General features: G+C 47.8%; 55 protein-coding genes, 2 tRNA genes, 1 pseudogene and 2 riboswitches (1 of these 60 running past the window's edge). Of the genes and pseudogenes, 9 read left to right on the top strand and 49 right to left on the bottom strand.

The annotated features are described in order from the left end of the window. Nucleotides 1–349: 349 nt before the first annotated feature. From EV209_RS13780 to kduI, 3 genes are all read right to left on the bottom strand, one after another. On the bottom strand, nt 350–1,849 hold the full coding sequence (locus EV209_RS13780; RefSeq protein ID WP_130436062.1) for a sensor histidine kinase: 1,500 nt from the start codon (nt 1,847–1,849) through the stop codon (nt 350–352). Further along, nucleotides 1,846–2,523 carry a response regulator transcription factor gene (locus EV209_RS13785; RefSeq protein ID WP_130436063.1) on the bottom strand — a complete coding sequence of 226 codons (678 nt, stop codon included), beginning with the start codon at nt 2,521–2,523 and terminating at the stop codon, nt 1,846–1,848. The genes EV209_RS13780 and EV209_RS13785 overlap by 4 nt, the downstream gene beginning before the upstream one ends. A gap of 113 nt (nt 2,524–2,636) precedes the next feature. Continuing rightward, nucleotides 2,637–3,500, bottom strand: a complete 864-nt coding sequence (kduI, locus tag EV209_RS13790) for a 5-dehydro-4-deoxy-D-glucuronate isomerase (protein WP_130436064.1) — start codon at nt 3,498–3,500, stop codon at nt 2,637–2,639. 152 nt (nt 3,501–3,652) lie between these two features. Here kduI and EV209_RS13795 point away from each other — a divergent pair, with 152 nt between their 5' ends. Next, on the top strand, nt 3,653–4,678 hold the full coding sequence (locus tag EV209_RS13795) for a DUF6709 family protein (RefSeq protein WP_130436065.1): 1,026 nt from the start codon (nt 3,653–3,655) through the stop codon (nt 4,676–4,678). Between the two features lie 516 nt (nt 4,679–5,194). Here EV209_RS13795 and EV209_RS13800 read toward each other — a convergent pair. The 5 genes and pseudogenes from EV209_RS13800 to EV209_RS13820 all read right to left on the bottom strand — a co-directional run bounded on the left by EV209_RS13800 (nt 5,195) and on the right by EV209_RS13820 (nt 9,980). Further along, nucleotides 5,195–5,566: a hypothetical protein gene (locus EV209_RS13800; RefSeq protein WP_130436066.1), complete on the bottom strand. Its 372-nt coding sequence runs from the start codon at nt 5,564–5,566 to the stop codon at nt 5,195–5,197. 23 nt (nt 5,567–5,589) lie between these two features. Next, on the bottom strand, nt 5,590–6,102 hold the full coding sequence (locus EV209_RS13805) for a hypothetical protein (protein WP_130436067.1): 513 nt from the start codon (nt 6,100–6,102) through the stop codon (nt 5,590–5,592). Between the two features lie 286 nt (nt 6,103–6,388). Next, nucleotides 6,389–7,468: pseudogene (locus EV209_RS13810) on the bottom strand (IS3 family transposase). 621 nt (nt 7,469–8,089) lie between these two features. Further along, on the bottom strand, nt 8,090–8,650 hold the full coding sequence (locus EV209_RS13815; RefSeq protein ID WP_130436068.1) for a DUF5662 family protein: 561 nt from the start codon (nt 8,648–8,650) through the stop codon (nt 8,090–8,092). 10 nt (nt 8,651–8,660) lie between these two features. Then, complete coding sequence (locus EV209_RS13820; protein ID WP_130436069.1) at nt 8,661–9,980, bottom strand: aspartate kinase; 1,320 nt, start codon at nt 9,978–9,980, stop codon at nt 8,661–8,663. Nucleotides 9,981–10,144: 164 nt separating this feature from the next. Between EV209_RS13820 and EV209_RS13825 the strand changes: the two genes are divergently transcribed. Further along, nucleotides 10,145–10,372 carry a hypothetical protein gene (locus tag EV209_RS13825; protein WP_130436070.1) on the top strand — a complete coding sequence of 76 codons (228 nt, stop codon included), beginning with the start codon at nt 10,145–10,147 and terminating at the stop codon, nt 10,370–10,372. Nucleotides 10,373–10,400: 28 nt separating this feature from the next. On the opposite strand, the gene EV209_RS13830 is transcribed toward EV209_RS13825, so the two are convergent. The 23 genes from EV209_RS13830 to EV209_RS13935 all read right to left on the bottom strand — a co-directional run bounded on the left by EV209_RS13830 (nt 10,401) and on the right by EV209_RS13935 (nt 30,452). Then, nucleotides 10,401–11,807, bottom strand: coding sequence for a DUF5808 domain-containing protein (locus EV209_RS13830; protein WP_130436071.1), 1,407 nt, complete (start codon nt 11,805–11,807; stop codon nt 10,401–10,403). Continuing rightward, on the bottom strand, nt 11,804–12,199 hold the full coding sequence (locus EV209_RS13835; RefSeq protein WP_130436072.1) for a GntR family transcriptional regulator: 396 nt from the start codon (nt 12,197–12,199) through the stop codon (nt 11,804–11,806). Before EV209_RS13835 ends, EV209_RS13830 begins: the two co-directional genes overlap by 4 nt. A 171-nt stretch (nt 12,200–12,370) precedes the next feature. Further along, entirely contained in the window at nt 12,371–13,276 is a 906-nt protein-coding gene (locus EV209_RS13840) for an NAD(P)/FAD-dependent oxidoreductase (RefSeq protein ID WP_130436073.1), read from the bottom strand. 206 nt (nt 13,277–13,482) lie between these two features. Continuing rightward, entirely contained in the window at nt 13,483–13,890 is a 408-nt protein-coding gene (locus tag EV209_RS13845; RefSeq protein ID WP_130436074.1) for a hypothetical protein, read from the bottom strand. A gap of 127 nt (nt 13,891–14,017) precedes the next feature. After that, nucleotides 14,018–15,106 carry a DUF4340 domain-containing protein gene (locus EV209_RS13850; RefSeq protein WP_130436075.1) on the bottom strand — a complete coding sequence of 363 codons (1,089 nt, stop codon included), beginning with the start codon at nt 15,104–15,106 and terminating at the stop codon, nt 14,018–14,020. Then, nucleotides 15,106–16,533 (bottom strand): GldG family protein, encoded by a 1,428-nt coding sequence (locus EV209_RS13855; RefSeq protein ID WP_130436076.1) that lies wholly within the window; start codon nt 16,531–16,533, stop codon nt 15,106–15,108. Before EV209_RS13855 ends, EV209_RS13850 begins: the two co-directional genes overlap by 1 nt. 10 nt (nt 16,534–16,543) lie before the next feature. Continuing rightward, on the bottom strand, nt 16,544–17,410 hold the full coding sequence (locus tag EV209_RS13860) for an ABC transporter permease (RefSeq protein WP_130436077.1): 867 nt from the start codon (nt 17,408–17,410) through the stop codon (nt 16,544–16,546). Continuing rightward, nucleotides 17,394–18,437: an ABC transporter ATP-binding protein gene (locus tag EV209_RS13865; protein ID WP_243647598.1), complete on the bottom strand. Its 1,044-nt coding sequence runs from the start codon at nt 18,435–18,437 to the stop codon at nt 17,394–17,396. Before EV209_RS13865 ends, EV209_RS13860 begins: the two co-directional genes overlap by 17 nt. Nucleotides 18,438–18,794: 357 nt before the next feature. Then, on the bottom strand, nt 18,795–19,484 hold the full coding sequence (locus EV209_RS13870) for a lysoplasmalogenase family protein (RefSeq protein WP_130436078.1): 690 nt from the start codon (nt 19,482–19,484) through the stop codon (nt 18,795–18,797). Nucleotides 19,485–19,509: 25 nt separating this feature from the next. After that, entirely contained in the window at nt 19,510–20,265 is a 756-nt protein-coding gene (gene dapB / locus EV209_RS13875; RefSeq protein ID WP_130436079.1) for a 4-hydroxy-tetrahydrodipicolinate reductase, read from the bottom strand. Beyond that, nucleotides 20,262–21,152: a 4-hydroxy-tetrahydrodipicolinate synthase gene (gene dapA / locus EV209_RS13880; RefSeq protein ID WP_130436080.1), complete on the bottom strand. Its 891-nt coding sequence runs from the start codon at nt 21,150–21,152 to the stop codon at nt 20,262–20,264. Before dapA ends, dapB begins: the two co-directional genes overlap by 4 nt. Nucleotides 21,153–21,291: 139 nt before the next feature. Further along, a riboswitch (Lysine riboswitch) is annotated at nt 21,292–21,463 on the bottom strand. A 54-nt stretch (nt 21,464–21,517) separates the two neighbouring features. Further along, nucleotides 21,518–22,147, bottom strand: coding sequence for a single-stranded DNA-binding protein (locus EV209_RS13885; protein ID WP_130436081.1), 630 nt, complete (start codon nt 22,145–22,147; stop codon nt 21,518–21,520). A gap of 84 nt (nt 22,148–22,231) precedes the next feature. Then, on the bottom strand, nt 22,232–22,357 hold the full coding sequence (locus EV209_RS16805) for a hypothetical protein (RefSeq protein ID WP_279387342.1): 126 nt from the start codon (nt 22,355–22,357) through the stop codon (nt 22,232–22,234). A gap of 19 nt (nt 22,358–22,376) precedes the next feature. Further along, a complete protein-coding gene (gene typA, locus EV209_RS13890; RefSeq protein WP_130436082.1) occupies nt 22,377–24,206 on the bottom strand; it encodes a translational GTPase TypA in 1,830 nt (609 codons plus the stop codon). Nucleotides 24,207–24,297: 91 nt separating this feature from the next. Then, nucleotides 24,298–24,747 carry a NanQ anomerase/TabA/YiaL family protein gene (locus tag EV209_RS13895; RefSeq protein ID WP_130436083.1) on the bottom strand — a complete coding sequence of 150 codons (450 nt, stop codon included), beginning with the start codon at nt 24,745–24,747 and terminating at the stop codon, nt 24,298–24,300. Next, nucleotides 24,744–25,208, bottom strand: coding sequence for a GNAT family N-acetyltransferase (locus tag EV209_RS13900; RefSeq protein ID WP_243647599.1), 465 nt, complete (start codon nt 25,206–25,208; stop codon nt 24,744–24,746). Before EV209_RS13900 ends, EV209_RS13895 begins: the two co-directional genes overlap by 4 nt. A 125-nt stretch (nt 25,209–25,333) precedes the next feature. After that, a complete protein-coding gene (locus tag EV209_RS13905) occupies nt 25,334–25,972 on the bottom strand; it encodes a manganese catalase family protein (protein WP_130436085.1) in 639 nt (212 codons plus the stop codon). Then, on the bottom strand, nt 25,972–26,376 hold the full coding sequence (locus EV209_RS13910) for a spore coat protein CotJB (RefSeq protein WP_130436086.1): 405 nt from the start codon (nt 26,374–26,376) through the stop codon (nt 25,972–25,974). The genes EV209_RS13905 and EV209_RS13910 overlap by 1 nt, the downstream gene beginning before the upstream one ends. Before the next feature lie 246 nt (nt 26,377–26,622). Then, a complete protein-coding gene (locus tag EV209_RS13915) occupies nt 26,623–27,585 on the bottom strand; it encodes an SPFH domain-containing protein (protein ID WP_130436087.1) in 963 nt (320 codons plus the stop codon). A gap of 2 nt (nt 27,586–27,587) precedes the next feature. Next, nucleotides 27,588–28,019 (bottom strand): NfeD family protein, encoded by a 432-nt coding sequence (locus EV209_RS13920; RefSeq protein WP_130436088.1) that lies wholly within the window; start codon nt 28,017–28,019, stop codon nt 27,588–27,590. 144 nt (nt 28,020–28,163) lie between these two features. Continuing rightward, the gene (locus tag EV209_RS13925) at nt 28,164–29,087 is read right to left on the bottom strand and encodes a sensor histidine kinase (protein WP_130436089.1); all 924 of its coding nucleotides are present in this window, start codon (nt 29,085–29,087) and stop codon (nt 28,164–28,166) included. Then, a complete protein-coding gene (locus tag EV209_RS13930) occupies nt 29,080–29,808 on the bottom strand; it encodes a LytR/AlgR family response regulator transcription factor (RefSeq protein WP_130436090.1) in 729 nt (242 codons plus the stop codon). Before EV209_RS13930 ends, EV209_RS13925 begins: the two co-directional genes overlap by 8 nt. Beyond that, nucleotides 29,796–30,452, bottom strand: a complete 657-nt coding sequence (locus EV209_RS13935; RefSeq protein ID WP_130436091.1) for a YigZ family protein — start codon at nt 30,450–30,452, stop codon at nt 29,796–29,798. The genes EV209_RS13930 and EV209_RS13935 overlap by 13 nt, the downstream gene beginning before the upstream one ends. 138 nt (nt 30,453–30,590) lie before the next feature. Here EV209_RS13935 and EV209_RS13940 point away from each other — a divergent pair, with 138 nt between their 5' ends. The 4 genes from EV209_RS13940 to EV209_RS13955 all read left to right on the top strand — a co-directional run bounded on the left by EV209_RS13940 (nt 30,591) and on the right by EV209_RS13955 (nt 35,237). Further along, a complete protein-coding gene (locus EV209_RS13940; protein WP_130436092.1) occupies nt 30,591–33,305 on the top strand; it encodes a transglycosylase domain-containing protein in 2,715 nt (904 codons plus the stop codon). A 135-nt stretch (nt 33,306–33,440) separates the two neighbouring features. Continuing rightward, complete coding sequence (locus EV209_RS13945; protein WP_130436093.1) at nt 33,441–33,749, top strand: PadR family transcriptional regulator; 309 nt, start codon at nt 33,441–33,443, stop codon at nt 33,747–33,749. Nucleotides 33,750–33,764: 15 nt separating this feature from the next. Then, nucleotides 33,765–34,997 carry a DUF4097 family beta strand repeat-containing protein gene (locus EV209_RS13950; protein WP_130436094.1) on the top strand — a complete coding sequence of 411 codons (1,233 nt, stop codon included), beginning with the start codon at nt 33,765–33,767 and terminating at the stop codon, nt 34,995–34,997. A gap of 24 nt (nt 34,998–35,021) precedes the next feature. Beyond that, on the top strand, nt 35,022–35,237 hold the full coding sequence (locus EV209_RS13955; RefSeq protein WP_130436095.1) for a hypothetical protein: 216 nt from the start codon (nt 35,022–35,024) through the stop codon (nt 35,235–35,237). Between the two features lie 22 nt (nt 35,238–35,259). Here EV209_RS13955 and EV209_RS13960 read toward each other — a convergent pair whose 3' ends face one another. From EV209_RS13960 to EV209_RS13975, 4 genes are all read right to left on the bottom strand, one after another. Next, nucleotides 35,260–36,879: a Na+/H+ antiporter NhaC family protein gene (locus EV209_RS13960; protein WP_130436096.1), complete on the bottom strand. Its 1,620-nt coding sequence runs from the start codon at nt 36,877–36,879 to the stop codon at nt 35,260–35,262. Between the two features lie 185 nt (nt 36,880–37,064). Next, a riboswitch (Lysine riboswitch) is annotated at nt 37,065–37,231 on the bottom strand. 50 nt (nt 37,232–37,281) lie between these two features. Further along, entirely contained in the window at nt 37,282–39,057 is a 1,776-nt protein-coding gene (locus EV209_RS13965; RefSeq protein WP_130436097.1) for an oleate hydratase, read from the bottom strand. 134 nt (nt 39,058–39,191) lie between these two features. After that, a complete protein-coding gene (locus EV209_RS13970) occupies nt 39,192–39,776 on the bottom strand; it encodes a TetR/AcrR family transcriptional regulator (RefSeq protein ID WP_130436098.1) in 585 nt (194 codons plus the stop codon). Nucleotides 39,777–39,876: 100 nt separating this feature from the next. Next, nucleotides 39,877–39,962, bottom strand: a tRNA-Ser gene (locus EV209_RS13975). Between the two features lie 145 nt (nt 39,963–40,107). Between EV209_RS13975 and EV209_RS13980 the strand changes: the two genes are divergently transcribed. Together EV209_RS13980 and EV209_RS13985 are read left to right on the top strand one after the other, a co-directional pair. Next, nucleotides 40,108–40,181: transfer RNA gene (locus EV209_RS13980), tRNA-Pro, on the top strand. Between the two features lie 77 nt (nt 40,182–40,258). Beyond that, complete coding sequence (locus EV209_RS13985; RefSeq protein WP_130436099.1) at nt 40,259–40,927, top strand: hypothetical protein; 669 nt, start codon at nt 40,259–40,261, stop codon at nt 40,925–40,927. A gap of 175 nt (nt 40,928–41,102) precedes the next feature. Here the strand turns inward: EV209_RS13985 and EV209_RS13990 are convergent, their stop codons facing one another. The 4 genes from EV209_RS13990 to EV209_RS14005 all read right to left on the bottom strand — a co-directional run bounded on the left by EV209_RS13990 (nt 41,103) and on the right by EV209_RS14005 (nt 43,199). Continuing rightward, the gene (locus EV209_RS13990) at nt 41,103–41,285 is read right to left on the bottom strand and encodes a hypothetical protein (RefSeq protein ID WP_243647600.1); all 183 of its coding nucleotides are present in this window, start codon (nt 41,283–41,285) and stop codon (nt 41,103–41,105) included. 91 nt (nt 41,286–41,376) lie between these two features. Then, entirely contained in the window at nt 41,377–41,763 is a 387-nt protein-coding gene (locus EV209_RS13995; protein WP_130436101.1) for an SHOCT-like domain-containing protein, read from the bottom strand. Between the two features lie 25 nt (nt 41,764–41,788). Further along, on the bottom strand, nt 41,789–42,148 hold the full coding sequence (locus EV209_RS14000) for a DUF2089 domain-containing protein (RefSeq protein WP_130436102.1): 360 nt from the start codon (nt 42,146–42,148) through the stop codon (nt 41,789–41,791). 220 nt (nt 42,149–42,368) lie between these two features. After that, nucleotides 42,369–43,199 (bottom strand): PHP domain-containing protein, encoded by an 831-nt coding sequence (locus EV209_RS14005; protein ID WP_130436103.1) that lies wholly within the window; start codon nt 43,197–43,199, stop codon nt 42,369–42,371. Nucleotides 43,200–43,641: 442 nt separating this feature from the next. Between EV209_RS14005 and EV209_RS14010 the strand changes: the two genes are divergently transcribed. Beyond that, a complete protein-coding gene (locus EV209_RS14010; protein ID WP_130436104.1) occupies nt 43,642–44,985 on the top strand; it encodes a hypothetical protein in 1,344 nt (447 codons plus the stop codon). A 17-nt stretch (nt 44,986–45,002) separates the two neighbouring features. Here the strand turns inward: EV209_RS14010 and EV209_RS14015 are convergent, their stop codons facing one another. The 10 genes from EV209_RS14015 to EV209_RS14060 all read right to left on the bottom strand — a co-directional run. Continuing rightward, nucleotides 45,003–45,707, bottom strand: coding sequence for a gamma-glutamyl-gamma-aminobutyrate hydrolase family protein (locus tag EV209_RS14015; protein ID WP_165388939.1), 705 nt, complete (start codon nt 45,705–45,707; stop codon nt 45,003–45,005). Between the two features lie 207 nt (nt 45,708–45,914). Then, on the bottom strand, nt 45,915–47,195 hold the full coding sequence (locus tag EV209_RS14020) for an O-acetylhomoserine aminocarboxypropyltransferase/cysteine synthase family protein (RefSeq protein ID WP_130436106.1): 1,281 nt from the start codon (nt 47,193–47,195) through the stop codon (nt 45,915–45,917). A gap of 31 nt (nt 47,196–47,226) precedes the next feature. Beyond that, nucleotides 47,227–47,892 (bottom strand): HAD family hydrolase, encoded by a 666-nt coding sequence (locus EV209_RS14025; protein ID WP_130436107.1) that lies wholly within the window; start codon nt 47,890–47,892, stop codon nt 47,227–47,229. Further along, a complete protein-coding gene (locus EV209_RS14030) occupies nt 47,870–48,424 on the bottom strand; it encodes a phosphatase PAP2 family protein (RefSeq protein ID WP_130436108.1) in 555 nt (184 codons plus the stop codon). Before EV209_RS14030 ends, EV209_RS14025 begins: the two co-directional genes overlap by 23 nt. A gap of 268 nt (nt 48,425–48,692) precedes the next feature. After that, complete coding sequence (locus EV209_RS14035; protein WP_130436109.1) at nt 48,693–49,763, bottom strand: PTS sugar transporter subunit IIC; 1,071 nt, start codon at nt 49,761–49,763, stop codon at nt 48,693–48,695. 97 nt (nt 49,764–49,860) lie between these two features. Continuing rightward, on the bottom strand, nt 49,861–50,712 hold the full coding sequence (locus tag EV209_RS14040; RefSeq protein ID WP_130436110.1) for a M15 family metallopeptidase: 852 nt from the start codon (nt 50,710–50,712) through the stop codon (nt 49,861–49,863). Between the two features lie 121 nt (nt 50,713–50,833). Next, a complete protein-coding gene (locus EV209_RS14045; protein ID WP_130436111.1) occupies nt 50,834–52,567 on the bottom strand; it encodes an ABC transporter ATP-binding protein in 1,734 nt (577 codons plus the stop codon). Then, nucleotides 52,564–54,285 (bottom strand): ABC transporter ATP-binding protein, encoded by a 1,722-nt coding sequence (locus EV209_RS14050; RefSeq protein WP_243647601.1) that lies wholly within the window; start codon nt 54,283–54,285, stop codon nt 52,564–52,566. The genes EV209_RS14045 and EV209_RS14050 overlap by 4 nt, the downstream gene beginning before the upstream one ends. Nucleotides 54,286–54,316: 31 nt before the next feature. After that, nucleotides 54,317–55,354 (bottom strand): threonine aldolase family protein, encoded by a 1,038-nt coding sequence (locus tag EV209_RS14055; protein ID WP_130436113.1) that lies wholly within the window; start codon nt 55,352–55,354, stop codon nt 54,317–54,319. Continuing rightward, nucleotides 55,351–57,671, bottom strand: the 3' portion of a protein-coding gene (locus EV209_RS14060; protein ID WP_130436114.1) for a DEAD/DEAH box helicase. The gene runs 868 nt beyond the window's last position; the window shows 2,321 of its 3,189 coding nt (coding positions 869–3,189); its start codon lies off the right edge, out of view; it ends in the stop codon at nt 55,351–55,353. The genes EV209_RS14055 and EV209_RS14060 overlap by 4 nt, the downstream gene beginning before the upstream one ends.

The raw sequence follows: 57,671 nt of genomic DNA on the forward strand, positions 1-57,671 counted from the left end.
TATCAAGGTTCCTGTGCTCGCCGCTCTTCAGCAGCAACTCTCTTAGTCTATCATACCCTCTCGGGTTTGTCAACTACTTTTTGAAAGTTTTTTTGCCGCCGTTTCAGCGGGTATTAACTATATCATATGTGGATAAATCTGTCAAGATCTTCCATACATTTTTTGCGGTTTTTTGTCATTTTTCTTCCTGACCTGACCGCCGTGTGCTAGTATAGCACCCTGTATATTCTTTGTCAACACCTTTTTTAGATTTTTTTGGAATATTTTCTGCTCCATGTTGAAAGTACTGTGGAACGTACATCAGCCAGGGCTCCGAACATTTCTGAGGCCTGGCTGATATCATCAATCATCAGATTATTTGATTTTCTTCCTGAGCGTTTCCATCCAGTTCAAACCAGAATTCAACACCGTCTTCTCTGTTTTTCACGCCGCAGGACTGCCGGAAGGATTCCATGATCGCCTTTACAATAGATAACCCGATGCCATTTCCGCCATATTCTCTGGTTCTTGCCTTATCCACCTTATAAAATTTAATCCAAACCTTATCCAGATCTTCTTCCGGGATCTGTTTTCCTGTATTGAATACTGAAATGTGTACTTTTCCCCTGGGGGATTTCGCAATCCTTATTTCTATTCTCCGATCCCCTTCCAGATGATTCAGCGCATTCGTGATATAGTTTGTAATCACTTCCTCCACCTTCAGTTCATCCGCCCACGCATAGACTGGGTCTGTATAAGGAAAATCAATTACTGCTTCTTTTTGTAAGATCATCAGTTTTGAAGCCCCCAGCACGCCGCGAATCACAGCCACCATATCCAGCCGTTCCATCTCCACCTGGTCGTCCCCGAATTCCAGCTGCGTCAAGGTCAGCAGCTTTCGAACCATCCGGTTCATCTTGTCAGCTTCATCTTTGATCACTTCGCAATAAAACCTCTGACTCTCCGGATCATCGTTCACTCCATCCAGCAGGCCTTCCGCATATCCCTGCACCAACGCGATAGGCGTCTTCAATTCATGGGAAACATTGGAGATAAATTCTTTGCGCATATCGTCTATCTGTTGTTTCTGCTCCAGATCCTTTTGCATTTCCAGGTTCGCGCTCTTCAATTCAGAGATCGTTTCTTCCAGGTTTGCGCTGAGCAGATTGATATTATGTCCCAGGATACCGATCTCGTTTTTCTCTTTTCCTGTGTACCGTGCGTCAAAATCCAGCTTCGACATCCGCTCAGATACTCTGGTCAGCTCACGAATAGGTTTCGTCACTTTCCCGGTGACAAAATACAGGAGCACCCCGCTGATCAGCATCACACAGATGCCCACATAGGAAATCAGCTGATTGGCGATTTCTGCGCTCTCTTTCATGGACTGCACTGGTGTGGACATAATAAACCTGTATTTATCTTTTGCCAGGTATCCCCAGCATTCCATGTAAGATTCTGTGTTATAAGCTGTATCAATCCTCTGAATCATGTAATTATTATTCTGTTCCAGCACTTTTATCTTATAGTCCGTAGACCATCCGAACACATAACTAATCAGATGCTCTTCCAGCCTGCCGGCGTCCGCCGAAAAAGTCAGTACATTCACAAGAGATTCGTTGAAGAGCCCCACAGATATGTTGCTCTTATTCATCAGCTCAATCAGGCTCAGTTTCAGTTCTCCCAAAGATAAATCCTTGTCCTGAAGTTTCTGGTCCAGCTCCTGATAGGCTTCCTGCATGTCCTGGATCTTATTCTTCATATAAAACTTTTCAAGCCCTATGTTCATCACAGCCCAGTATACCACAATAGTCAGCGCTGTAACGCCCACGAAGATCGCTGTAATCTTTATGCGCAGAGAATGTTTCATTCTGCCACCTCAAATTTATACCCCATTCCCCAGATTGTCTTGATATAATCTCCCTTTTCCCCCAGCTTGCTGCGCAGTTTCTTCACATGGGTATCAATCGTTCTGGCGTCTCCAAAGTAATCATAATTCCACACATTATTTAGAATCCGTTCCCTGGACAGAGCGATCCCCTGGTTTTCCACAAAGTAGGTTAAAAGCTCAAACTCTTTAAAGCTCAGATTGATATCTTTCCCCTCTATCCGAACGATATGGGCCGCTTTATCCAGCTCGATCCCCCCCACTGTCACGCTTTCAGTTTTGGCAGGATTGGCCCGGCGCAGCAGGGCCTCTACTCTTGCGACCAGAATCTTCGGGCTGAAGGGTTTGGAGATGTACTCATCTACGCCCAGTTCAAATCCCAGCAGTTCATCCCGCTCCTCTCCCCGCGCAGTCAGCATAATGATGGGTACCTTGGAATACTGCCGGATTGTTTTTACCACTTCCCACCCGTCCATTCTAGGCATCATCACATCCAAAATCAATAAATCTATATTTTTCTCCTGAAAAAACAAGTCCACTGCTTCCTCGCCGTTTTCAGCTTCCAGCACCTGAAATCCGCTGCGCGCCAGAAAATCGCGCACCAGCTTGCGCATTCTGCTCTCATCGTCCACTACCAGCACACGAAACTGTTCCATTAACCTTCCTCCTTAATAAAGGACAGGGCGCAGACCGCCACGCAGCCTGCACCCCTTCCCTACATGGTTTCCTTCTTAATATTATAAGGGAACCCTATGTTTAAATTGTGAACTTATTTCAGATCCTGATTCGCGATGCCGTCCATATCGTCAAAATCCTGATTTTCACCCACCATACCCCAGATAAACGTATAGGCCTGGGAACCGGAACCGGAATGAATGGACCAGCTGGGAGAAATCACGGCTTCCTCATTGCGCATCACAATATGGCGGGTCTCTGTAGGTTCCCCCATATAATGCATCACGAATGCATCCTCCGGAATATCAAAATACAGGTAAACCTCCATCCTGCGGTCATGGGTGTGGCAGGGCATGGTATTCCACACGCTGCCCGGCTCCAGTTTAGTCATGCCCATCACCAGCTGGCAGCTTTCCACCTGCCCGGGAAGGATATATTTACAGATAGTTCTGTGGTTAGACTGTTCCAGTGAACCCAGCTCCACCTTGTTTTCATCTTTCACAATCACAACGTCCTCGGAAGGAGTTCCTTCCGGCTTAATCAATACCGTGGGATACGAGGTGTGCGCAGGTGCGCTGTTCAGGTAAAACTTTGCGGGATTCGCCGCGTCTGCGCTGGCAAATGAGATTTCTTTTGAGCCCATCCCGATGTACATGCCGTCCTTGCGGTCCAGCTCATATTTCCTGCCGTCTACCGTAACAGTACCTTTTCCTCCGATATTGATCACGCCCAGCTCCCGGCGCTCGCAAAAATAAGCCGCTCTCAGTTCATCGCCGGCAGTGAGCGTCAGCTCTTCCTCCGCCGGAGTCGCAGAACCTGTGATGATGCGGTCAATATGACTGTATACCAGCTTGATCTCGCCGGTGCGGAATAAATCCTGAATCAGGAATTCTTCTCTTAATCTCTCTGTGGTATAATGTTTTACATCTTTCGGACTCGCTGCAGTTCTCAATTCCATAAGGCACTCTCCTTCTTTCTGCCCCGAATCTCGGGGTCCATAATTGATATAATTATACCATTAATTTTAACAGAATGCAATCTTTCTTTTCCACAGCGGACGTGTTATAATATGAAAATAGATAAAAAGCGAAAGTGCAGGAGGAGTTTACAGTGCAGAAAAAGCCCGCATCTTCATCATCTGAAATCCTACAGTATATCCGGCGCAGCCTGCTGCTGAAAATTCCCTACCCAGCCGTCATCTTGATTCTGGTTCTGGTGATCGCCCACTTTCTGCCGCTGTGGGACGCAGTCTCCCCGGCAAAATTAGATGGCAGCCCCACCGGCAAACAAATCAGGGATCAGGACTGTGTTACCAAACAGCTGGATGTCCTTTACTACTCCGGCTACGATTACCGGAGAAACGGCTCTATTCGCGGTCATTATTATTACCATTTGACTGATAGCAGATGTGATTTTTATCTGATCGCATCCGGTACAGACCCAATTGCTCCTCCGGAGCTCCGCCAATACACAGTAACCGGAAGGCTGGAGTCAGACGCCGAGCTTCGGACAGACTTGATACGCCTGGTCGCGGAGGATATCTCCTGGACAGAAGCCGGACTCAGGCGGATTACTTCTAATTATATGGTCAATGAACTGACCCGCTTCGAAGTAAAAGATCTGGTATTGATATGTATTCTGCTGGCTGCCGGCCTTATCAGTCTGATTTCTTTCCTGCGAATGCTGCTCTATCTGATCCGCCCCACCCTGTCGCCTGCCTACAGGCGGCTGAAGCATTACGGAAACGCCAGAAAATTGATGGCAGCGGTGGAGCGTGAAATGAAAGAAAACTGCCTCATCCGTACAAAAGATATGTGCCTGACGCCCGGATACCTGGTGGAATTTTCTGAAGATCTCAGCGCTATTGTTCCTCTGAAAGATGTGCTCTGGGCCTATGACCACAGCACCATGCATTCTTTTCTGGGGCTGCGCCCCTACCTCACCTATACCCTGCATCTCATCACCATGCTGGGAGAACACTATACTTTTAAACACAAGAAAAAAGAGGATATGGACAGAATACTGAATGAGCTGAGCGTCCGTTTTCCTAATTTCTTCATCGGATATTCAGAAGAGCATCAGAAGATTGTCCGCCATATATTAAAAGAAGAAAAAAAGAATCATTTGAATGTATAAACCATCGGGACATGGCTATACTAAAAACATCCCAGGGGAGCAATCTTTTGGGAGCCGCTGCCGGATTCCCCCCTCCCGGCGGCGGATACGAAAGAGAAATGAAATACTTATCCTCCCCATAAATGCGCGGAGCTACTGAAAACCCGTTGTTTTCACAGCTCCGCGCATTCTTTTTTATCCGTTATAAACACTATTCCCTGCCGCTCATCCAGTCCAGGAATTTCTGGTGGAATAATTGGAATACGTCCTCCTGCTGTAATGATCTAATTAAATTAATCACTGATGATTAACTTCTCACTTCAGCAAAAAACACTTTACTTGTTTTTTTCTTTATCCGTAATCGATGATATGTTTAATATTAAACCAATAATGAATAAAGCAACTCCAGCCCATCCCAAAATGTTTATTGAATAGTGTACATAAATTTCATTTATGAATGTACACCTATAGATTACTGCTAAAGTCCCACATAGTAATAGGGTACAACCAAATATACTTTTTTTCATCTCTCCTCCTTTAAAAAGGCTTGTCAAAACCGTACGCCATAAATGATTGGCTTGAATTTGTAAAAGATATTGACACTCCTGGAGTCTTTGAAATATTAAGTGTAACACTACTTATTGTTGCGGATTTCCAAGTATGTCCATAATATGATACTGCATTCCCATGAAAGTTCTTGAAATTTCCATTATATTGAGCACTACACCCGAATTTTGATCCAATATAATCATAATTATAATATAATCCGCCTGAATTTACACTTGTAACAACAAATCTGTCTTGTAATTGATATCCCACTCCATTACTACCATCCCCATATGATCTAGTAGAAGTTTCAATTCTATGTCCACTACTTCTACTAGAAAAAGACGCATATCCTCCAATCATCGCACATCCTGCATAAGAACCCCTTACATTGTTGTAGCAAATTCCAACAACATCAGGCCCCCCCCCGTATTTTGTGTTGCTCCTACAGAAGGAAATGGAAAAGAGATTCCTTCTCCATAAGTTGACTTCCACTGCCCTCCTCCGCCAACGATCCATGTATCATTTTGCGAAAGATAGGATACCGTTGGGGTTGACATTGCTACATCTGCAGCAATACTTCTTGGCTGAACATCTGACTGTTCTTCTGTCTCTAGGATAAAGCATCCATATGACTCCAGTTCTTCTCTACAATCATCCAGCTTTACTTCTCCAGATCCAATATCTGCCAGCTTTTTTAATAAATATCCTTCATAAGGTTCATCTCTAAATTCCGTATTTCGCGCAACAGATTGTGCATATTCCACTAATTCTCTCTTTTTTTTAACTATTTCTGGAATTTCAACATTTCCTGCAAAAACTCCTTGTGCTATGGTGGTACACAATAATATAGTTGAAAATAGCAAAGATAATATATACCTTTTTGTCGACTTTTTCATATATGTCCTCTCCTTTCATTCTTTACATTGATTTTGATACCTCATAGCAAATCCCCCGCCAAATATCTATAGAATTTGCCACTTTAATTTTTAGTTAAATATCTTATCCACTGGAATCTCCTCCCCCCATATATAATTTTTTGCATTATATCAAAGCATCATAACACACACTTCTTTATGACAAATACAGCACTCACTTCTTACTTCAAGTAAAACAGGATCATAACAATAGTAAAGAAAATAATTTTTTAAGGTTATTCATTTGATACTCAACTGGTGTTAAGTATCAAAGTAAAGAATGAATTCTGTGGCAATAAAGCCAATTTATATAATTAGACAGCTACAACTTTAACTCATCCAGGTTTTCAAACATCTGGATTTTTACAAATTCCATCTGGATGATTTTAAACATTGCCTCTACTATTGCATTGTCATAGGAGCATCCTTTATGGATTAGGGATCTGTCGATGCCAAAGGCTTCTAAAGTTTCTTCGATTATTCGGGGGGATAAGCTCCTTTCCACAATCTGTATGAAAAATACTAATGTTTTCAAAACTTCCGTTAACGTTCATTAATGCCTGTTTATACAAACCTGACTGCTTTATGCGGATCAGCACTATATCCAATGATTTCACAATTAAAGAAGTCCACAAACACACATAGATAATTCCAGTTCATTCCAATCCGAACATATGTCAAATCACTTACTACTAAATTTCGATATAGTAGTTCGTCGAATTCCAGACTGGCAACATTTGATTTTTGATTCATTGCAGGCATCCTTCTGCGGGTGGAAATGAGCTATTGTATATGTTAACACAAATCCTTCCCATTTCATTGTCCGGCCGACACGACGACGGGATACAATTAGGTTATACAAGTTCCCGCTTTATTTTATGGGTCATGTATGCCTTACAGCTTGCTTTAAATACATTATTTTTGACATCTGTCAGATCAGATTCATCCGTTTTCAGTTTCGCTTCATAGTAGTAGGTGCTTCTGAATATTATTAGGATTTTACACATTGCTGATACAGAGGATTTATGCACATTTGCTTTTATCACATTTACTTTCGTCCTAAGATCAGCGCTGCGTGTTTTAAAATATCATTCTCCGCTTATAATTGTTGGTTCTGTTTGCGCAGTTCGATGAGTTCCTGCCACTCGCTCCTCCGTGCGGTTGTCCTTTTCCTTGAAGAACCAGAGTTGTCTGACTGGGCAATCCATTTGCCATGGAGAGAGCTGGCCATATCGAATTCGCGGATAATATTGCATTTATGCCTGCCGCTGCGGTACAGATCCACCAACTCCTGTTTGATATCTGCGGTGTAGGAACGTCTTGGGCGATATTGTTTTTTCACGGACATAATAATATTTCCTTTATTTGGGTTTATTATATATGTCCTTAAAATATCTGTCCAGTTTATTGTAACCTATCCAAATTCAACCCTTTTTAAATATGCATCTGAATAACAAGCATTGCTTACAACTGTTTTACTAGTCTATTTATTGATCTACAATAGCATGTATAATTCACCATTTAATTGTTTCTGAAAATATTATACCTCCTTTTAATTCTTAAGTCAATATCATTTTTTATCTTGTTTATTTTCACTGTTTTTCGATTTATTCCTTTTTTTCGACAATTATCAATACTGGTTCTAAAAAAGATATCTATATAAATGCTACTTTAGGTCATTAGAAGGCCGTAAACATTTGTATATAAACGATAAAAAACGACAATAATCCACAATACATTATTTTGATCTTTTTTAATATTTTGATTGACACATACTGTCCATATTATATTTAACCACTCTAAACTTTTACCGAAGCAAACTAAAGATAAAATAATTTAACCAAATATAAGGTAGTCTTACACCAATTCTTAAAGTAATTCTTACCATCCAAGCCACATTTACAAAAACACCGACAGCAAACTTCTCTCTTATAGTCCACTGCCGGCCTCTGCCCATTCTTCCAATTTATTATTTTTTCATCCCATAGCCCCGGAAATTCTCCCGCCCGGCCTTCAAATCCCTGATATACTGAAACGTCCGCTCCTCTCCCTGTTCTTTGAGCATGACCAGCAAATGCTCGATCAGCGCAGAGGTCTCCGGATGGATCATCCTGGTCTTTTTCCCTTTTTGGAAATAAGCCAGAGGATGTTCCTCCGAATAAGCGCTGCCCTGGTATATCTTGCTGGCTGCCACTCTGTCGCAGAACATTTCTATCACATATTTCAGCGGCATTTTCACCGGCGACATCACCTTAGTGGCCGGATTGTAATCTGTCCAGTATTCAAAATGATGGCGGTTCCTGCCTTTATGGTGCATCCAGGCAAGAGAAAATCCATATGCGTCCCGCTCTCCCTCGTTAGGGCTTCTGGTCCCCTGGTAGTACCTCGCCCCGGGTATGAATTCTGTAGGGCTGTACTTGGACAGATCATGGCGCAGTCCCTGCCACAGGATCCCTGCTTTTCTGCAGTGCCGGATCACCGCATGCCTATGCTTTGTTATCGTCCTGAAATGACGCCACGCTTTTTCCACGGTCTTTCCCTCACAGCTGCGCGCTCACAAAAATATCATAGATCGCTTTAATCGCCAGTTCAAAATCGTGATTACGCACCCCGATGATGATATTCAGCTCGCTGGAGCCCTGGTCGATCATCTTCACATTCACATGGGCGTGGGCCAGGGCAGAGAAGATCCTGCCTGCGGTTCCCCTCGTAGCCCGCATGCCGCGGCCCACAACCGCGATCAGGGCCAAGTCTGACTCCAGATCAATGGAATCCGGATCTACCGCCCGGTGGAGCCCGGCCAGTACCCGCTGTTCTTTCTCTTCAAATTCAGACTGATGAACAAATACGGTCATCGTATCGATGCCGGAAGGCATGTGTTCAAAGGAAATGCCATTGTCCTCAAACACCTGCAGCACCTTTCTGCCAAAACCGATTTCCGCATTCATCATCGCTTTATCGATGCTGATGGAAGCAAAGCCCTTCTTTCCCGCTATCCCGGTAATGGTATATTTGGGCGTGCGGCAGGTATTCTCCACGATCAGTGTTCCCGGAGCCTCCGGGTCGTTTGTATTGCGGATGTTGATGGGAATGCCTTCCCTTCTTACCGGGAAAATCGCGTCTTCATGCAGGACAGTCGCACCCATGTATGCCAGCTCCCGCAGCTCCCTGTAGGTGATGGTTTCAATCACTTCCGGATTCTTAATGATCCGGGGATCGGCCACCAAAAAGCCTGACACATCCGTCCAGTTTTCATAGAGATCGGCATGGATTCCTTTTGCCACAATGGAACCGGTCACATCGGAACCGCCGCGGGAAAAGGTCTGAATGCTGCCGTCAGGCTTCGCGCCGTAAAATCCGGGAACTACCGCCGCATCCATTGTTCCCAGTTTCCCGGAAACCAGGTCCTGGGTCGTATTCCCGTCAAAATTGCCGTCTTCGTCAAAGCGGATAATCTCCGCCGCGTCCACAAAAGGAAAACCCAAATAAGCCGCCAGCACAATACCATTGAGATATTCCCCCCTGGAGGCGGCGTAGTCCTTGCCAGCCAGCCCGGTAAATTTTTTCTCGATTTCTTCAAATTCCTCTTTAAGAGAAAGCTTCAGGGAAAGTCCGCGGATAATTTCCTCATACCTTTCTGCAATCTCCTGCAGGGCTTTATGTATATTCTGTCCCTCTTCCGCCAGAGCATAGCACTGATACAGCATATCCGTAACCTTTGTATCTGTCTTAAATCTCTTCCCCGGCGCGGAAGGCACTACAAACCTTCTGTTTTCATCCTGCCGGATGATATCTGCCACCTTTTTAAACTGTTCCGCGCTGGCAAGAGAGCTGCCGCCAAATTTCACAACTTTTTTCATTGCTGTATTTCCTCCTCAGGGTATGTTAGCGTATTAACGTGTTAATAGATATAAAACCACATTTTCAGAAATATTGCAAGCACTTTTTCTGGATACCCTGTTGTTATTTTTTTCAGATATGATATAATGTTGAAAAAATAAAACCATATTGAAAGAGGTAGAAGATGAACCCGAAGATAAAACGGATCCTCGCCTGGGCGGGCATCCTCCTGCTGCTGGCTATGTATGCAATTACCCTTGTCTTTTCACTGATTCAGAGTGACTTTGCCCATGACATGCTGCGCGCAAGCATGACAATGACCTTTATTGTGCCGATTTTTCTCTATGCCATGATGCTGATTTACAAAGTGCTGAAACGCCGCGATGACGGCGGCGCTTCTGATGATAAATAAGATTCTATAGGATTCTTTAAGAAAATAATCAGGAATCTCTCTGCGGCAGCCATTCTTCCAGCTGCCGCAGCAGTGTTTCCGTCCCTTCTTCTGTCTTTTGGTTAATCGCGATATGGGTGCCGTCCTTCAGATAAATCAGCAGCGTTTCCGGGCTTTTCCGATGGATATACCACATTCCTTTTCCCATCTGGTCTGAAGAAAAATGACCGATGCTGTAAGATCCGGTTCCCAATCCGTTGGTTCTTCTGCCTTTCAGGCTGCCGGTTTCTACCATCTTCCATTTCTCAACCTGATCCAGGGAAAAAGAGGAGGGATAGGATGGCGATAAGATCTCCACAACGCCGTTTTTTTCCTCCATTGTAAAATCCGTACCCTGCAGGCGGATCACAGGCACCGCTGCCAGCCAGAACACAAAAATCAAAACCGCCGCAGTAAATGCTGTAACAATTATAGCGGGCCCTTTATGCGCCATATTCATCTCCATTCCAACCCCTGTACGTTTTGTCACCAGATAGGCCGGATCATTCGGATTGCAGTAATATCCTTTTCTCCAGTAATAATCTTCATCCACCAATGTCTGTCGGGGGACTTCTGAAACCAGCCTGTTCATGTTCCGCTGCAGCAGGTAAAAACCCAGAATCGCCGCTGCCAGCGATAAGCCGCCCACTCCATTGGTTAATATCAAGCCCAAATTCCAAAATCCCGCCAGCCCTGCCAGAATTCCTCCCAGCAATCCCAGCGACGCTGCTGCCGAAACTCCATAGGCCAGAATGGAAAAACCCCTTTTTTCAAATCTGTTCAGCTTCAGGTTCTCCTCACTGGATTCACTGTAAACCTTATTTCTTTTTTTGATAAACAGCTGCCTCATAATCAGAAGCAAAGCAGTAAAAACCAAAACCTCCAGAATGGATATCCCCCATCTTCCCAGCCCTTCTTCCACAAAAACCCCTGGATTGACGAGATATATCCCAAGAGCAACAGCTTCCAGTATAACAGGCAGCAGTCCCCACTGCCATGCAGGAAGCTGCTGATCCTTATCCCCGCTGAGAACAGTATCCACCAAAATCGTGAAATGTGTTTTGCCAATGGTCCAGCCACGTTCCATTTTCAGCCGGTACATTTTCCCTACATAAGTCTGGTAAATACGCCCATAAGAGATGAGCAGCGCCACAATCCAGGCAAACATCAATACAATTTCCCAGTCTGTTGCAGAACAGACCAGAAAAATCCCCGCCGCTCCCACGGCCAGCATCCAGTTCATAGCCCGCTTGTACTGCCGGATCACCATGTTAACTTCCGGCTCCTCCCTGCATTCTGAAGGCAGGCGCATGCTGAGCACCATATGATCAGAGGCATGCACCGCGCTCCTTCCTGTTCCCCAGAAACAGAGCAGTACAAAAGACAACGTGATTCCCAGAATAATATCTAACATCATCTCTCAGCCACCTCCCGTGTCAAAAACAACTGATCAAACACCTGCCCGCACATGGACAAAAAATCCTCTTTTTCAATTCCTCTGGCTCTGGACTCCGCTGCCAGAAGTTCCAGCTCCTCCTCCAGCCGTTCTCTGTAAATGCCTTTTCTGTCCGCTCTGGCGGCTACCCTCGCGCCGTGTCTTCTGTCAATCTCAATAAAACCTTCTTCCCGCAGAATTCCGTAAGCCTTGTTCACTGTCATAGCGTTGATTCCTGCATCATGGGCCAGCTGCCTTACTGTTGGAAGGTTTTCTCCGTTTTTTAATTCGCCTCTCCCGATTCCCATTACAATTTGATTGCGGAGCTGTACATAAATCGGAACCGCGGAAGCAGTATCTAACTCCAAAATCATGGCTTCACCTCTTTTTATTTTGTATTATCTATAATAATACAAATAATACTTAAAGTCAAGAATAACGCTCCGCACCACAATAATTTTATTAATGCTCTTTCTTAAAAAAGAATCCCGCCCTGACACGCGGCGCCGGACGTATCGGAACGGGGTTTCAACTCTATTTCAAATTTACAGGCAATGCGCCGCGGCATGAATACCGGCAATCGCTCCGTCTGATACAGCGGTAGCCACCTGACGCACCTGTTTTACACGAATATCACCTGCTGCGTATACGCCGGGGATTTCAGTCTCCATATTGCTGTCAACAGGAATATATCCATGATCTAAAGACAGTTCGCTGTAAAACTGTGTGTTCGGCGTGGATCCCGCATAGATGAATATACCGCACCCAGGCGCTTCAATGCGTTCCACGCTGCCGTCCGTTTCACCGGCCAGCTCCAGAACCTCCGCCTGATTGGTTCCTGATACTGATTTCAGCCGCATTCCGGTACGCACTTTGATATTGGACGCCTGTTCTACTCTTTCCCGGAACTCTGCGATACAGCCCAGAGCATTTTCAAAATGGATAATCGTGAGCTCAGAGGCAAACTGCGCCAGATAAAGAGCTTCCTTCACAGCTCCATCCGCGCCCCCAATTACAAATATCGGGCGGCCGCGGAATAAAGGGCCGTCTTCAGCCGCATTCCGGCCGATGCCTTTTCCGATAAACTCTGTTTCTCCCGGAATTCCCAGCGCTCTGGGCGTGCTGCCATTCGCCAAAATGATCTTGCGTCCCTGATATACTCCTCCATCCGTATAAGCTTCCTTCTGATTTCCTGCAAGCTTTACCCCTTTTACCGCTTCATAAACAATTTCCACTCCTGCGCCCAAAGCCTGTTCTTTCAGCCTTCCAGCAAACGTTCTGCCGGTTTCCTGCTGTATAATTCCGGAATAGTGGGTCACTGAAGATACTGTTCCAATGATTCCCCCCACTTCCTTCTGTTCCAGCACAAGAGTCCTGCACCCCCGGCTCACCGCATAAACAGCTGCGCTGATTCCGGCAGGGCCCGCTCCGATCACTATGATATCATACATGTTTCCGCATCCTCCTTAAAATGATTGCCTGACAGACTGATAATTTGATTCCATATCTCAATATTTATCCATTTCCTTCTGATTATACATCCTCATTTTTATAAAATCAAATTAGATATCGTATTCGGGCCATAAGATAAATTTATTTTCCTGTAAAACAAAAAACCTGCGCCCATAACCGGACACAGGTTTTCTCTTTTTAAACATTATTTCTTTTTGAAAACAAGGGACATTCCCTCTTCACTCAGTGTAACCAGACCGTCTGCATATGTACCTTCAATGGTCTCGCCTTCCGCCTTCAGAGTGATCTTCCCGTCTTTTTCTTCCCAGGTGCCTTCCTGCGCTTCGCTCACACCCATTGCGGATACATCCAGCTTAAAGGTGCCGTCTTCATTGAGATTCAGAGTGATCATTGAACTCACTTCATCTCCGTCAGAACCCATCTGTGAAGCCAGCTGTTCCAAATCCATGGACATGCCGCCCGTCTCTACCTTCTGAATTCCATAGGAACCTGCAGCGTCACTCTTTTTCTTGTCTCCGCAAGCCATAAGACCCAGCACACAAACCAGCACCAGCATCAGGCTCACTACTTTTGCAGCAAAACTTTTTTTCATAATTCCTTATTCTCCTCTCTGGATAAGATCAAATATCCTATGCAAAACCTGCACTGGATAGAGATAAGATATCATACTTTAAAAATTTTTACAACAGTTTTCTCAAAAGTTAAAGAAAACTTAAGTTTTACTGCTCAGTCACCTTTTCCCGCATCTGCATCAAAATATCCCCCGTCTCCTTGTCCAGGCTCATCAGCTGAGAAGAACCTTGCTGCTGCAGATAATAATTTCCTTCTTCATTCAGCGATCCCAGCAAAAGAATAATTTCCGTTTCGGAAGCCGCATCCCCGCTGTCCTCACTATCTTCTGCCGCCGCAGTGTCAGAAACCGAATAGCTGATCTGCAATTCCGCCGGAGCATCTAAACCGTACTCCTTCAGCGCCTCTCCTTCCACTTTATAATCCGTACAGCTGCCGTATTCTATGGACGCCACAGTCTGCAGCCAGGAAACCGAACTGGCTGTCTCTGTCTCTACTCTTCGATCCTGGCTGTCCGTATATACCCAGACTGTTTCCTGTTCTGCGGCAGCCGCACTCTCATCTCCCTCCTCTGTACTCTTCTCTTCTTTCATTTCCCTTGTCAGAAGCATCCATCTGCCATCAGATAATGTCATTTTTACCTGATTGATATTGGAAACTGTGATACCCGGAAAGGATACCGCATCAATCATGTCATACAAACCATAGCCGCCGGCTTCCGGCAATTCTTCCGAAATTGTATAAATCTTCTGGCCGCCTTCCAGATAAGCATAATAAACAGATGCTTTACTGTTTTCATCTCCCACACAGACAGTTGTTTCATTCCCGTCCGTGTCCGTCACGGTAAAGATATATGCCGGTTCCTCCAGTCCATAATCAGCCGCGTTCTCCAGAGAATCTGAAACCTCTCTTTTTCCTCCCAGCCCTGCCGCCGCTCCCGCAAGACTGGTGAGGTAGCTCTGCTGCAGAGGAAAGTCTTCCGCGTCACGGTAGATCCACCGGTCCTCTTTTTTCTCAAAAGTATAATCTCCATGGCTGTTTTTTACCCGAATAGACGCAATCTGATCTTCCTCTGCGGAAATCAGCACCGCAGCGTCCGCATCCGCCGCACTTTCGGAGGCGGCTTTCTCCGCCTCCTGATCGGAACGATAGCGCTGCAACAATACCAATGCGGCCGTCAGGCAGGCCAGAACTGCTGTCAGTGTGAGCAAAAGCCCTGTTTTTCTTTTTTTCTTCATTATTTCCTGCGCCTCCTGATCCAGACTGCGAACCCTGCCGCAAGGATGCCGGCCGGCAGCGCCGCCACAAATATAATTGTCCAGAAATTTGTGGTTGCTGCAGGCACTGTATTGCTGGTAGTCCCTATGCTCTTCGCATAAATTTCCACAGTACTCTTCTGTCCGCACATCCAGCTCACAGAGTTCACAAACAGATCTGCGTTGGCCGGCGTGATCTGCAGATAATCAGAAAGAAATGGATAAAAGGTGCTGTAAACCACCAGCTGCGCCGTTCCGTTTTCTGTTTCATTCGTCACAGCCGCCCCCACGGTGAACGGTCCCTGAGCATCTTCGCTCCCCTTTTCTGTTTTCTGCAAATCGTAGTCCGCGGATGCAAAGGAATCTGTTGTGGTTGTCAGCAGGTTTTCCACTGTCAGGCCTTCCCGCAATTCCTCCTGAACTGTCATCGGCAGCGCATATGGCGTGAGTACCAGCATATTTTCATTGACAATCGGCGTGGTGATCTGCTGGCTTGCCAGTTCCGGCAGCAGATATACGGGATGCTGGGTGTAATTATTCTTTCCCAGTTCCATCACAATTCCCTGGCCGATGTCCAGCCCATACTCAGAAAGCAGCCCATACAGATTCGCCATATCATTTTCCGTATAATTACAGACTGCCAGCAGCTTTCCTCCCTGCTCCAGGTAAGATCTGATCAGTCCTATTTCTTCTTCCGTATAGTCTGTGGAGGGGGCCATCACTGCCAGAACGTCACAGTCCTCCGGCACCGCGTCCTGGGCTATCAGCGTCAGATCCTCTGTTTCTATATTATTTTTTTCCAGAGACGACGTCAGCGCATAAGGCAGGCTCTGTTCCCCATGTCCGGTCACAATGTACATTTTCGGCAAATCGTCCGTCATCACATAATCAATAGCCGAAGTAATCTCCCCTTCCCCGTCAAAACTATAATAGGGATCGCTGCCATAAGTATAATAATCCGAATAATCCACTTCTACAATATCGCTGTAGGATACGGTCTTAAAACGTTTTCCGCTCTCCACAATGAGACTGTTTTCAGACAAATTGGATGCGTCATATTCTTTCAATTGAACCGGATTCACAACGGGGTCCAACTGTTTTACTTTGATGCGGCCGGAAAGGGCGGCATACTGATTCAATATTTTTGTGATCATTTCCAGCTCGTTCCCGGACTGCACTACATGGTAAATTGTGATATCTTCATCCAGATTGCCTAAGATTTCTTTTGTCTGATCTCCCAGAGTATACAGGCCATTTTCTGTCAGGTCTATGGTAGTCAGGTTTTCCGGAAGCTGCTGTACTACCAGATTAAATACAATCGCAATCGCCAGTACCAGTACCGTCAGTCCGCTGCTGTAAGTTCCGCGCTTGAAGCGGGTTGTCTGAAATAATTGTTTTATTCTGCTCATGCTCTTCCTCCTAACTCCATCTGCGTTTCTGTACGGACTGCACGGTCAGAAAAATAAATACGCCGCTCACTGAGATCATATAAACCAGCGATTTTACGTCCAGAACATTATCTGTAAAATTATTGTACCGCTTATCCAAAGACAGACTGTTGAGAAAATCTGGCAGCGCTCCCGCAAACATCTCCGGATTCCAAAGGTATAACCCGCCGATAATCAGAATCCCGATGCCTGCTGCGGCTGCCGCCGCCATCCAGTTCCTGGTCAGCCCGTAATAGCACAGAGCGGCTAATAACATAACGGCACAGAATCCCAGAGCGGAAGCTGCTGCCGTTGAAGGCAGAAATGAGGTCAGCCCTTCAATCAGATACAGCGCCACCAGGGCTCCCAGTGTTCCCACCGCCGCTATGATCTGGCTCTCTGTCAAAGAAGAAATAAACATCCCGATTGCGATATAAGCGCTTCCCATCAGGAAAAAAGCGAGAATACAGACATAATCTGTCAGGTAATACGCTTTTCCAACGCTGCCGATAATCAGAGGACAGGCGCAGAAAATAACCATAGGAATGGCCAGTACAGTTACCATTGCCAGGTATTTTCCCAATGTAATCTCGGCAACTGTGACAGGCGCCGTCAGCAGCAGCTGATCTGCTTTGGAATGACGGTCATCTGAAAAACTACGCATTGTCAGCACCGGAATGGTCAGCATCATCACAAATGACACTGACCCCAAAATTGCTCCAAAATACGGCCAGCCATAGGAGCCCAAATTATTGTAGCAAAAAAACAGGCCTACAATTAAAACAGTAAAGGCAATGAACAGATACCCGATCATATTGGAAAAATATGCTTTTAATTCTCTTTTATAGATTGCCGCCATTTCCTGTTTCCTCCGTTTCCTCTGAATCCTCCGGCAATTCTGCCGCAACCTCTTTCTCAGAAAATTCCTCTTCAGAAAGATTCAAATTTTCTGCATTTTCTCCAGTCAGCTTCAGGAAAATATCTTCCAGCGTGTTTCCTTCCGCCCTGAGTTCATAAATCGGGCACTTTGCTTCTGCCAGAGCATAAAACAAGCTGTCTCTGACGTCTTCCCCTTCTGAAATCTCCAGATCAGTTCGGAGGCACCCCGCCTCATTTCCGTTCTCTGTTGTCCAGGAACGTATTCCAGGTATCTGTTTCAGAACCCCTTCCAGCTGATCTCTGTCTGCTCTGATCAGGGCTTTCAGCCGCATGGAAGCTTTCCGGCTCTGTTCCAGTCTCTCCGGCGTATCGCTGGCCACCAGTTTTCCGCCCGATATAATCAGGATATAATTGCACACTTCCTGGATTTCTGAAAGGATATGGGAACTGAGAATGACTGTATGATTTTTGGCCAGCTCCCGTATGAGTTCACGGATCTCAATGATCTGTTTCGGGTCCAGCCCTACTGTCGGTTCGTCCAGAATCAGGATTTCCGGCATTCCAAGCACTGCCTGGGCCAGGCCGACCCGCTGCTTATAGCCTTTGGAAAGATTTTTAATCAGCCGGTCCGCCACGTCTGTTATCTTCACCATCTCTGCGGCCTGTAATATCTGGGCTTTTTGCTCCTTAGCCGGAATTTTTTTCAGCCTGGCGGCAAAAAGCAGATATTCAGAAACTGTCATATCTGTATACAGAGGCGGGATTTCCGGCAAATATCCAATACACTTCTTTGCCTCTTCCGGTTCCTCCAGAATATCATGGCCGTTAATCAGTACCTGTCCCGATGTGGCTGCAATATAACCGGTCATAATATTCATGGTAGTCGATTTTCCCGCCCCATTTGGCCCTAAAAATCCATAGATCTGACCTTTTTCTACTGTAAAGCTGAGATGATCCACTGCCATATGATTTCCATAGCGCTTCACCAGATCCTTTACTTCAATCAAAACAACGCCTCCCTTTTCTTCCGCTCTAAACGGATGTAATACCTTTATTAGGAGGATATCAGAAATATGTGAGGGAAATTTGAGAGAAACCTGAAAGTTTTTTTGGGAAATGGGGGGGAAGGAATAAAGAGTCCGGCTCGCCGGACTCTCGCGCCGAAGCGCGGTCGCTTTAGCGGCCATATTTCTTTAGCGCGTAGTGCGCATCCCCCGGAGGGGTTTGTTGCATAGGGAACGCAGTTTCCCATGCAATCAAAAAGAAGCTGCAGAATAAACTCCGGAGGCTCCATGCCTTACGGCTATAGCCTCCTGCGTTTGTTCTGCAGCCTCTCTGCCCGGGCTTCTGCCGGTGCGGCTGTTTTACATCATCCATAACCCCAGCACAAACAGCGCCTGGGCGGAATAATATGACAGAATGCAAATGTATCGCATCCACAGTGAATGAAGTTTACTGAAATTATAGGTCCCCAGCGCCAGATCGGAGAATACGAACAGGACGCCTGCGATAAACAGGATCATCCCTGCTACGCCGTTTTCTCCCCGAATCAGCACCTCCGCACCTCCCGCCAGCAGCAGCCCGCTGGCCAGCGCGTAGGCGATATAACCCGGCCACTGTTTCCGGGGCAGGTTCCAGCTTTTTTGATTCAGCAGAATAAGCACGAGCAGCCCCAGCGCCGGCACGGCCAGAAAAGTCCAGGGATAATTTCCACGAAGCATCAGGCAAAATGCTGCGAAGTAACTGAGATGGCCGAACAAAAAGAAACCGCCTCCGGCAATCATGAGCTGAGGCCAAAACTCCACTCTCGCGATCTGCTTCCGACATAAAAAGATATCTCCCAGCATACCCAGGCACAGTCCGCCTAAAATCAGAAGGCGCGTCTGAAGGCTTCCCGCCGAAAGAGGAAATGCCAGGAATCCAGCGGTAACAAAACTGACGCTGGCCATAGTTTTGCTGAGATACACGCCCAGAGGCGCTTTCTTTTTTTCCTGTGTTATCATGAATACAGCCAACGCCAGTGACAGCGCCAGACATCCGAAAATCCCTGCCATAATCCCTCCGGTATTTGATCCGCGGTCAGCCGATCACCTGGCTCATATCATACATGCCCGCAGGCTGTCCGGCCAGAAACTTTGCAGCCTGTACAGCGCCCTTTGCAAAAATCGCTTTGGAATAAGCGGTGTGCTTCAGCTCAATCACTTCATCCTGGCCCGCAAAAATCACTTCATGTTCTCCTACAATGGAGCCTCCTCTCACTGCGCTGAGGCCGATCTCTTTGGGGTCACGTTTTCTGCGGACACCCGAACGGTCATACACATAGTGATATTCTCCCTGTAACGCCTCGTTAATCGCGTCCGCCAGCGCCAGCGCCGTGCCGCTGGGCGCGTCCACTTTCTGGTTATGATGTTTTTCCACTATTTCCATATCAAACCCTGCGTCTGCCAGAACTCCTGAAACGGCATGCAGCACTTTCAAAAGCGTATTGATGCCCAAAGACATATTGGCTGATCTCAGCACGGCAGTTTTCTTCGCTGCCTGTTCCGCCTTGTCCAGCTGTTCCCCGCTCAGGCCTGTGGTGCAGAGCACCACAGGGATTTGACGGGCGGCGCAGAACTCCAGCAATCCGTCTGCCGCTGCCGCATTGGAAAAATCAATAATCACATCGGCCTGCTCCCGGCATTCTTCCAGACAGGAATACACCGGATAAGGGAGGGAGGCGTCCTTAATTCGGTCCACTCCCGCTACAATCTCGATCTGCGGGTCTGCGCTGCAGATCTCAGTAATTACACGGCCCATTTTTCCGCAGCAGCCGTGCATCAGCGCCCGGATCATGACAGCAGCCCCATCTTTGCCAGCTCATCACGCAGCTTATCTGCGTTGGCAGGCGCCATAGGGGAAAGGGGAAGGCGCAGCGCAGATGCATTTTTCCACCCTACCATCTCCAGGGCTGCTTTTACCGGAATCGGATTCACTTCACAGAACAGCGCCCCGCACAGGTCCATGCAATCCAGCTGGAGCTTCCGGCTGGTTTCCACATCCCCTGCCAGATAAGAAGCTACCAGATCGTGGGTCATCCCGGGAGCCACATTAGAGAGCACTGAAATCACGCCAATTCCGCCCAGAGACAGGATCGGGAGGATCTGATCGTCATTCCCGGAATAAATATCAATGCATCCCTCCGCCAGATGGGCCAGCTTTGCCACCTGAGAAATATTTCCGCTGGCTTCTTTTATCCCCACAATATTGGGCTCGGACTTTGCCAGCTGTACTGCTGTTTCCGGCAGTATATTGCAGCCGGTTCTGGAAGGCACATTATAAAGGATGATCGGGATGTTCACACTGCGGGCAATGGCAGTATAGTGGGCGATCAGCCCGCTCTGAGTTGCCTTATTATAATAAGGCGTTACCAGCAGAAGACCGTCCGCTCCCGCTTTTTCCGCATGGGTGGACAGGCGGATAGCTTCCGCCGTGGAATTAGAACCCGTTCCGGCGATCACCGGAACCCGGCCTGCTGTATGGCGCACCGCAAAACTGATACATTCGTCATGCTCTTCATGAGTGAGTGTGGACGATTCTCCTGTAGTCCCGCAGATAATAATCGCATCAGTCCCGTTTTCGATCTGATAATCAATCATTTGTCCCAGCTGCTCGTAATTCACCTGGTCATCCTCTGTAAACGGCGTTACAATTGCAACGCCTGCTCCTTTAAATATAGCCATATTTCCCTCCTCTTTCTGCTGACAGCGCGTTTCCTGAAATGTGTTTTCATTGGGCAGAAAAGTTAAAAGGACTTCCCTTTGCAATGAAAAAGAGCTGACATGGCATCAGCTCTCGTTCTGGTTCTCTCGTTAGATTGAATCCTTCAGGAGCGCACCATCTTGCGATGACAGTCACAGAATTATTCATCCTGCGCCCAAGAAGCAGCTTTCCGGACACGGCTCCTTTCGGCGCTCCCCCCTTTCTGCTGCATTCTGCTATGCCGGACATATCCTGCAGTTTACTCCTGAGTCGCGCAACCTCTACCTTACTTTTTTATTTGATTTAATCCTATTCTATTCCACACTGTTTGTCAAGCGGTTTCTGTTCAATTCTCCACATATTCCAGCTTGCTCACAGACACTTCATAGGCAATGCGGCGTTCCACTTCTTCCTCATTCACCTTTTTGGTATACTCCCTGCTCTGTACCCTTCCCCAGATCCGTATTCTAGAACCAATGGCAAAGCTGGAGGCATACCTGGCATTTCTTCCCCAGGCAATGCAGGGAATGTAGTCTGACTTACCATAGGGACGGTTGACCGCGACCAAAAGATCTGCTATCTCTCTCCCCAGAGGCGTTTTCCTGTAAACAGGTTCCTTGCAGATATAGCCGTCCAGATAGATCTGATTCGTCTTTGTATAATCTGTAAACTCCTCGATCATTTGAATCTCTCTGACAAAAATAGAAAGCACCAGACGGTTTCTGGTCCCCTCATGCCGGTTATAGGAGCGGAACTGCCCCACTGCCTCTATGGTCTGCCCTTTGTAATCCTGGTGCACATCCAACAGCCGTTCGGAAATCATCAGCGGAATAATATCTGTCTGCTCGCTGAGCCGGTTTACCGCCACATCCACCATATAAAATCCTTCTCCAAACACTTCATGGCTGAATGTGAAGTCCGATACTATCACTCCGATTACGCCCACCTTGTTGTTTTCAATCATCTTTTCCGTCATCGTATATTTCTCCTTCCAAATGTATCTCAAAATATGTACGGTTTAATATATGCAGGAAAAAGGATGATTATTCCAATTTTTTATTTATTTCTTTTTATCAGGCTGAAAAAGAAATTCGTTTACGCACTTCTCCGCCCGGTCCGCATAAGCGCTGTGAATTTTTAATGCCGCAAAATACAGCCTGCCATACAGCTCTTTAAACCAGGTCATTTTGCGGCATTCTTCTTTTCTATCTCCTGATATTCGCTCTTTTGCGCAGCGTAGGATCCAGGATTTTCTTTCTGATCCTCAGATTCTCCGGAGTCACCTCCAACAGTTCATCCGTATCAATAAACTCCAGCGCCTCCTCCAGGCTCAGCACCTTAGGGGTAGTAAGGCGGAGGGCATCGTCGGAACCGGAGGCCCGGGTATTGGTCAGCTGCTTGCGCTTGCAAACATTCACCTCCACGTCCTCAGGCTTGCCATTCTGCCCAATCACCATGCCGGCATAGACTTTTTCTCCGGGGCCGATGAACAGCGTTCCTCTCTCCTGGGCATTATAGAGCCCATAAGTGATGGATTCGCCGGATTCAAACGCAATCAGAGAACCCTGCTTGCGGTACTGAATATCGCCCTTATACAGATCATAGCCCTCAAAACTGGTATTCATGATCCCGTTTCCCTTGGTATCCGTCATAAATTCACCCCGGTATCCGATCAGGCCCCTGGAAGGGATCGAAAATTCCAGCCTGGTATATCCGCCGCTGGCCGCGCTCATCCCCTGCAGCTCACCCTTGCGGCTGCTCAGCTTTTGGATCACAGTCCCCGCAAATTCCTCGGGAACATCCACATAGACCAGCTCCATTGGTTCCAGAAGCTGATTCCGTTCATTGCGCCTGGTCAAAACTTCAGCTTTACTAACCGCAAACTCATAGCCTTCCCTGCGCATATTCTCAATCAAAACGGAGAGATGCAGCTCTCCCCGGCCGGACACTTTAAAGCAGTCCGCACTGTCGGTTTCTTCCACACGCAGAGACACATCCGTATTCAGCTCACGCAGCAGGCGGTCGCGAAGATGCCTGGACGTGACATATTTCCCCTCCTGGCCTGCAAGGGGACTGTCATTGACGATAAACTGCATGGCGATAGTAGGCTCGGAAATCTTCTGGAACGGAATCGCTTCCGGTTTTTCCGGAGAACAAAGCGTATCCCCGATGTGAATATCCGCAATGCCGGATACAGCTACCACCGCGCCAACAGTGGCCTCTTTCACTTCCACCCGGTTCAGGCCGTCAAACTCATAGAGTTTACTGATTTTTACCCGCTTTTTCTTATCCGGATCATGGTGGTTCATCAGCATCACTTCCTGGTTTACCCGCAATGTGCCGTTATCCACCTTGCCCACGCCGATGCGCCCCACATACTCATTATAGTCAATGGTACTGATCAGCAGCTGGGGTTCCGCTTCCGGATCTCCCTCCGGCGCAGGAATATGCTCCAGAATTGTCTCGAACAGGGGAACCATGTTTTCTCTGGGGTCCTCCAGGCTGCTCATGGCAAAGCCTTCCCTGGCTGACGCGAAAACAAAGGGGCAGTCCAGCTGTTTATCGGATGCTTCCAGATCCATCAAAAGCTCCAGCACCTCATCAATCACCTCATCAGGGCGCGCCTCCGGACGGTCTATTTTATTTACGCAGACAATGACGGACAAATCCAGCTCCAACGCCTTTCTCAGTACAAATTTTGTCTGAGGCATAGCGCCTTCAAAGGCGTCCACCACCAGGATCACGCCGTCCACCATTTTCAGCACCCGCTCTACCTCTCCGCCGAAATCCGCATGGCCGGGGGTGTCAATAATGTTGATTTTTGTTCCCTTATAATAAACCGCGGTATTTTTTGATAAAATAGTGATTCCCCGCTCGCGTTCAATATCATTGGAATCCATCACCCGCTCCTGGACTTCCTGGTTCTCACGAAAAACGCCGCTCTGTTTCAGCAGTTCATCCACCAGCGTGGTCTTTCCGTGATCCACATGGGCAATGATCGCTACATTTCTGATATCTTCTCTTTTCATTTTCATGGTATTCTCATCCTCTTTTTGCTTTCCTGTTACAGATAACTAGAATAGTTTAACACACTTTGGCAGGATTGCAAGGGGGAATCCACAATTTTCAATCCGCAGCAATTTTGAAAACCGCCTTTTTCAGCGCTTTTCCGCAGCCTGGTGCAGGCGCGCAAGGTTCATGCAGCTCCATACTCTCCAATACGATAAACCGGCCAGGCCCCAGAATACAGTCCGCTGCTCCTTCACAACGGAAAAATCCGATGTCCCCAGCGTATGGCTTCAGCTCTGTTCCCCACTCTGTGGCGACCCGCATAATTTCCGTTCCTTCCAAATCAATCTGCAGATCCCGGTACTGCTTATGGTACTCAAACCCATCATCCGCCGCATCCTTAGCCTCACAGCGGACAATATTCAGAAATACCCTGTCCCCATCGATCTCTGTCCTGCCTTCCGGCAGGGAGTTCAAATCAGTTCTCATGATAAAATTCAACGCCTTGTCCAGGTTTGGACTGATCCCAAGATATTTTTTCACATTTTCAATTTTGTCATAGATCATAATAAAATCCTCCTTTTCGCGGTATGCATCGCCATCTCCAGTTCTGTCAGTGTCTCTGAGAGCGGGTGTATCTTTCCCGTCAGGCGAAATCCTTCTTTTTCATATAAACAGCGCGCGGCTGTATTAGTACTTAAAATCCATAACGTGGGAATCCCGCTGCACCGGCTCACTGCCCATCTGAGCAGACTGGTTCCATAACCTTTCCGCTGCTGCTCCGGAAGCACATATAGATTTTCAATCAGGTTCACGTCAACGGATATGATGCCCACTGGTTCCCCGTCTGTAAGCATATAAAATTTCTTACCCCTGCTGATCTCTTTTTGTATGTACTGAATTTGGCTATCCACTGTATGCCTTTCAAGAAACGGCTCGCTGCATATTTCTTTGTGTGATTCCTTCCAGGAAGCTGAATGAATTCTGGCAGCCCATATGATATTTTCTTCTGTTATCAATCCTATCACGTTCATTCTCCCCCTGATGTTGGATTTCTTATATTATACCACTTTCTTCCAAACCATGCCAGCACAAATCCGGAGCCTCCGCAGCTATATTGCGAATGCCCCGGAATTTGGGCCGAATGCTAATCTCAGATCAGGGCAGCTTTAGATGCTCCTTCATTTTTAAAAAAAGCGGTATCAAATTCGGGATTAAAGTAATAGAAATTTTTGCTGTCCAGTTTCTCTTTTACTTTTTCCATGGCTTCTCCGAAACGCTGGAAGTGTACAATTTCTCTTGTTCTCAAAAATTGCAGAGGTTCTCTCACGTCAGGCTCCTGAATCACGCGAAGCAGGTTGTCATAAACAGTCCGCGCCTTCTGCTCGGCAGCCAGGTTCTCTGTCAGATCGGCAAATGCGTCGCCTTTAGACTGGAATTCGCAGGAATTAAAGGGAATCCCGGCGGCTGCCTGGGGCCAGAGTCCTTTTGTATGGTCGATATAATATGCATCAAACCCCGCTGTCTTCGCATCTTCCGCTGTTACGTTTTTTGTGAGCTGGTATACCATAGCGCAGATAATTTCCATATGAGCCAGCTCCTCCGTACCGATATCTGTCAAAAGACCACTGACAGATTTTACGGGCATGGAATAGCGCTGGGCCAGATACCGCATGGAGGCGGAGAGTTCTCCGTCCGGACCGCCGTATTGACTGATAATCAACTGAGCAATTTTGGGATTTGTCTCTTTGATTTTTACCGGGTACTGTAATCTTTTTTCATAGCTCCACATCAGCAGCACGCTCCTTCCCAGGGCGCAGGACCTTTCGTCCAGGGACCTGCGCAGTCTCTCGTCAGAGGGTAATAATTTTCCGCATAATTTTTCAGCAGTTCCTTCCGCTTCATTACCAGCTGTTCTCTGAGATTGTGCGCCTCCTGCTGTTCGGGATGCGTATCCAGAAATAACCTGAGATCATCCAGAGCAAAGCTGACACATGAAATCTGGTTCATCAGGGCTTCCCTGTCCGTCATTCCTGTCTCATCTGTTTTGCCGCAGCAAAATTGTTCAGCCGCGAAAAAAGGCAGATTCAGTTCCGGAAAAATGGTTCCAACTCTCAGCGCTTGTTCCCATTCAAAACAATTCCCTGTCCAGGCCTGCACGGGCACAGAAGCCATAGCCAAATGTTCTGTCTGCATAATATTCCTCCTTTTTATTTACTTTTCAAGCTGACAAGCCACTTTTTTTCCTCATCAACTGACTTTAGTATGTGTTTGTTCTTATTTAAATTGCAGGATAGTATTTCCTCTGTATGAAAAAGAATCCCGTTCGTCGGATTTTCCGGCTGCGGCGTGCCACTTCAGCGCATCATTTCCTATGCAATAAAAAGGCTGATTCCTGCAGGAACCAGCCTTTTGAAAAATTATGGATTTTTATCCAGATTATTAGTCTTTGCCAACTTCTGTAATAGATTTTACCAGGCCTGCCATTCCCTGGATTTCCGAAGGAATGATGATCTTGGTCGCCTTGCCGTCAGCTGCCTTTTCAAACGCTTCCAGGCTCTTGATCCGAAGTACGGCCTCATCGGCGCCGGCTTCGCGGATAAAGCGGATACCGTCTGCGTTTGCCTGCTGCACCTTCAGGATCGCCTCTGCTTCACCTTCTGCCTCGCGGATCATTGCTTCCTTCTGAGCCTCTGCTCTCAGGATCGCTGCCTGTTTCTCCGCCTCAGCGTCCAGAATCGCTGACTCTTTCTTACCTTCTGCTCTCAGAATCGCAGAGCGTTTCTCACCTTCAGCCAGCAGAATCGCTTCACGGCGTTCACGTTCTGCTTTCATCTGTTTCTCCATGGCATCCCGGATGGCAGCAGGGGGAATGATGTTTTTCAGTTCCACACGATTGACTTTGATTCCCCATGGGTCAGTGGCAACATCCAGAGAAGCGCGCATCTTTGTATTGATCGTCTCTCGAGAGGTCAGCGTCTGATCCAGTTCCAGATCGCCGATGATGTTACGCAGCGTAGTGGCCGCAAGATTTTCAATGGCAATGATAGGATTCTCCACGCCATAGGCAAACAGCTTGGGATCTGTAATCTGATAGAAAACCACCGTATCAATCTGCATTGTAACATTATCTTTTGTAATTACAGGCTGGGGCGGAAAATCCGCAACCTGTTCTTTCAGCTGCACCCTCTTGGCAATACGGTCAATGAACGGGACTTTGAAATGCACGCCCACAGACCAGGTTCCCAGATAACCGCCCAGGCGTTCCACCACATATGCGGTGGCCTGCGGAACGATCTTGATGCAGCTTGCCAGCAATATGATTACCAACAGCACCAGTGCCACAACTGCGATAAAACCAACGCTTAACCCGCCGATCCCTTCGGCAACTAAATTCAAACTCATACCTAATCCTCCTTCTCTACAATCAGCTTCACACCTTTAATTTCTCTGATGACTACCATTGTTTCCGGTTCCAGCACCTGAGCGTCATCCGCGGACACTGCGGTCCACTCCATACCGTTCACTACTACTGTACCATATCCGTTTACATTGTCAATCAGGGAGGTCACCTTTGCCCGGCGTCCCACCAGACTTTCTGCATTAGTCTTGGTCAGCTTAGGCTTCAGGTATTTACCCACCAGGGGCTTTACGGCAATCAGCAGCAGGAATGAGATCACCAGGAACAGTACGATCTGCACCTGCACGCTGGCTCCGAACAGCGCCGCAAAAAATCCGCCCAGGCAGCCGATGGCAAACCAGATTGATACCAGCTGCAGCGTGGCAGCCTCAAAAGCAACCATAATCACAAATAAAACCAACCATATGGCCATCTCCATTAAGCTTCCTCCTTTCTTATAATGTCGGACAGCAGTCAGCGTTTTACTGATGTCTGAAACTATCCTATCATAAAAAAGTCGGCAATAACGTAAATGTCATAATTACCCGGGATTCATGTAATAATTGCGGAATATGCGGGCATACTAGATAACTTGGTAGAAAATCACCCGCAGGCAGAACTCTCTGTCCTCCCAATGCACATCTAAAGTACCGTTATGCTTCTCCACCAGTTCTTTCATTACCTGCAGCCCCAGCCCGTGCTCTTCTTTATGCGGCTTCCTGGTCATAATATTCCCTTTTTTATCCAGACGGACAAACCCGTCAAAGGCATTTCGGATCTCAATAAACAGGCTCTTTTTATCTATTCTCATATTAACACTGATCCGCCGCTCCTTTTCCGGAACCCTTCTGCAGCCCTCAATGGCATTTTCCAAAGCATTTCCCAGCACCCCGCATAGGATCACGTCGCTGCAGTCCAGTTTGGTCGGAATGTTCAGGTCTATATCAAATTTCAGTCCCGGCAGAGCCGCCTTTTGCATCTTATCATTCAGCACCGCGTCCACCACCAGGTTTCCGGTTCTCACATCGCTTCTCGCCTGCAGCTTTCCGCTGAGTTCACTTAAATAGGATATAATCCCTTCACAGTCCTGCTTCTTTGCCATGGAATACAACAGGATATAACAATTTTTCAGCTCATGGCGCTGGCGGCGGATCTCTTCCTGATTTCTCGCGATGGTTTGATACTGTTTCGCATAATACTCAGACTGCAGCTGTTTCAGGCCTTCCATGCGCTCTTCTTCTTTTTCCTGCAGCCTTGTCCGGAACTGCAGCAGCGCTGCTGCGGCTACAAATAAAAGAACAATACATACAGTGACAAATACCTGAAACTCATCCTTCCCCTGAGATACGCCCCAGTAGGCCAGATTCAGCAGAAAAAATGCCACTGCCCATCCCGCCACATAAACAGCATGAAGGCGCTTGCCCTTTTCCCAATATAACCCATAGTAGCCATAACTCAGATACAGGAAAAAACCGTTTAAAAGAATCACCAGCAATATATCATTCATTTCTGCTTCCCACCTTACCGCAGTATTCCCAGAACAAGTTGCGGACCTTAGGCCGGTTCTTTTCGCTGATGCTCAATACAGTCCCATCTTTCAGGGCCACCTTATCATACTGGAATACTTCTGTATTGTCCATGTTGATCAGATATGCCTTATGAATACGGATAAAACGTCCGCCTGCCAACGCAGATTCCGCCTCGTCCAGTTTTCCGTAATATTGATAAACGCGGTCGTCTGTGTGTATGATAACCTTACGCCCTGAACTTTCCAGAAACAGTATCTCCTGATAAGGCAGACGGATATAATTCCGCCCGCTCTGCACAGTATAAAAAAGCTGTTTCTGGCTGCTGATGCGCTCCATTGCCTGGATGATCACTTTTTCCAGTTCGTTCTGCTGGACCGGCTTTTTCAGAAAACGAAAGGGCTCCGCTTCAAACAGCTGGCGCAGATACTCTTCGTGGCTGGAAACATAGACGATCAGCATATACCTGTTTTCCTTTCTGATCCTCAGGGCAGTCTGTATCCCATCCATCCCTTTCATCTCAATGTCCAGAAACAACAGGTCAAGACACCCGCCTGTATCCAGGTCTTCCAAAAGCTCAGCACCTCCAGTATAAACTTCAATTTCTGCCTGCAGGCGGTGAAGTCCGCACAGCTCTCTCAGCATGCTTTCCATCACGCCCTGATACTGTCTGTCGTCATCACATATCCCTATTCTGACCATATTTTCATTTCTCCATCCACAATTCCGTAATATATCTGTTCCAACTGATTCAAGCAGATCTTTCCACCTGTACCATCCGTGAGCTTTTCCTTCAGCTGCATGAGCTGTCTCACCGGAACAGGCGCGCACAGCCGGACGTCCGCTTCATAGACAGAATCCAGAATTTTAATATTTTCCTGCGCCAGCAAATACTGAACCTTTCCCAGTTCTGTATAATCCACCCTGATTTCCAGCTTCCGCGCCAGATATTTTTCTACCAGAACACTGGATTCCAACGCGCACTGCACGCCTTTTGTATAGGCGCGCACCAACCCTCCTGTCCCCAGCAGAGTGCCGCCGAAATAGCGGGTGACCACTGCAGCCGTATTACAGACTCCCTGCCCTGTCAGCACATCCAGCATTGGCCGGCCAGCCGTACCGCCTGGTTCCCCGTCATCGCTGCAGCGCGCCATCTGTGAACCGGTCCCGATCACATACGCCCAGCAATTATGGTTTGCATCCCAATGCTGCTTTCTTATTTTTTCAATAAAAGCCAACGCTTCTTCCTCTGATTCCACATGGGCGGCATGTCCGATAAATCTGGATTTTTTCTCAGTAAATTCCCCGCTGCCGCCCATATAAATCGTACGATACTGTTCTACCATAAATAGCTTTCTCCTTTATCCACCATTGTATCCTAAAACTATAAAATCCACAATCATGAATTTTTGCTTTATTTTGTGGGAACTTTCTGATATGATAGAATTAATTGTATTTAGAAACCTGTCAGACAGGAGGTTATTATGAATTTTAATTTTCAACATACAGAGGAACGCCTGGATGATCTTTCTCTGCACAAAGGACGCTCCGGGCGGAGGGCAGCCGTAACAGTGCTGAAAGTTTTTGTCCTGTTCCTTGTTTTGGCTGCAGCCACAGGCGGCAGCATCGCTTTCGGGGCGCTCCGGGGCGTTATTTCCAATGCGCCTGATATTTCATCCATAGACGTCTCCCCTTCCGGTTATGCTTCTAAGATCTATGACAGCCAGGGCAATGTGATGGAAACTCTGGTCCGGGCCGGTTCCAACCGGGAAGAGGTACATTATGACCAGATTCCGAAAAATCTGGTCAACGCATTCGTTGCGATAGAAGATTCCCGTTTTTTTACTCATAACGGAATCGATGTAAAGGGCATTTTCCGGGCTGCCGGAGTAGCCCTTACCTCAGGAAATTTTTCAGAAGGCGCCAGTACTATCACCCAGCAGCTGATTAAAAATAATGTATTCGAAGGCGGCATGGAAAAGAACCTGGGGGACCGTTTTGAGCGGAAATTCCAGGAACAGTATCTGGCTCTCAAACTGGAAGAAAACCTGAGTAAAGAGCTGATTATGGAATACTATCTCAATACCATTAATCTGGGGAGCAATTCCTTGGGCGTACAGTCTGCTTCCAGACGGTACTTCGGCAAAAACGTATCAGAACTCACGCTTTCAGAATGCGCGGTGATCGCTGCCACCACGAATAACCCTTCCAGATACAACCCGATTACCCATCCCGACAAGAACGCGGAACGGAGAGATAAGGTTCTCCGCAAGATGCTGGAACAGGGGCTGATCACCCAGCCGGAATATGATGAGGCTCTAACTGATGACGTATACAGCCGGATTCAGAATAACAACTCTACTGTCCAGGGGTCCGCAAGGATTTATTCTTATTTTACTGATTCAGTAGTGGAATCTGTGCTCCAGGATCTTCAGGAAAAAGCCGGATATTCTCAGACTCAGGCCTATAACCTGCTGTACAGCGGCGGGCTCACGATCCAGTCCACCATGGACCCGGAAGTCCAGACTGTGGTGGATGAAGAAATCGCAAATCTGAGCAATTTCCCGGAGACTTATTACACCATTGTTTACCGTCTCACCGTGGAGCATGCGGACGGCACTACCACGAGATATACGGAATCTGATCTGAAAAAATACTTTATAAAAGAGCTGGGCAACGCAACCTACCGTTTTCTGTTCAACAGCGATGAAGAAATCGAAGCTGCCCTGGAACAGTTCCGCACGGCGAAACTGACCGCACAGGATAAAATTATTTCTGAATCCTATACAAAAACCATTGAGCCGCAGATGTCCATGGTGGTGATGGACCAGACCAACGGCCATGTGGTTGCGATCAACGGCGGCCGGGGAGAAAAGCAGGGAAATCTGGTTTTGAACCGGGCTACGGATTCCACCAGACAGCCAGGTTCCTGCTTCAAAGTGCTGGTGGATTTCGCGCCCGCCATTGATAAGGCAGGGGCAACTTTAGCCACTACCTATTATGATTCGCCCTTTTCCGCAAATAATCAGCAGTTTGCTAACTGGTGGAGCTCTAATTATGTTGGCTACGCCAACATCCGTCAGGGTATTGCTTATTCCATGAACATCATCGCCATGAAGTGCCTGATGGACACGGTTACTGTGGATGTAGGTTTTGAATATGCAAAGAATTTCGGAATTTCCACTTTAGTGGATAGCCAATTATCCGGCAGCGGGACTTATTCCGATAAAGTTCCCTCCATTGGCCTGGGAGGTTTGACCTATGGCGTCACCAACCTGGAACTGACTGCAGCTTATGCTTCCATCGCTAACATGGGAGAATATCAGGAGCCGGTCTTCTATACTAAAATATTGGATCATGACGGCAAGGTGATCCTGGACAACACGCCTAAAACTCATACGGTTTTGAAAGAAACCAGCGCTTTTCTGCTGACCAAGGCAATGGAAGAAACCATGAAGAGCGACTGCCCCTTTGAAGTGGTGGACCCCAATATCCACGAGACTGGTCAGGAATGTTATTTTGAAGGTATGAGCCTGGCCGGCAAGAGCGGTTCTTCCACGCACAACTATGATAACTGGTTTGTAGGGTATTCTCCATATTATACCTGCGGCGTCTGGTATGGCTATGACGACACCTATATGTTTGACGGCGGACAGTCCTGCCATAAATATATCTGGAAAAATGTAATGCAGCGCATCAATTCCGGCAAGACTGATATCGGTTTTCCAGGCAGCAATGAGATAGAAACGGCGAAAATCTGCAGCAAATCCGGACTTCTGGCAATTGACGGCGTATGCGATAAAGCTGAGGATACAGGCGTTGTCTATACGGAATATTTTGCCAAGGGCACCGCTCCCACGGAATACTGCAACCGCCATACAAAGGTATCTGTCTGTACTGTATCCGGCATGATGGCAGGCGAAAATTGCCCTCCTGATCTCTGCGAGGACCATATTTTCCTCAGCATAGACAAAGCAGATTACAAGGAAGGGGAATTTACAGACGACTGTAAATATCTGATGCCGGACGGATTCCTGGACCGCCCCTGCACCCTTGCACACCGTCTGATCGACAATAATACCCATGAGGAGGTCACCGGGGAAGCGCCCACGGATGAATACGGAAATCCTGTGAATCCCTCCGATGAAACCGGCCGGGAGCAAGATCCTACTTCCGGCGTGCTCACACAATATGATTAGGCTCTGAAAATATTGGATCAGGCCATATGCCCTGCTTTCACCAGAAGCAGGGCATTTTTTCTAACTTTTTTAAAATACTATATTGCATTATTTAATAGTATGTGATATAGTGTATTCAAGAAAGGAGATGATCCCGTGAATGCGCAACTAAAAAAAGGAGCCCTCGAGCTATGCGTACTGGCTCAGCTGGCGCCCAAAGACAGATACGGCTATGAACTGACTGATACGATTTCTCAGGAAATGTCCATCGCCGCCGGCACACTGTATGTTATCCTGAAGCGTTTTAAAGAAGAGGCATATGTAGAAACTTATCTGGTGGAATCCCCTGACGGACCTGCGAGAAAATATTACCATCTCACACCTTCCGGGCACGAATACCTGAAAAAATCTCTTCGGGAATGGAAAGAATTTGTTCTGGCGGTGGAACGCCTTACAGAAAATTAAGGAGGATATAAAATCATGACAAAATTGGAATATTTAACAGCATTGGAACAGGAACTGCGCTGCTTCCCCGCAGATTTCGCAGAAGACATCCTGAAAGATTACCGGGAGCATTTCCGCCTTGGGCAGGAAAACGGCAAAACGGAACAGCAAATTTGTGAGGAGCTTGGGAATGTGCATGAATTTGCCAAAGAGTTAAAAGAAGCGGAGCCCGACCTGGCTGCCGCCGGAATCCGTCTGGCGCCCGCCGTACTGCCGGGAAGCGCTTCCGGCGAACAAAATAAGGCCACCGGCGCCGGCGCGGCAGACAACAGCTGTGATGACCAGAACAATGTTCCGGGCTATGACTGCCGGCGGGTTCAGGCAAATTTCACCAGCGCGGATGTGATTGTCCGCCGTTCTCCCGACGGCCTGGCTCATGCCTATTACCGCAACCGGGGATCTCTGGATAACAAGCTGAATATCCGCTTTGACTGCCATCAGGAAGGCGACACGCTCTATCTGAGCCTGGAAGAGAACGCGTTCCAAAAACGCAGCCTCTTTGGTTTCGCCTCATTTTTAGTGACGATATCCAAATGCGATATTTCAATTCTCATCGAACTGCCAGAAAAATTCCAGGATGTTTCTATCCGGACGAAATCAGGGGATATCAGGGCTGAAAAAATCTCCGCACAGAAGTTCCTGGCGGAGAGCTTTTCCGGAGATATCCATACAGATTCCTGTGAAGTGGAGGTCATGGCGTTGAAAACCAAAAGCGGCGATATGGAACTCCGTAATTGTCTGGCGGATGAATTTCAGGGCAGCCTTCTTTCCGGCGATGTTTCTATAAACAGCTGCCGGATCGGCCGTTTAAACCTGAGCAGCCTCAGCGGGGATATCTCAGGCCGGGATAATGCCATCTCCCAGGCCGAAGTCTCCGGCACCAGCGGGGATCTCACGATCTGCGGGAGCCTGCAGAAAGGGGATCTCCACTCTGTCAGCGGAGATATTTCCCTGTATCTGGAAAATAAAACCCCTTCTGAACTCAATATCCGCAATACCAGCGGGGATACAAATATCCGCCTTGCCTATGCCGGAGGTCTGAACGCCAGGACCTCCTCCACCAGCGGCGATATGGAAATCCGGTACAACGGCCAGCGTCAGCGGGCATCCGGCATTCCCGGCAGATCCCTGACCCTGAACAGCGGGTCAGAACCTGCATTTGTAACCGTAAAAAGCGTGAGCGGTGATATCCGCATCTCCGAAGCATAAAACCTGAAGAATGGAGGGCTTATCATGACGATTCAGACTTACCAGCTGGCCGGTTCGGGCCTGATCTGCATCCATACCAGATCTGTAAATTCTGCGTTTTACCGCCTTATGTCGTACTTAAAAAAACATCAGCTGCGGTCCTGCCGCAGACGCCGCACAGGAATAGAATATCTGGAAGAAAGCCGCACAGTTTGTGTAGATCAATATACGTTCTCCGCTGTCCGCCGGCACTTTTTATAAACCATTTATCCCAACGGCCTGATCACTGCAAGTGTTCCCTTCTCTTCCCCCATATTTTGACCGCGGCCAAAAAGCCCAGGGTCAGTATGATTCCGAAGGGGAGGGAAATCCATACCTTCTGCGTGAATCCGGCCACCAGGTAAGTCAGGAATGAGATCAAAGCCATGCACAGCACATAAGGGAGCTGCGTAGAGACATGTTTTACGTGTTCACACTGCGCGCCGGCTGAAGCCATGATTGTGGTATCGGAAATGGGGGAACAGTGATCTCCGCAGACAGCACCGGCCATGCAGGCGGAAATGGAAATAATCATCAAAGTTCCGCCGCTCTCTCCGAATACAGAGACAACGATGGGGATCAGGATGCCGAATGTCCCCCAGGAAGTGCCTGTAGCAAAGGCCAGCGCTGCGCCAACCAGAAAAATGATTGCCGGCAGCAGAACCATCAGCCCCTCTGCCCACTGTTTCACCACACCGTGCACATAGACGCCGGCTCCCAGGCCGTCAGTCATCGCTTTTAAGGTCCAGGCAAAGGTAAGAATCAGAATCGCCGGCACCATGGCCTTAAATCCTTCCGGCAGACACGCCATGCAGTCCCGGAATTTCATGACTCTGCGCACGCTGTAGAACACAATCGTAAATGCCAGGCCAAAGAAACTCCCAAGCACCAGGCCTGTCGGAGCATCGCTTTTGGAAAATGCCGTAACAAAGTCCGTTCCCGAGAAAAAACCGCCTGTATAGATCATGCCGATAACGCAGCAGAGGATCAGAACCGCCACAGGCAGCACAAGATCAATCACCTTTCCCCTGCCATGTATTATTTCCGTTTCATTTAAGGTTTTCGTTTCTGCGCCGGCACTTTTTGGCCCTTCCAATTCTGCTGTCTCTTCACTTCTCTTCATAGGGCCAAAATCTACTTTCATCAGAACAATCCCAACCAGCATTACAAGAGTCAAAAGCGCATAAAAATTATATGGAATTGCCTGAATAAACAGTGAAAAGCCATCCTGCCCTTCCACAAAGCCGGTGACAGCAGCCGCCCAGGAAGAAATGGGCGCGATAATACATACCGGAGCAGCCGTGGCGTCGATAAGATACGCCAGCTTTTCTCTGGAAATTTTCTGCCGGTCTGTCACCGGGCGCATGACGCTTCCCACTGTCAGGCAGTTAAAATAATCATCAATAAAAATCAATACCCCCAATATGATGGTAGCAAGCTGGGCTCCGATTTTTCCCTTAATATGGTTTCCGGCCCATTTTCCAAAGGCAGCAGAACCTCCCGCCCTGTTCATCAGGCTGACAATCACGCCCAGGATTACAAGGAATATCAGAATCCCCATATTGTCCGCTGATGTCAGCACCTGGATAATGCCGCCCTGAAAAATTTGAGTTACCGTACCTTCAAAGCTGAATCCAGAATACAGAGCGGCGCCCACCAGAATCCCTAAAAAAAGAGAACTGTAAACCTCTTTTGTGATCAGCGCCAGACCGATCGCTACCAGAGGAGGCACCAACGCCCACGCGGTCCCGAAAAACATGGATTCTGGCTGAGCCCCGTCAGATGCGAAAACAGCTCCCGCACAGACAAGCGCTGTCAGCAGCGCCGCTGCAGCCAGAATTAAATATCTTTTTCTCCTTTTCATCTTTCCTCCTTATTACCGGCAGATTTAGGATCCCTTCCCGCCGGAATTTTTATTCTCAGGATATATCTTTTGTATGTAAGCGAATCTGGCACGGCGCCGCTTCAGCGGCATATTTCCTTACGCAGCAAAAAATGACCATGATCAGCCTGGGGAAGCTGACCATGGTCATAAAATCACTCTTGCATTCCAATGATAGCGCTCCACAACTGTGACAGTCTGCTGCATATTCTGCAGCAGCCCAGCGCCGGCCCTGAAGCAAAAACCGGCACTTCGGCAGCGTCCCCTTCCCCGCCTGCTGCTGCCCTGCCCTAATGCCGGCGGTACTCATGAAAACTGCACCTCTACCATATATCCTATTGGTATTGTTTTATCACAGAACTATGGGAAAGTCAACCTGCTCCCTCAGATCACATGATATTCTTTCAGCAGTTTTTCAATATCCGTCCCTTCTATTTTTTTCAGCATTTCTTTCAAAGCAAGTTTTTCAAGCAGATTCATCTCCATATCGGTAATTTTCTTTCCGTCCCGCAGCTGGACTGTCGCATTGAGAAGATCCCGGATATCATATACGCTGCCCCAGACTTCCGGCACGCCCCGGTCAATATCCAGCAGCGTATAAACCGCTTCCATTCCGGTACGCATGGAATATTCTGTCGTGAATATAGTATCTCGTTTTGTTTCCGCAAACTGTCCTAAAAATGCGAAATTCACACTGCCTTCCGGCACCACCAGAGGGCGGTCGCCCGCTGCCCGGGGCATAAAGAACGCTGTAATATAGGGCATCATACAGGGAACCGTATTGGCGCTGTGCTCCGCCATATCTTCTATTTCATTTTCCGGCACGCCCAGATGATACAGCCACTCCATACAGATCTCCTTGCCTGTACACTCCCGCATGGGCTTTTTCACAAAGTCACCCGGGCGGTCGCTGAACAGGCCGTAAATCCATCCCACCAACTGGCCGTCCGGCTGGCTCCTGAATTGTGGCTGCCGGTTAAAAGTCCAGCTCATCAGCCATCCAGAATCTTTTACGGTCACAATTCCTCCGGTCACCACTTTTCCGCTGAAGGGATCGCGCTTGCATATGTTTTTAATATAAGGAACAATGCGTTCGTCCAGAGTGGTCACTGTGGCTGACATCCAGTTGCTCTGCTCCGGATCGTGGCAGAACTTTTCGGGATGACCGAAAGAAGGATCCTGTACAGCGATTTTGCGCCACATATCCCAACCGCCGCCCTCTTTGATTTCTGTATGAAAGGGCGCGGGATGATTCTGGCCGCCCAGAGCGGAATTCTCCACGCAGCCGCCATTTGTAATAAAAATCAGGTCATTCTCTGTCAGGTCGATATAATCCTGCTGTCCTTCTCTTTCTACGATCACGCGCTTTGCCTGTTTTCTGTTTCCCTGGATATCAAATTCTACATTTACCACTTTTGTATGGTAATGAAACTGCACATGAAAGGATTCCAGATATTTTATCATAGGCAGAATCATGGATTCATACTGGTTATATTTTGTAAACCGCAGTGCCCTGAAATCCGGAAGTCCTCCCACATGGTGGATATACCTCTTGATATACAGTTTCATTTCCAGCGCGCTGTGCCAGTTCTCAAATGCAAACATGGTGCGCCAGTACAGCCAGAAGTTGGAATCCAGCACCTCTTCATCAAAAATCTCATCTATTCTTTTGTCGTATAGCGCTTCATCCGGCGTAAAAAACAGCTTCATGATTTCCATAGCGCCTTTATCAGACAGGCCGAATTTGCCATCTGTATGCGCGTCCTGGCCCCGGCTCACCGTCGCCCTCATCAGGGAATAGTTAGGATCTTTTTTATTCAGCCAGTAATATTCATCCAGAACGCTGACCCCTTCTGTTTCGATGGAAGGAATGGATCGGAACAGGTCCCACATGCATTCAAAGTGATTGTCCATTTCGCGGCCGCCCCTCATTACATAGCCCACATGATCATAATAATAACCGTCGCAGGCGCCTCCGGGAAGGGCCTCCTTTTCCAGAATGTGCACCCGTTCTCCCTTCATCTGGCCGTCTCTCACCAGATAACAGGCGGCTGTCAGGGCGGCCAGGCCTGAGCCAACAATATACGCCGATTTATTCTCCACTCCTTCGGGCTTCACAGGGCGGGCAAACGCTTCATAATTACCACTGGAATAATACATACTGCATCCTCCTTTGTTTACAGGTATGGTTGATTTGTTTCATATCTGCATTATATCCCATACCATGAAGACTGCCATATACAAAGAACCTGCTCTGATAAAATTTTTATCAAAACAGGTCCTTTGTATAAAATTTATGTACTCTCTTCTTTCCGCCTGATTCTGTCCGTCCTGAATTTATTCAGGGCCCTGGTGATGTCTCCCTGGATCAGGACGCTGAGCCGCTCCACAATTTTTTCCGGTTCTTCCTTCATCCCATTTTTAATCCAGTCCAGCATAAGCCCGACAAACGCAAATTTATAGAAATCCGCAATGAATTTCTTATCTTCCTCCCTGACCTGCATTCCTACCGCTCTTTCTTCCACAACGCCGATCAGAAGGTCATAGGTCAGCCTGTACAGATATAACTCGATCTGCTCCCGGCTCACTGAATGGTAAACATTCAGTATAAAAGGCCGGTTCTCTTCCACCGCCTGGAAAATCTGCAGAAACCCCTGCTGCCAGGTATCATAAGTCTTTTTTCCGTCCAGTGCCCGGCTGGCGTCTTCCACACAGGACCATTCTATCAGATCATAGATATCCCTGAAATGGTAATAAAAAGTCATTCTGTTGATGCCGCAGTCTTCTGCAATATCTGAAATCGTGATTTTATCCAGGGGCTTTTTTAACAGCAGGTTTTTTAAAGATGCTTCCAGCGCTCTTTTTGTTGTTTGAGACATGCTTCACCTCCGCGGAACAAGTTTACTATATAGAAGCTTTATGCAGCATGGAATGCAACACGAAAAAGAAAAAACCCTGTAAAATACAGGGTCCTGGCAGCGGAGACGGTGGGATTCGAACCCACGTGCCCTTGCGGACAAAACGATTTCGAATCGTTCTCGTTACGGCCTCTTCGATACGTCTCCCTATTTCATACCTGTATTATTATCTAACACGTCCCGAAAAATGTCAACCCTTTCTTATGTATGCATCAGGAAATTTTTATATTTTTTTCTAAAAACCTCTTGATTTTTTTTTTCAGGTCTGCTATATTATAGGAGTTGCAGATCACGGGGTGTAGCGCAGTTTGGTAGCGCGCTTGGTTCGGGACTAAGAGGTCGCAGGTTCAAATCCTGTCACCCCGATTATGAAATGGCCGTCGACAAATGTCGGCGGTCTTTTTCTATATCTGTATTCTTATCTAAATAGAGGAGGGAGTTTTTTGTTAGATAATCTAATCCTTGCATACCGCAGCAAATTTTATACTTGGAACTTAAAAGATGTTGTTAATTTTTGGCAGAAAAACAAAAAAATCACCTTGATATTTATTATTTTTATCTTCGTCGCCGTGGCTGTCACGATATACAGCCTGATCGTCAAAACTAGTATACCAGTGTTTGTTCTACTTTTAATCGAACTGATTGCAATTATTCCCATTGACCGGTTAATAGTAAAAAAACACCAAGAGATTATTTCTACAAAAAAAGAGCACATAGATGAAGTTATATTATTCTTAAAAAACGCTATTCCCGGTCACGACTTATCCGGTAAAAACCAGGTCGATGAATTAATAGCCCGTTTATCCATACGTATAGATGCCGGCGCTCCGTTTAATAAGTTCATATCGCAGCTTCGCAATTTTGTAAAAGTCATTGCCCTTCCAATTATAGCTTACATTGCAGGAGTATATTCTAACACGGTCAGCGAACTTGATTTCTGGTTTGTTATAGGCATAGCTGTTAGTCTTATTTTAATAATTGGTTTTCTTTATATAATATTAGGAATGATTTATCAAGAATTGCAAAAAATAACTTGTAGAAATTATGACGTTGCCATAGCGTTAAAAGAAGACTTATCCGATATTAAGCTTTTATTTTTTACGAATAAATGATTACCACAGGTACCTATTTCCACTAACTCCTTTAATACTTTAATATGAGAAGTCTTTTTTCTATACTCCTTCACAAAGCTGAACCCGGACAATATTTTGTTCCGGGCTCAGACACAGAGGATCAAATTTCTCACCTGCAGTTTTTTCTTTTTCTGGTATTAGGCATTCGCTTCCGTTACAGCTTTACGGATACAAATGTTCCGTCCGCCGCTTCCACATGTATGATCTCCAACCCCTTGTTTTCCCGAATGAACTCCATACATTCATCTAAAACCATGCTGATGAAATCTCTTGTGAGCAGACAGTTGTATGGTTCCGGTGTTTTTTCATACATCTCTTCAAACATTCTGTCAGGCATTCTCCTGACAGCAAAACTTACCAGGCCTGCCGGCAGAGGCACAAAAAGCCAAATACCTTTTGTTCTGATCTTTATTCTCATATCTCGTTCTCTATTTATCTACAAATATTCTAACTACCGTTCCGTCCGCGGCCTCAACGTTGACAAAATCGCCCTCTACCCCTGCGTCCAGACATTCCGATATGGCTTCCATCATACCGGAAAGATCAACGCCTTCCAGTTCTTCTTCCGGAATAGGCAATTTCCCCGTCACCTTCAGAATTTTCCTGATCGCGCCCACGGGGAACTGTATCTTCACTTTATCTCCGGATACGCTGTCCACAATGATGCGGAACATCTTCTTATCATAACCCGCCGGCTCCAGTTCAGTTTTGCATTCCTGAATCCCTGTATTCAGCGCGTCCATCAATTCCGCCCCTTGCTCTGCTGTTATTGTTCCCTCTTCTACCATTTTCAAAATCCTCAATTTTTCATCCATCCTATTGTCACTCTCCTTCTTTACTTTATTTCAGCTGCGCAATCGCCTGCTCAGCTGTGATCTCTCCATTTTCCAATGCTCTTAAGATTTCTTCTTTTCTGGACGCCTGTTCCTCCCCGTTCTCTTCATACCCCAGTTTTTTTATCACCCCATCCAGTTTTGACCGCACAGTAGGATACGATATTCCCAGTTCTTTTTCCACTTCTTTTATATTGCCGCGGCAGCGAATAAAAGTTTCTGTAAAAAAAAGTTCTTCGTCTGAAAGATAGTCAAACTTGCTTAACCGGAAATTGTTTTCAATTACTGTATCGCAGGCCTGGCACTTCAGTTTGGCCACTGTCAGCTCCCCGCTGCACACCGGGCACCGGCTGATCACCTTGTTCATTCCATTCCCTCCTTTTTTATTAATATAACCCGCAATCTTTTAAATGTCAATAGGAATATTAATATTTTTAATATTGAAGTTAAAAATATTAATATTCCTATTCAAAATAATAATTTTTTTTATGTTTTTTCATCTGAAATAACTATTTGACCAGCAAATCTTCCTACTGTATTCTAACTCTCGAACAGAGGCTTCCTGATCGAATTCGTCCCCAAAAACATCACAATACATTCTGAAGCAACTCCTCCGGTATATGAAGGTTCCCTTTTCCTGTTCCAATAGAAATGGCAGGCTTATTGCTTCCATGAAAATCAGATCCTCCGGTAAGAAAAAGACCATATTTTTTTCCTAAAGCTTTTGTTCTTTTTTCTTCCTGCTTTGTATTGGAGGAATAATATGTTTCTATTCCCTCCAGCCCCAGCTCTTTTAAGTAAGCCACAAGCTTATCCAGCTCTTCGGCGCCCAGGCGATACAGCATGGGATGTGCCAGCACAGGATGCCCTCCGGCATTTCTGATCGCATCCATTGCTTCCCGGGGCGTTATCAGGGCCTTTGGCAGATAACAGGGTTTTCCCGCGTCCAGGTAACGCTCAAATGCTTCTTTATTGCTTTTTACATAGCCGTGATTCAGCAGGTACCTGGCAAAGTGGGCTCTCGTCAAAACTGCTCCGGGAAATTCTCTCTCTACCTTTTCTTCTGATATATCAAAACCCAGATCCGCCATTTTGCGGATCATCTTCCGGTTTCTGTCAGCACGCGCTTCCTGATAACGGTCCAGCACAGATAGAAAGCCGGGATTTTTGTAATCTATGCTGTATCCCAATATATGAATATCCCGGTTCTGATAAACTGCAGACAGCTCCACTCCCGGTATTGTAAGGATGTCCTTACTTTTTGAGTTTTCCAAAGCCTCTTCTACTCCCTGTACTGTATCATGGTCAGTCAATGCAATTGCTATAAGCCCTGCTTTTGCCGCCAGCTCCACAACCCCCGCCGGGGTTTCCGTCCCGTCAGACGCATTGGAATGCACATGTAAATCAATAAATGCCATAATGAAATCCTCCTGAATTTTTCCAGTATCTATTTTTAATTTATAGTTCATGTAAAAACAGCCACAATATGATAATGATCTGAAAATGTTAACCACTTTTTTATTTTACTTTCTAGTTATCACTGTACAGTATACAGGAATTTCTATTCCTGTGCAAGACTGTCATGATGCCATATGTTAACAAAAAGTTTAAAATTTGCATCTGGCATTTTCATACTGGCACGGGTATAATAAAAGGGTGCAGGAATTCATACATTTATATGTGCCCTTTGTTTGAGATGCTGCGACAGCATCTGCCTCTTTTTGAGGCATTCGTATCTTCCTCGGGTCTGACAGCCTTGCCCTTGTGTTTGATACATTCCCTGCTTACTGACTTTGATTTGTTGGCTTAGCCATTGTTTCTGAAATACAGGCTGTTGATCATAAAAATTTGAGGTACAAAATGAGAAAATTCATAGCGATTTGCGGCACGCTGCTTTTGGCTGCAGGAATTGTATTTCCTGTGCAGGCGGCGCCTTTGACGATAGACAGCAACTCAATCGCCCAGATTGGGTTTATTGATAATACCGGCATTTCTGTGGAAAATGCCGCTCTTACTTACGATTTCAGTTTTGCTACAGAATCTGCTCCTCTTACAGCTCAGGTTTCCGCAAGCTATCTTCTGGAAAATCCCGGTGTTTCTGAAGCAGTTACAGACCTTGTAATTCCGTTCTATACCACACTTTCACATTATTACTCCTCCCCTTTTTCAGCCGGCAGCAGCCGCGCTGATGCGCTGGCCGGAGAATTGCTGGGCAGCACGGTATACTCTCAGGTCAATGATTCCTTCCAGGCCATGGATGGACCGGAGCTTCTTTCAGCTCTGCAATCTCAGGAAATTTCTCTGTTTGAAAATGCCGCCGGAACTCTGTACCGTATTTCTTCCGATGGGCTCGATACAGATTCTTCCAGCCAGGAAACGGCTCTAACGATCCAGAATCTGACCGCCAAAAGCCAGCTTTTCTATCTGGATTACAGCGGCGTCTCCCAGGAAAACGGCAAATATTTTTTTCAGCTGCAGCTATCCGGCGTCCCGGATTATGCCTATGTATTTGTCACGGGAACCGAAGGCGTGGATTATGACGCAGTTTATTCCCAGGACGCCGGCATCCATATTGCCAGCTCGCCAATGCGTCTCTCCAGTTATTTGACCGCTTATTCAGAATGGTATCTGGAAATGCTATACCCGGAGCTGGACAGTGATTCTTCTGCTCTCCTTCTTCCTTCTTTGATTTCTTATGTTAACCTAAAGATGGATCAGAGCCAGTCTATAAATCTTATTACGGCCCTGGATTGGTGCATGAATCAGCCTCTGCTTCTGCTCAACCACCTGACCCTTCGCTTGAAACCTCAGGAAACCGTCCAGCTGCAGCTCAGGTATCCGACAGTTTTCCCTACCGTTATTCTGGAAGACCAAACTGTGAAATACCGGCTCCTGAACCATATGATGGAATCCTGGCCTGATACGGAAGAGATTAATCTCGAACTCATTCTTCCGGATTTTTTGAAGCTGGCTGACACAGGCAGCTCGGTTTTTCAGGAAAGGAAAGACAAGTCTCTGGCTACTGTCTTTTCTTCTGAACAGACAGATGATTTCTATTTCTCATTAAAAACAGATAAAAATGCCGGCGCACCGGGTTGGAATTATCTTTTGGTTCTTGGCGGATGCGTCCTGGTCCTGGGCGGCGGCGCTGCAATTTTAACTCTGTTCAACCGCAGAAGCAAGAAAAGCCCTTTGTCGGAGTAAGGAATGTAAGTGTTTTTTCATAGTTCCGCTGCATGTATAAATGCGCTGAAAATTTTCTGCTGAATCCGGTCTTTTGCCATATGCTCCGGATGCCACTGCACTGCAATAAAAAAGGGATGATCCGGCATTTCCAGCGCCTCTGTCAGCCCGTCGTCGCTGCAGGCGGATATTTGCAGCGATGGTGCGGTCAGCGCGGCAGCTTGATGGTGCATGCTGTTCACAGCACATTCCCGGCACCCTAATATGGCTTCCAGCCGGGAACCCGGCAGAATCCGGATCTGGTGCAGCGGTTTTGAGGGGTCAGAAGAGTCTCTATGCTTTTGCAATTTTTTTCCGGCCTCTTTAATATCCTGATACAATGTTCCGCCTTCCAGTATATTCAGTATCTGGAGCCCTCTGCAGATTCCCAGAACCGGAAGGGCGGTATTTCTGATGCACTGATACAGGCAGATTTCCGCCCTGTCCCTGTGCCTGTCCACCTGACCGCAGCAGGCCCTTCTTGTCTGTCCGTACAAGGATGGATCCGGATCTACACCGCCCGGGAACAGGATTCCCCGGCACCCCTGTATGGCTTCTCTCATTGTTCCACTGTCCTGGTGCTGCGGAATCATTTTGACTCTTGCTCCATATTCTTCCAGACGGTCCAGATATTGTTGCCTGAAATACCTGCGTTCTTCTGTATCTGTCCCCATTTCCAGCATTCCTATCACTGTTTCTTTCATCTTTGCTCCTGGTTTTTTATTTATCATATGCATTTAAGGCATAAAATTCCCCCGCTATTCTGTCGGGTTCACTTATCATAATAAGTTCTCTTTTCAATGAAGGGTTTTGTTTCATAGGAAACGGAGTTTCTTCTAAAATAAAATAAGACGGAGAACCGGTTCCGGCTGTTCCGTCTTATTCCTTACTTTTCTTTCTTTTCTTACATTTTATTTTTCCGCAGCGTCAATCGCCTGTTCAATGTCCGCAATAATGTCTTCCACATTTTCAATACCCACGCTCAGTCGGATCAGATCCGGCTGAACGCCGGCCGTACGAAGCTGTTCATCATTCAGCTGTCTGTGGGTATGGCTGGCTGGATGCAGCACACAGGTGCGGGCATCCGCCACATGTGTCACAATGCAGGCCAGCTTCAATTCATCCATGAACCGGATGGAAAAATCTCTTCCGCCTTTCAGGCCAAAAGCGATAACGCCGCAGGTGCCTCTGGGCATATATTTCTGCGCCAAATCATAGTATTTGCTGCTCTTCAGCCCCGGATAGTTTACCCAGGCTACCTGAGGATGAGCTTCCAGATATTCTGCCACTTTCTGGGCGTTCTCACAGTGGCGTGGCACACGAAGGTGCAGAGTTTCCAGCCCCACATTCAGCAAAAACGCGTTCTGAGGGGACTGGATGGATCCCAGATCCCTCATCAGCTGAGCAGTAGCCTTTTGGATATAAGCCATCTTTCCGAAACGCTCCGCATATACAATACCATGATAGGAATCATCCGGCGTTGTAAGTCCCGGGAATTTATCTCCATGTGCCATCCAGTCAAAATTGCCGCTGTCCACAATACAGCCGCCAACGGTCATCGCATGGCCATCCATATACTTCGTTGTAGAATGCGTTACAATATCCGCGCCAAATTCAAAAGGCCTGCAGTTAATCGGCGTAGCAAAGGTATTGTCAATGATCAGCGGTACTCCATGGCTGTGCGCCAAATCTGCAAATTTCTCAATGTCCAGCACTACCAGGGACGGATTGGATATGGTTTCCGCAAAGAGCGCTTTCGTATTCGGCTGGAATGCCTTCGCGATCTCATCTGCAGGCGCATCCGGATCCACCAGCGTCACTTCAATCCCCATCTTTTTCATGGTCACAGTAAACAGATTAGAAGTGCCGCCATAAATTGGGGCTGAGCTCACAATGTGATCCCCTTCCGTACAGATATTCAGAACAGCATAGAAATTGGCCGCCTGTCCGGATGAAGTGAGCATTGCCGCAACGCCGCCCTCCAGCTCACAGATTTTCCGGGCTACCGCATCATTGGTGGGATTCTGAAGCCTTGTGTAGAAATATCCTTCTGCTTCCAGATCAAAAAGCTTTGCCATCTGTTCGCTGTTATCATATTTAAAGGTAGTGCTCTGATAGATGGGCAGTACTCTGGGCTCTCCCTTTTCCGGCTTCCATCCGCTCTGGATACATATGGTTTCCAAATGATTCATAATTATTTTTCCTCCTGTTGTGTAATGAATATCAACTCTCCCCAATACCCGCGATAGCCAGCAAATCCTCCGGCCTCTCTGCCAGTACAGAGGCTCCTTCCCTGAGCAATTCTTCTTTTCCCCTGAATCCCCATAGCACGCCTGCCGTCACCATTCCGGCCGCACGGCCGGTCCGCATATCCGTATCCGTATCTCCCACATACAGGCAGCTCTTCGGCTCTGCGTTCAGCCTGCCTGCCAGCAAAAGGGGCCCTTGGGGAGAAGGTTTTCTGGCATGATCCGGACGGTCTCCCAGGATTTCGTCAAACAAGTTTTCCCCGTATACTTTCCTGATAACTTCTACTGCATTCCAGTGAGGTTTATTGGTGCATACGGCCAGTCGCATCCCCGATTTTTTCATTTTTGTGAGGGTTTCCTTCAGTCCGGAAAAGGCGCGGACACGGTACAGGCAGCCTGAGCGGAACCGTTCCATATAATCTTTAAACGCCCGTTCCGCCAAAGAAGCGTCCTGATTTCCCGCTGCTTCCAGCGCGCGTTCCACCAGCTTTTGCGCTCCGTCTCCGGCAAAAAAACGATACTTCTCTATCGGCTGCTCCGGAAGTCCGTACCCGGCAAGGCAGAGGTTCATGGTATGACCAATGGACTCCACTGTATCCACCACCGTTCCATCCAGATCAAAGATCGCCGCCTGATACATCCCGCTTTCCTCCTTTTGACAAAATCCATTTTCCAAACATATTCATCACCAGGAACCCGACGGCCAGCCCCAATACCATCCCGCACAGCACATCTGTTGGGAAATGTACGTAGAGATAAAGTCTGGAAAATCCGATCAGCGCCGCCAGAATGAAAGCAGCGATTCCCAGCCTCCGGTTCATATACCAAATTACAGGAGCGCAGGCAAAAGATACCATTGTATGCCCTGATGGAAATGAAAAGTCCACTGGCCTGGCTACAATCAGCCCGGTAAAGCCACTGATTTCATAAGGCCTGGTCCGGTGTACCAGGGGCTTTAACCCCAGGTTGCAGATCAATAGGTGAACCACAAGAGTTGCAGCCATACAGCAGCCGTATTTCCTGGTCTTGGGAATGCACAAAAGCAGAATTGCGGTCAGTATCCAGAATATCCCGGCATTTCCCAGGCTGGTGATCATCACCATGATCTGGTCCAGCACCGGATTATGGATTTTCTGAAGCCCTTCCAAAATTCCTATTTCAAAGGCTGTCATTCTATTTTTCTACCTCCTCTCACAATATCCCTATTTTAATACAATTTTTCTGAAAGCACAAGAGTTTCCTGAGACAGAGATTATCATATGGAACAAAGCTTCAGCGGCCGTATCTCTTCAGCGCCTGGCGCCCATCTCACGAAAAGTTTTATTTCACAGGAGGAACTTTCCTATGAAACCAGAACAGCGCAAGGGCGTCACTGCAGGCAGTGGCGCCCTTGCATCTATCCTTATTTTCCCTGTCTCAGCAGACGAAAACGCCTGCTTCTCAAACATCCAGCTTCATGTCGCCCTGTTTGATCCATCCCTTTTTCCTCATAAGCTCAGAGAACAGCAGCGTCAGCACTGCAGGCAAAATGAAATGCATCAGCAGCATTTTCACCAGAACAATCACAGGATCATAGCCTTCTGCCGTCATCGTCGCATAGGTCGTGAACTGGCCCACCAGCCCTGCAGTGCCCATCCCCGCGCCGGTGGCATTATTGGTCATATGTACAAAATCGCTGGTAGCCAAAGGCCCCAATATCGCACTGGTAAGAATCACCGGCAGCCAGATCACTGGTTTTTTCACAATATTCGGAACCTGAAGCATGCTGGTGCCCAGCCCCTGGGCCAAAAGGCCGCCCACTTTATTCTCACGGTAGCTGGCTACCGCAAAGCCCACCATATTGGCGCAGCATCCTACTGTGGCGGCGCCGGCTGAAATACCCGTCATTCCAAGAATCACGCCCAGAGCCGCTGAGCTGATGGGAAGGGTTAAAATCATGCCCATCAGGACAGACACGATAATACCCATGAGGAAAGGGGCCTGTACCGTTCCCCATTCAATCAGATCGCCCAGGTATGTCATGAAGGCAGATATGGGAGGCCCTACCAGAAGCCCCACCACAGAGCCGGCAATGATACAGCAAACCGGCGTCACCAGGATATCCACCTTCGTTTTGCCGGATACCAGCTGTCCGATACCGATTGCCACCATAGCGGCTGCAAACGCCCCCAAAGGTTCGCCCGGCCCCGCCAGATGAATCACTCCGTCTACAAACACTGTGCCTGCAATTATTTTAGAAGCAAAAGCGCCCACCATGCCTGCTCCTGAGGCGGAAAGGATTACCAGAGGGCTCTGTTTTAATTTATAAGCCGCTCCGCAGCCGATGCCCGCCCCGGTCAGAGCAGAAGCGACTTTGCCGATCTGCACCAGATAAGTTCCCGCCGCCCCCGGGATCAGTGAGCCGATCTGTACCAGGATCGTGCCCACAATCAATGTGGCAAACAGGCCGGTAGCCATTCCCGACAGCCCGTCAATAAAAATCAGCCGCAGGATTTTCTTCACTTTTTCCATCATATTCTCCTCGCTTGTCAGTCATTCTTTACAACTGTCTTGTCAGTTGTCAGCAAAAAGAATACCACAGATCTGCCGGGGACGCAAGCTTTATTTTTCATTCCTTCCATTGGCAGGTCACAATCCACCCTCCCCGATGGTCAGGAGAGACTGTCACTTCCGCGGCCTGCCTGGGAATCTGAAGCATATCTCCCTCCTGCAGGCTGACCAAATAATCTCCGGTCTGATAAAATTTTCCGGTTTCCAGCCCCTCCAGATATTCTTCCAGAGTCAGATGATTCCTATAGATATATTCTGAATGAGGCAGCCCCAAATACCGGATGTGCCACGGTTCATAGGGAATCCTGGTAGCGCTTTTGCCAAACTGCGGATATCGGATGATAAACCCATATTTCCAGCAATTTTCATTCACAAACTGACCTGCTTCTGATTTTATAAATCCATATCCGGCAAATCCGGACACGTACACATCAAAAGCCAGCCCTGTCATATGCTCGCTGCTTCCCGGCAAAGCCGCAACCTCCGGTTCCTCGGCATATACCTGTACCTGCTCGTCATAGCTTCTGTAGCTGTCCCTGATATAAAGGGTATCTCCGGTCTCTTCTTTCACCGCCACAGACAGCGCGGAAAAAGCATCTACTGCTTCCGGCGCCATCAGAACCTCTGTCTCTTTGTATTTCACCAGCTGCGTTTCATAGGTTTCTCCGGCCGGATATTCTTCATTAATCAGTACCAGGCAGTTCTGCCGGTTCAGCTCCGTGACTTCTTTCTGCTCCAGATCCTCAGGTTTCAGATCCAGAACCTGCCGGTCCATACTGTCTGTCACTCCATGCCAGGCGTCCCTCACCCGAAACTGCAAGTCCGGACGCATGAACCACAATGCCGCTCCCATCAGAAAAAGTGCTGAAACAGCCAGCCCCGCCACCAATTTTCCACGTCTTTTTTTCATTATGATACCCTCCTGATTCCCTGTCTTTCCTCACGGCAGCCATAGAGATGCCATTCTGAAGAGAGTATAACCCATTGTCCTGAAAAAAAGCTTACAGGAATTCTTAAAAATTATGGACACACTATTCAAACTGAGCGCGATACAGCTGGTGATAAAATCCCTTCTTTTCCAGAAGGCTTTCATGAGTGCCCATTTCTATGATATCCCCGTCTCTCACCACCAGGATCAGATCTGCGTTGCGGATTGTGGACAGGCGGTGGGCGATGACGAAGCAGGTTTTATCCCGCATCAGATTCCGCATGGCCTCCTGAATCTGCAGCTCTGTCCTGGTATCCACATTAGAAGTTGCTTCATCCAGAATCAGCATATGCGCATCCAGCAGCATGGCCCTGGCAATGGTCAGCATCTGTTTCTGGCCTTTGGAAATATTGGTTCCGTCGTCTGACAAGATGGTGTCATATCCTTTGGGCAGGCTCATGATATAATCATGAATCCTGGCGGCCTTAGCAGCCCGAACCACATCTTCTCTGGAAGCTGTTTCACTTCCGTAGGAAATATTTTCCGCAATCGTACCATAAAACAGCCAGGTATCCTGCAGCACCATGGCGTAAGATCTCCGCAGGCTGTCTCTTGTCAGGCTGCGGATCTCTCTGCCGTCCACCCGGATCTCTCCCTGATTCACATCATAAAAACGCATCAGCAGATTAATCAGCGTGGTTTTGCCCGCGCCTGTGGGGCCGACAATAGCCACCAGCTTCCCCCGGGGCGCATGAAGACTGACGTGGTGCAGGATCTCTTTGTCCGGAGTATAGCCGAAAGACACATCTTTAATGTCCACATCTCCCTGTGCCTCCTGAAGTATTTCTGCTTCCGGAAGGTCCGGCTTCTCAGGCGCTTCATCCAACAGGCGGAAAATCCGCTCCGCCGCCGCCAAAGCCGACTGAAAATCGCTGATAATATTGGCGGCCTCATTGATGGGGCCGGAAAATTTTCTGGAATAGAGCACAAAAGAGGAGATATTTCCCAAAGAAATCGCGCCCTTCAGGTACTGCAGACTTCCGAACACTGTCACCAGGGTGAGGGAGATATTGTTGATCAGATTGACCGAAGGCCCCACCATGCTTCCCATATAGTCCGCATGATAATAAGCGTTCACTGCTTCTGTATTCTTTTCCTGAAACTTGCCGATGGTGTTTTCCTCCTGCCCATAGGCTTTCAGGGTCTTTTGACCGGTCATCTTTTCCTCGATAAAGCCGTTCAGCTCTCCCAGTTCTCTGGATCTGGCCCGGAAAAGAGGCCGCGTGATGCCGGTCAGCTTTTTTGTCAGCAGCAGAGACGCAGGTACTGTCACCACAAAGACCAGCACCAATACAGGTGAAATCAGAAGCATCATCACAAAGGAACCGATCACTGTAATGGCGCTGGACAGCAGCGTGATCAGATCTGAAGACAGGCTGGTATTCACGGTGTCGATGTCATAAGAAATCCTGCTGATGATATCTCCCACCTGCCGCGTGTCAAAATACCCTGCCGGCAGCTCCATCAGCCGGGCAAAAACATCCCGGCGCATGGCGTATACTACTTTTCTGGTAATATGCAGCATCACGGCCGTCAGCAGATAGGTCAGCAGGGATGCTCCCGCGTACAGGCCTGCCATCCAGGCCGCATAATAAAAAACCGTTCCAAAATCCACGGCGCCCTGTCCGGGTTTTACCGCATCTACCGCATAACCGGACAGCATGGGGCCCACCAAGTTCAGCAGATTAGAAGCAATACTCAGCACGGCTACCAGCATCACAAACCATTTATACTGCAACAAATATTTTCCCAGGCGCAGCATCACATGTTTTTTCATTCTGACACCTCCATCTGGGAACGGCTGATTTCCCGGTAAATTTCACAGTTCTTGAGAAGTTCTTCATGTCTGCCCTTGGCAATGACCCTTCCCCCGTCCATGACCAGAATCAGATCAGCATTCAAAATAGAGCTGACCCGCTGGGCCACGATGATCTTTGTGGTCTCAGAAAAATGGCCTGCGATAGCCTGGCGCAGCCGCGCGTCTGTACGGTAATCCAGGGCGCTGGAAGAGTCGTCTAAGACCAGGATGTCCGGCTTTCCGGCCAGGGCCCTGGCAATAAGAAGTCTCTGCTTCTGCCCTCCGCTTAAATCCGCGCCTTTAATCGCTAATTTCGCGTCCAGCCCTTTTTCCTGCACAAATGTATCCGCCTGAGCCAGATGCACTGCTTCCAAAATCTCTTCCCTGGACAGATTTCTTCCAAAGCTGATATTCTCTGCGATAGAGTCTTCAAAAATCACGTCGTTCTGAAAAGCCGCGCCAAATTTCTTTCTCAGTTCCTGCTTGTCCCAGCTGCGGATATCCTTCCCTTCTAACAGAATGCGCCCTTCCGTCACATCATAAAAACGCATCATCAGCTGGATCAGCGTGCTTTTTCCGGCCCCTGTTCCACCGATGATTCCCAAAGTCTCCCCTTTCTCCAGCTCAAAACATATTTCCCACACATCCGGACTTCCTCCCGAGTAAGAAAAAGAGACATGATCAAAAACAATCTGCGGCAGATTTCCATCCTGCCGGCTGTTTCCGCAGGAACGGCCGTCCTCTGCTGTTTCCTGCCGGGTCAAATCCTCCGGCGCATCCAGGATCTCTGTCACCCGGGCCGCGCTGGCGCTGGCTTTGGAATAAATCATAAACATGCGGGACAAAAACAAGATAGCATTTAAGATCAGCGTAACATAGGACAAAAAAGCGATGATGGTGCCCGGAGAGGAAAGTCCTTCATTGACCCGCCATGCTCCGATCAGAATCACCAGCACCAGTCCCAGATTCAGCAGCAGGTTCATCAGAGGATTCATCAGGCTCATAACCATTCCTGCCTTCTGGTCTTTGACCACCACCTCTTCATTAATAGCCGCAAATTTCTTTTTTTCATATTCTGTGCGGGACAGCGCTTTGATCACCCGGATGCCGGTAACTGCTTCCCTTACCTGGCGCACAAACCGGTCCGCCGCCTCCTGCACTTTTCTGTACATAGGCACGCCTCTTTTTGTCACCTGCCAGATCATCACTGCAATGAAAGGCATCATCGCCACCAACGTCAGGGTCAGGACCGGGTCCATGGTCAAGGTGATGATTACGCCGCCCAGCAGCATAATCGGCGCCCTCACTCCCAGACGCTGCATCATCCCCAGCATCTGATGGATATTATAGGTGTCCGTAGTGGCCCTGGAAATCAAAGAAGGCATAGTAAAACCCTCAGCCTGTCTGCTGGAGAGGTAGGAAATTTTTGTAAACAGATCCAAGCGAATGGATTCTGTAGCGTCTCTGGCCACTTTGGAAGCCCGGCGGTTGGCCACGATATTTCCCCTCCAGGCCAGAAGAGAGGCCAGAAGCATCACGCCGCCCCAGGCCAGCACCTGGCCCACGCTCCGTCTTGGGATCACTTCATCCACAATATAAGCCAAGGCTCTTGGCAGGAACAGTTCACACAGAGTTGCCAGCACCTTGATGACCAGCCCGATCAGCATTCCTCCCATATATGGTTTTACATAATACATAATCCGCCGCATCTGCCGTTCCTCCGGTCTCTTAATATCCAGTAACGTTTCGTACTGCTCTCAAGAATTCTTCTGCGGCTTCCGGCTTTGTGGACCAGGATGTAACCAGCCGGACCACCCTGCGGTTACCATCCAAACAATCCATCTCTGTCATCCGGAAATTCTCCGACAGCTTCTCCACCTGTTCTTCGTTAAAAATTGGAAAAAGCTGGTTAGTGGGTGAATCCCAACGGAACTCCACCCCCAGTTCTTTCAGGCCGTCTCTGATCTCAGCCGCCTGTTTTTCTGCATGAGCTGCCAGTTCCCAATACAAACCATCTGTAAACAACAGTTTAAACTGCAGCCCTAAAAGCCATCCTTTTGCCAGCATTCCGCCCTTTTGCTTGATCATCCACCGGAAATCTTCAAACAGGGCAGGATTTACCAGCACCAGCGCTTCTCCGAACAGCGCGCCGTTTTTCGTTCCCCCAATATAAAACATGTCGCACAGTTCCGGCAGATCCTCCGGCCTGAGATCATTTTCAGCGCAGGCGAATGCAGCGCCAAGCCTTGCTCCGTCCAGAAACAGGAGAAGCCCCAGCCTGCGGCAGGCATCAGATAAAGCTTTCAGTTCCTTCTTATGATATATAGTGCCTACCTCTGTGGAATCAGAAATATATACCAGCCTGGGCTGCACCATATGCTCGTCTGTATGAAGCGCCGCCACAGTCTCGATATCCGCAGGACACAGTTTTCCATCCTCTGTCCGCACAGTCAGGACCTTGTGCCCTGTAGCTTCTATTGCGCCGGTCTCATGTACATTGATGTGCCCTGTCTCCGCCGCGATTACCGCGTGATGGGGCCGGAGCGCCGCGGCAATCGCCGTCATATTGGTCTGCGTTCCGCCCACCAGAAAATGGACCTGAGCGCCCGGACACCCGAAAATCTCCCGGATTTTTTCGGATGCTTCCGCGCACTCATCATCCAGCCCATATCCTGTCCTCTGTTTCAGATTGCTTTCCGCCAGAGCTTCCAGGATCCTAGGGTGGGCTCCTTCGCTGTAGTCATTCTCAAAACTATATTTTATCATGTCTCCTCCAGTATTTTCAGCAGCTCTTCCCTGGTGAGCCGGGATGCGGGCAGGCCGCTGTCCCCCAGCACCTGTCCAGCCAGCTTCCGCTTGGATTCCTGGAGCTGCAGTATTTTTTCTTCCACTGTATCTTTGGCGATCAGCCTGTATACTGTCACCTTGTTCTCCTGCCCGATCCGGTGCGCCCGGTCTGTGGCCTGATTCTGCGCCGCCAGATTCCACCAGGGGTCATAATGGATGACCAGATCCGCCCCGGTGAGATTGAGCCCTGTTCCCCCTGCTTTCAAAGAGATCAGGAATACCTGGACTTCAGATTCCCGGTTGAACCGGTCGGCCAGCTTCACCCGCTCTTCTTTTGGCGTGGCGCCGGTGAGCTGGAAATAGGATATCTGTTCCGCTTCGATCCGCTCCCTCAAAATCGCCAGCATGGAAGTAAACTGGGAAAACAGCAGGACTTTATGCCCCGCAGACACCGCTGTGCGCAGCAGCTCCATACAGGCTTCCGTTTTAGCAGATTCTCCGTCATAGTCTGCAAAACACAGTTCCGGTGAACAGCAGATCTGCCGCAGGCGCATCAGCTCCGCCAGCACCTGCATCCTCTCCTTATGAAATTCCGCTTCCGACTGTTTTTCCAGCATTCCCCGGAGCCTCAGGGCGCTGCCCTGATACAGCTTTTTCTGTTTTCCCTCCAGTTTGGAATAAACGGTATTTTCCAGCTTGGGAGGCAGTTCTTTGAGCACCTGAGATTTTAACCTGCGCAGAATAAACGGCCGCACCATTCTGTTCAGCCGGCCGGAAACATGTTCATCCTGGCCTTTTAATATGGGCATTTCCAGATGTTCCCGGAATCTCCGTTCATTATATAAAAATCCAGGCATCAGAAAATCAAAAATGCTCCAAAGCTCTGTCAGCCTGTTTTCAATGGGTGTGCCGGTAAGGGCGAATCTGGTGCGGGAAGGCACGGATTTCACTGCCCTGGCATTCTGCGTCTTCCAGTTTTTTATGAACTGCGCTTCATCCACAATGAGAAAACGGAAAAACATTTTCTGGTACATTTCCCCGTCCCTGCGCATCAGGTCATAGGAGGTGATCAGCACATCTGCCGGTTCCTGCAGCTTTTCTTTTCGCTCCGAGGCAGTTCCCGTCACGGAACAAACCGTCAGTTCCGGCGCAAAGCGATGGCACTCATTTTCCCAGTTATAAACCAGAGACGCGGGACACACGATCAGGGACTGCTGGCCGGGCTGTTTTTCCGAAAGAAGCAGGGCAATCACCTGCACCGTTTTCCCCAGCCCCATTTCATCAGCCAGAATCCCGCCAAGGCCCAGCGCGTCTAACTGCCTGAGCCAGGAATACCCTGTTTTCTGATAATCCCGCAGCACGCCTTTTAAGGATTCAGGGACAGAAAATTCTTCCTGGCCCGCATTTTTCATTTTTCGGATCAGCTGGGCAAATTCCCTGCTGCGCACCCCCTCTTTCCCTGCCAGAAGATCCAGCTCCGCGGCACGGTAAAGCGGCAGGCGAAGGGGCTCTCCGGTCAGTTTCTTTCCTTCCAGCTTCAGTTCCTCTGAAAGTTCAGCGATTCTGTCCAGTTTCTTTGTCCTGAGATCCAGAAAGCTTCCGTCTTTTCTGCGGACAAAAATCTGCTTGCCTGCATAGGCTTCTAAAAGCCCGCGCAGCTCGGCCGGAGAAGCGTTCCCCAGATCCAGCTTCATCTCCAGCAAGCCGTCCAGAAACGATAGTTCCAGGCTGGCTTCCGGTTCCTGTTCCACAGTGATTTTCTGAAATGCTTCCGACTGATGAACTTCGCCGCAGGAGGCAAATTCTGCCATTCCCTCTGTCAGAAGCCTGAAAATCTCTCCATCGTTCTCCACGATCTGCAGTTTTCCGTCTTCTGTCCTGTAGCGGAAATACTTTTTCGCCACGGAGCTGATCCGAAGTTCCTGCCCTTTGTTTCTGCATAGTTCCACAGGAAGGGTCCCCGGCTGCAATGGATTAAAAGAAATATTTCCATAGTGATGAAAAACTTCACAGGTCACACATCCCGGAGAGGGCGCGTCAAAATAAAATTCCGCTTTCAGGCTGGCCGGCTCAAAATCTGACAGATTCAATTCATCAGCGTTGATCTCTAAAAATGAGGAAAGCCTTGGAAGAACCTGTCCGCAAAATTCTCCTACGTCCCGCCTGGACAGCAAAAGCCTGCCATACTCCGGAAATGTTCGGGTTAAAATATGCACCAGGAATATTCCCGCTTCCCTGCTGAAATCCTCACTGCACAAATAAATATTTTCTTTATCCGCAACATACAGGCCCTTTT

The sequence above is a fragment of the Cuneatibacter caecimuris genome (assembly GCF_004216775.1).
In the GTDB taxonomy this organism is placed as follows: Bacteria; Bacillota; Clostridia; order Lachnospirales; family Lachnospiraceae; genus Cuneatibacter; species Cuneatibacter caecimuris.

Excerpts from the sequence above, each read along its gene's own strand:
- EV209_RS13780 (WP_130436062.1), bottom strand. The coding sequence starts at position 1,849 with ATGAAACATTCTCTGCGCATAAAGATTACAGCGATCTTCGTGGGCGTT.
- EV209_RS13785 (WP_130436063.1), bottom strand. The coding sequence starts at position 2,523 with ATGGAACAGTTTCGTGTGCTGGTAGTGGACGATGAGAGCAGAATGCGC.
- kduI (WP_130436064.1), bottom strand. The coding sequence starts at position 3,500 with ATGGAATTGAGAACTGCAGCGAGTCCGAAAGATGTAAAACATTATACC.
- EV209_RS13800 (WP_130436066.1), bottom strand. The coding sequence starts at position 5,566 with ATGATTGGAGGATATGCGTCTTTTTCTAGTAGAAGTAGTGGACATAGA.
- EV209_RS13805 (WP_130436067.1), bottom strand. The coding sequence starts at position 6,102 with ATGAAAAAGTCGACAAAAAGGTATATATTATCTTTGCTATTTTCAACT.
- EV209_RS13820 (WP_130436069.1), bottom strand. The coding sequence starts at position 9,980 with ATGAAAAAAGTTGTGAAATTTGGCGGCAGCTCTCTTGCCAGCGCGGAA.
- EV209_RS13825 (WP_130436070.1), top strand. The coding sequence starts at position 10,145 with ATGAACCCGAAGATAAAACGGATCCTCGCCTGGGCGGGCATCCTCCTG.
- EV209_RS13830 (WP_130436071.1), bottom strand. The coding sequence starts at position 11,807 with ATGATGTTAGATATTATTCTGGGAATCACGTTGTCTTTTGTACTGCTC.
- EV209_RS13835 (WP_130436072.1), bottom strand. The coding sequence starts at position 12,199 with ATGATTTTGGAGTTAGATACTGCTTCCGCGGTTCCGATTTATGTACAG.
- EV209_RS13840 (WP_130436073.1), bottom strand. The coding sequence starts at position 13,276 with ATGTATGATATCATAGTGATCGGAGCGGGCCCTGCCGGAATCAGCGCA.
- EV209_RS13845 (WP_130436074.1), bottom strand. The coding sequence starts at position 13,890 with ATGAAAAAAAGTTTTGCTGCAAAAGTAGTGAGCCTGATGCTGGTGCTG.
- EV209_RS13850 (WP_130436075.1), bottom strand. The coding sequence starts at position 15,106 with ATGAAGAAAAAAAGAAAAACAGGGCTTTTGCTCACACTGACAGCAGTT.
- EV209_RS13855 (WP_130436076.1), bottom strand. The coding sequence starts at position 16,533 with ATGAGCAGAATAAAACAATTATTTCAGACAACCCGCTTCAAGCGCGGA.
- EV209_RS13860 (WP_130436077.1), bottom strand. The coding sequence starts at position 17,410 with ATGGCGGCAATCTATAAAAGAGAATTAAAAGCATATTTTTCCAATATG.
- EV209_RS13870 (WP_130436078.1), bottom strand. The coding sequence starts at position 19,484 with ATGGCAGGGATTTTCGGATGTCTGGCGCTGTCACTGGCGTTGGCTGTA.
- dapB (WP_130436079.1), bottom strand. The coding sequence starts at position 20,265 with ATGATCCGGGCGCTGATGCACGGCTGCTGCGGAAAAATGGGCCGTGTA.
- dapA (WP_130436080.1), bottom strand. The coding sequence starts at position 21,152 with ATGGCTATATTTAAAGGAGCAGGCGTTGCAATTGTAACGCCGTTTACA.
- EV209_RS13885 (WP_130436081.1), bottom strand. The coding sequence starts at position 22,147 with ATGACGGAAAAGATGATTGAAAACAACAAGGTGGGCGTAATCGGAGTG.
- EV209_RS16805 (WP_279387342.1), bottom strand. The coding sequence starts at position 22,357 with ATGACCTGGTTTAAAGAGCTGTATGGCAGGCTGTATTTTGCGGCATTA.
- typA (WP_130436082.1), bottom strand. The coding sequence starts at position 24,206 with ATGAAAATGAAAAGAGAAGATATCAGAAATGTAGCGATCATTGCCCAT.
- EV209_RS13895 (WP_130436083.1), bottom strand. The coding sequence starts at position 24,747 with ATGATCTATGACAAAATTGAAAATGTGAAAAAATATCTTGGGATCAGT.
- EV209_RS13905 (WP_130436085.1), bottom strand. The coding sequence starts at position 25,972 with ATGTGGAGCTATGAAAAAAGATTACAGTACCCGGTAAAAATCAAAGAG.
- EV209_RS13910 (WP_130436086.1), bottom strand. The coding sequence starts at position 26,376 with ATGCAGACAGAACATTTGGCTATGGCTTCTGTGCCCGTGCAGGCCTGG.
- EV209_RS13915 (WP_130436087.1), bottom strand. The coding sequence starts at position 27,585 with ATGAGTTTGAATTTAGTTGCCGAAGGGATCGGCGGGTTAAGCGTTGGT.
- EV209_RS13920 (WP_130436088.1), bottom strand. The coding sequence starts at position 28,019 with ATGGAGATGGCCATATGGTTGGTTTTATTTGTGATTATGGTTGCTTTT.
- EV209_RS13925 (WP_130436089.1), bottom strand. The coding sequence starts at position 29,087 with ATGAATGATATATTGCTGGTGATTCTTTTAAACGGTTTTTTCCTGTAT.
- EV209_RS13930 (WP_130436090.1), bottom strand. The coding sequence starts at position 29,808 with ATGGTCAGAATAGGGATATGTGATGACGACAGACAGTATCAGGGCGTG.
- EV209_RS13935 (WP_130436091.1), bottom strand. The coding sequence starts at position 30,452 with ATGGTAGAACAGTATCGTACGATTTATATGGGCGGCAGCGGGGAATTT.
- EV209_RS13940 (WP_130436092.1), top strand. The coding sequence starts at position 30,591 with ATGAATTTTAATTTTCAACATACAGAGGAACGCCTGGATGATCTTTCT.
- EV209_RS13950 (WP_130436094.1), top strand. The coding sequence starts at position 33,765 with ATGACAAAATTGGAATATTTAACAGCATTGGAACAGGAACTGCGCTGC.
- EV209_RS13955 (WP_130436095.1), top strand. The coding sequence starts at position 35,022 with ATGACGATTCAGACTTACCAGCTGGCCGGTTCGGGCCTGATCTGCATC.
- EV209_RS13960 (WP_130436096.1), bottom strand. The coding sequence starts at position 36,879 with ATGAAAAGGAGAAAAAGATATTTAATTCTGGCTGCAGCGGCGCTGCTG.
- EV209_RS13965 (WP_130436097.1), bottom strand. The coding sequence starts at position 39,057 with ATGTATTATTCCAGTGGTAATTATGAAGCGTTTGCCCGCCCTGTGAAG.
- EV209_RS13970 (WP_130436098.1), bottom strand. The coding sequence starts at position 39,776 with ATGTCTCAAACAACAAAAAGAGCGCTGGAAGCATCTTTAAAAAACCTG.
- EV209_RS13990 (WP_243647600.1), bottom strand. The coding sequence starts at position 41,285 with ATGCCTGACAGAATGTTTGAAGAGATGTATGAAAAAACACCGGAACCA.
- EV209_RS13995 (WP_130436101.1), bottom strand. The coding sequence starts at position 41,763 with ATGGATGAAAAATTGAGGATTTTGAAAATGGTAGAAGAGGGAACAATA.
- EV209_RS14000 (WP_130436102.1), bottom strand. The coding sequence starts at position 42,148 with ATGAACAAGGTGATCAGCCGGTGCCCGGTGTGCAGCGGGGAGCTGACA.
- EV209_RS14005 (WP_130436103.1), bottom strand. The coding sequence starts at position 43,199 with ATGGCATTTATTGATTTACATGTGCATTCCAATGCGTCTGACGGGACG.
- EV209_RS14010 (WP_130436104.1), top strand. The coding sequence starts at position 43,642 with ATGAGAAAATTCATAGCGATTTGCGGCACGCTGCTTTTGGCTGCAGGA.
- EV209_RS14015 (WP_165388939.1), bottom strand. The coding sequence starts at position 45,707 with ATGAAAGAAACAGTGATAGGAATGCTGGAAATGGGGACAGATACAGAA.
- EV209_RS14020 (WP_130436106.1), bottom strand. The coding sequence starts at position 47,195 with ATGAATCATTTGGAAACCATATGTATCCAGAGCGGATGGAAGCCGGAA.
- EV209_RS14025 (WP_130436107.1), bottom strand. The coding sequence starts at position 47,892 with ATGTATCAGGCGGCGATCTTTGATCTGGATGGAACGGTGGTGGATACA.
- EV209_RS14030 (WP_130436108.1), bottom strand. The coding sequence starts at position 48,424 with ATGACAGCCTTTGAAATAGGAATTTTGGAAGGGCTTCAGAAAATCCAT.
- EV209_RS14035 (WP_130436109.1), bottom strand. The coding sequence starts at position 49,763 with ATGGAAAAAGTGAAGAAAATCCTGCGGCTGATTTTTATTGACGGGCTG.
- EV209_RS14040 (WP_130436110.1), bottom strand. The coding sequence starts at position 50,712 with ATGAAAAAAAGACGTGGAAAATTGGTGGCGGGGCTGGCTGTTTCAGCA.
- EV209_RS14045 (WP_130436111.1), bottom strand. The coding sequence starts at position 52,567 with ATGAAAAAACATGTGATGCTGCGCCTGGGAAAATATTTGTTGCAGTAT.
- EV209_RS14050 (WP_243647601.1), bottom strand. The coding sequence starts at position 54,285 with ATGTATTATGTAAAACCATATATGGGAGGAATGCTGATCGGGCTGGTC.
- EV209_RS14055 (WP_130436113.1), bottom strand. The coding sequence starts at position 55,354 with ATGATAAAATATAGTTTTGAGAATGACTACAGCGAAGGAGCCCACCCT.